The sequence below is a fragment of the Rhizobium sp. CCGE 510 genome (assembly GCF_000292525.1).
Taxonomy (GTDB): domain Bacteria; phylum Pseudomonadota; class Alphaproteobacteria; order Rhizobiales; family Rhizobiaceae; genus Rhizobium.
Genome location: NZ_AEYF01000029.1, coordinates 57,167 through 110,817 on the forward strand (window position 1 = coordinate 57,167; position 53,651 = coordinate 110,817).

Genomic DNA, 53,651 nt, shown 5'->3' on the forward strand with positions numbered 1-53,651 from the left:
ACCTCCTATCCCGGTGGCAAGCTCTTTGGAGCCGGCGTCAATACCAACATCGTCGCGGCATCGCTGGAAGCGATCGTCTCGGCGGCAAACCGCGTGCTCGAGGTGAAGGCCGGCAAGGCCTGATCGGCGGGTTCAGGCGGCGATCGTCTTGGTACGACGCGGCCTGACGATGCAGCCGGTGATCTTGTCTCTTCGGAGTTGCACTGGCCTGGCAAGATTGCCCGTCGCTTACGCTTCGGGCATTCCTACTCATTCGCCCTACGGTGACCTTCTCGCCGCTGACGGTCGATTTTGCAATGGTACCAGCTCAGCCCCGCTGGCGGCACTCATTCGACAGATGCGATAGCCGGCGTCAGATTGCGGTGGCGATTTTCATGGCGAGCTGGCCGAGTTTCGCTTCAGCGGAGGGACCGGCAAGCACGTAGGACGTGCCGGCATTGTGCCAGGTCACGAGGCCGATCTCGTCCTTGATCGTTTCCTTGAAGTCGTCGGTCTCCGGCGGCTGTGCGTCCTTGCGGAAGCAGATCGAGATGACGTCGCCGTCGGTGTTGGAATAGACGAGCTGGCCGACAGGGCGGCTGTCGCCGAGGATGACGCGCGCGCCCTGGAAGGTCCAGGTTTCGGCGCTGAGATCAGGCACGCGGAAGGGCACCCCGATCGCGGTCGTCAGCCAGTTGGAGATTTCCTCGGGCTGCGAGGCGGGCACTTCGACGAGATGACGAGGCTGGCGGATCAACAGGCGCTGATAGGCTGTGACGTCGCCCAGCCAGTCGCTGGTATTGGCCGGTGCGGCGGCGGAGGTCGTGGTGGCTATTTCGTCGGCATCCGGGGCGGTGCCGACGAAATAGCCGATACCGCAACCGACGGCGAAGAGGATGAGTGCGGCGGCCAGTGCCTGCGGGCCGCTCGGCGCCAGTTTCACGTGCGGGCGCGTGGCGCGCTGGGCGATCGGCGTCTTCGGCGGCTGCGTGCTCTTGATTGCGCGGACGAGGGCGAGCGGCACTGGCTCCTTCAGGATATCGTCGAGGCGGTGGCGGCCGAAATCGGCGCCATGGCGCAGCTTCTCATGCAGCCGGCGGGCGTTCTCGTCGTTTGCCAGGCGCTGTTCCAGTTCATGCCTCTGTTCGGGCGAGACCTCGCCGTCGAGAAGGGCGGTGAGCTGGGCTTCGAGCGGCAATTTCCTGAGATCGAGCAAATTCAGTACCTGTGGATCGGGTGGGTGCCGGCAAGCCCGGCAAAATGCAGCCTTGCGGTCGCGAGCTGAGAGACGACATTTGCCACCGGCGTGCCCATGATGTCGGCCGCCTGCTGGTAGCTGTGGCCTTCAACGTCGACGAGCAGGAACATGCTGGAAAGACCGTCCGGCATATCGGCGATCATGTGATGGATGCCGTCGGGATCGGCTGCAGCCGAGCGTTCGCGCGCGGCCTCGCGTATATCGGTGACGTTGCCGCGGACGGAAGCTTTCGGCTTGCGCTTGCGGCTGTCGTCGGTCCATTGCTGGCGGGCAAGCGTATAGATCCAGCTTTCCAGTCGGCCTTCACCGCTCCATTGATGACCCTTGGCGATGGCGCGCTGACAGACGGCCTGAACGAGTTCGTCGGCCACGGCAGCCTCACCCGCGAGCGTGATCGCGAATCGACGAAGGCGGGGCAGAAGGCCGACGAGATCACGCCGGAGATCGATGGTCGTTGCGGGTTGACGCATTGTCTATCCAAGAAGCATTCACAATGGTTTCGCGGACGAAGGGTTCGCCGTCGAACGCGAAGCCGGCCTTATCGACGCCGACGATGCATGTGCTTTATGAAGCAAGTCTCCTGCACTTCGCAAGCATCCGGTCGTCTTCATCCCCTTTTCTCAAGGGATTTTCGTATTGTTGCCCACAAACCTTGCGTCAATATGTCTTGTAGCCGTTCAAGCTTTGCAGCAGAGCCCGATAGGCCCATGTGCCTTCGCCGCCGCGGTCGCGGATTTCGACAAGTTGGACGCGGGCTCCCTGGATATCTCCCTGTTCCACCAGCGCCATGCCCATGTAAGAGCGGGCGAGGATGTAGTTTTCATCCGCCTGCAACGCCTTGCGGTAGTAGGACATGCCGAGCTCCATGCGACCGGCCTTGCGGTTGGCATAGCCGAGATAATTCAGTATCCGCGGGTCGTTCTGATTGCGGGCGAGATTGAGCACGGTGATGGCGTTGTCATACTGGCCGGCATAGGCAAACTCGCGGGCGAACTTGTAGAGATCGTCGTCGTTGAAGCTGCTCTTCTTCGGATTGACGCATTCCTTCTTGGTCTTGTCCCAGACCTTGCCGCCGGTGCAGGTCTTGGTCGTCTGGGTCTTCGGCGGCGGATTGGTGTCATCATTGTTGTCACCGACCGCGACAGCGGCCGTGGCAATGCCGAAGGCAAAGCCGGCGGCGAGCGAAAGTCTGGACAGGTGACGGAAAGAAGAAGTCATCGGCGGGCTCCGTTCTGAGGCGATGCGGTTGCCGGATTGTACGCTTACCGCGAAAAATACCAAGAGGGTAAGCCGCCGCCATGGCAATTGTTGCGACGATCGCCCGACGTCCTCTCTGATCGATTCAAGTGCCGGATGAAAGGCGTTAGGAGCCGGCGCTAACGCGCGAAAATATCGGCGCTTTCCGGCATCACTGCGTCGCCGGACCTGTTGATGCTGAAGCGCTCGCCGCTGAGTTCCCAGGCGCCCGGTGAGCCGTCGATGGAGAAGAGGTTGTAGGCGGCGGGCGGCTTGATGCTGCCCGGTCCCTGCGAGGCTGACGCAATGCCGACGACCGGTACCGGCTGCACCTGGCCGCGCAGCCAGTGCAGCGTGTTCAGGTGCGTATGGCCATGCAGCACGAGTTCGGCGCCGCCTGTCGAAATCACCGCGGCGAAGCGGCGGATGCCGATCATCCGTTTGTAGAAAGACGTGGCGCCGCGGATCGGCGGATGATGGATCATGACGACGCGAAAGAGACCGGCTTCGCCGGCCGCGCGCAGCATGTTCACGGTGTCGCGCGCCTGGCGCGCGCCGAAAAATCCGGAGGCGGCGAACGGAGGGGTGGCGACCGCCGTCGAGCAGCCGACGATCGCAACTTTATCGCGGATGCGCAGGTAAGGGAAGATATGACGATCCTCCTGCCATTGCGGCGGGGCGAGATCGCCGCGGACATATTCGTACCAGGCGCGCATCGACTTCTCATAGGCGCCGGGCACATAGGCGTCGTGATTGCCAGGGACGACGGATGTGTCGGCGGGATCGCCGAGCGCGCGCAGCCAGGCGGCGGCGGCGCGGATCTCGATGCCGCTTGCCAGATTGACGAGGTCACCGGTGACGGCCAGGTGATCGGCCTGATGGGCGCGAATGTCGTCGAGCAGCAGATCCAGCGTGCTGCCGAAAAGGTGCTTGCGTCGATTTCGATGCCAGTTCACAAAGCCTGTTATGCGTTTTGAAAACAGCTCTTGAATGGAAAGACTGGGCAACGGCCCGAGGTGGACGTCGGAAATATGCGCGAGCTTGAACATGCTACGAGACATAGACCAGCTTATTGACAAATCAAACACATCCGGCGCGATGAAGAGCTGAAACGGAGCGATGGTGGATAAAGAGAAGCGGCCCCCTCACATCAGGCTGGCCTTGCGCCTCCTGCATGTCTATTTCTCCTTCGCCCGGGGCATGACGATGGGTGTCAGGGCGGCGTGCTTTGATTCGGACGGTCGGATTTTCCTCGTGCGCCACAGCTATATCGGCGGTTGGCATATGCCGGGCGGCGGACTGGAGCGCAACGAGACGGTCGAAGAAGCGCTGGCGAAAGAGCTGCGCGAGGAGGGCAACCTCAGGATCATCGGCAAGCCGCAACTGGTGCAGGTCTATTTCAACACCACGAACACCCGCCGGGACCATGTCGTGTTCTACCAGGCGAGCGTCGAGCAGACGGCGCCACGCCCACCGGACTGGGAGATTTCCGACAGTGGCTTCTTTTCGCTCGACAGTCTGCCGGAGGGCACGACCAAGGCGACGCATCGCCGCCTCGCCGAGCTTCGAGGCGAGATGGAGCCCGACCACCGCTGGTGAGAGTCCTCAGCTAGAGCGTTCTCTGCGCATCTGAAAAGACGCGCGGTGCAGTCTCGCGGCCATGCGGGCTGTCGAGATCAAGCGCCGGCCCAACGGGAACGATGCCGGTCGGGTTGATCGTCTTGTGGCTGCGGTAATAGTGTTCCTTGATGTGCTTGAGGTTCACCGTTTCGGCAATGCCGGCCGTCTGGTAGAGATCGCGGAGGTAGCCCGACAGATTGCGGTAATCGGCGATCCGGCGGATGTTGCATTTGAAATGGCCGACATAGACGGGGTCGAAGCGCACCAGGGTCGTAAACAGGCGCCAGTCGGCCTCCGTCTGCCTGTTGCCGAACAGGTAGCGGCTCTCGCCGAGGCGGTCGTCGAGCATATCAAGGGTTTCGAACAGTTTACCGACGTTTTCCTGATAGGCTTCCTGAGTGGTGGCAAAGCCCGCTTTGTAGACGCCGTTGTTGACCGTGTCGTAGACGGCGGCGTTCAGCGCATCGATTTCGGAGCGAAGGTCCTCGGGATAAAAATCGGCCTTCGAGCCGGTCAGTCCGTCGAAGGCGCTGTTGAACATGCGGATGATCTCGGCGGATTCGTTGTTGACGATCGTGGCGGTCTTCCTGTCCCAGAGTACGGGAACGGTGACGCGGCCGGAATAGTGGGAATCGGCCTTGCGGTATATCTGCCAGAGGGTGTCGGCGCCGAAGAGTTGGTCGCCGGTGGCGCCGTCGCCGACCTTGAATTCCCAGCCGTTCTCGAGCATCAGCGGATCGACGACAGAGACTGAAATCAGCTCCTCCAGCTTCTTCAGCTTGCGGAAGATCAGCGTGCGGTGCGCCCAGGGACAGGCAAGCGAGACATAGAGATGATAACGTCCGGCTTCGGCCTTGAAACCGCCGCTGCCGGAAGGGCCGGCCTCACCGTCCGATGTCACCCAGTTGCGGAACTGCGAGGGCTGCCGCTTGAATTGGCCCTTGCTTTCCTTGGTGTCGTACCAGATGTCATGCCAGACGCCGTCCACCAGCATTCCCATGATCTTCATTTCCTTTGGTTGCGTGTCGGGGCCGAAATTAGCTGAGATAGCGGGGCTTTGCAGGCGGTAAAGGTTGAACAGTGTGTCACGCGGTTTGGGCACTGCATAGTTCCGAGCGCAGAAGCCTGCATTTTGCGTTGGACGGCGGAAATTTTTCCTGCTATCGGCCACTCCACGATTTTAGGATCTCTGTCTGATGTTCATTTCCAGAAACCCGCGACGACGCTGATGCTCCCGAACGCCCAAGGCGTGTTCGAGACCCATCAATCTGTCCATCCGGTTTCTGTCATCATGTACAAGCACGATCTCGTCTACCTCACCGAAGACGCGTCCCATGACGCCGCCATCGAACATATCAACGAAGAAGCTTTCGGTCCGGGCCGCTTCACGCGCGCTGCCGCGCGCATCCGTGAGCAGGGGCCGCATGATCTGTCGCTCTCCTTCATCTGCACCGACAATGGCGAGACGATCGCCTCGGTGCGCATGACGCCGGTGCTGGCCGGCGCGGTGAAGGGTCACCTTCTCGGCCCGCTTGCCGTGCGCCCCTCCCATAAGAACCAGGGCATCGGTCGCGAACTGGTGCGGATCGCGGTGGAGGCGGCAAGACGCAAGGGCTCGGAAGCCGTGATCCTCGTCGGCGATCCGCCCTATTACGGCCCGCTCGGCTTCGAGAAGGTCGCTTACAATGCCCTTTCCTTTCCAGGACCCGTCGATCCTGGCCGCGTGCTCGTCGTGCCGATCGCCGAAAGCGTGCACGAACGGCTGAAGGGCACAATTGCCTGGCATGGATGATTAGAGGGTTTTCCGGAGAAAGCTGCGTGTGCGACGTTGCGGGAAATCCTCGAGTTCGCCGAAGACCTCATAACCCTGACGCAAATAGGCACTGAGAGCCAGCGGGCTGAAGGTGTCGATCCAGGCGCCGCGGCAGCCGCGTGCCTTGGCCTCTTCTTCCGCCTTTGCGAGGATCTTGCCGGCGAGACCGGTGCCGCGCAGGGTGTCGGGAATATAGAGCATCTGGGTGAAGAGCCAGCCCCAGGCGGTAAAGCCCGACAGGCCGCCAGTCACCTTGCCATCGGTGTCGCGGATCAGGACGGCGAGCGGCCGGCGGTCGGAGGGGCCGACATCACCGGCGTTGAAGGCTAAGAGCGCATCGGTGATCGCAGCCAGTTCCTCCGGCGAGGGTGAAGCGGTCAGCTCGAATTCCGGCATGCGATCATCGCCCTTCGCGCCACCACATGGTTCCGAAGGCGAGCAGCAGGATGCCGACGCCGGCGAAACCGGCAAAGAGCGGCAGCGTGTTGATGCCTTTCAAGACCGTTTCGTTGGTCATGCGGATCATCATGCGATCGTTGTCGGCGACGCGGACCTGGCCGCGCACCGGCAGGATCGGCGGAACGGTGATCCTGCCATTTTCGTTGGAGACGCGGGTGACGAGACCCTTGCTTCTGTCGGCGACCGGCTTCAGCACATCGGTCGTCGAGATCATCGCCTTGAATTCAGGTGCGTCGACGGCGCCGATATGGACGAGCGTCGACAGCTTGCCGTTGCGGATTTCGAAGAGGCCGATTTCGTCCATCCTCTTCTCCGCCTTGTAGAGCCCCGGTTCGGATTGGGTAAGCGGCAGGGTTTCAGTCTTGCCTGAGGGGTAACGCACGGTGGCGTTGCCCGGATTGTCGCCGATCGTCTGGCGGGTGACTTCAAGTGTCCGGCCGGAAGCGCGTGCCGTCAGCGCTTCTTCTTCGAGCGCCGGCTCTTTCATCAGCCAATGGGCGATACGGCGATAGAGCGAAACGTTCGGGCCGCCGCCTTCGAAGCCGCGTGCCCAGAGCCAGCCCTGATCGGAAAGCAGCATGGCGACGCGGCCTTGGCCGGCGCGGTTCAGCACCAGCAGCGGGTGGTTGTCGGCACCCAGCATGATCGTCTCGCCCTGCGGCCGGTCGACATCGACGCTACGGAACCAGCGGCCCCAATGCGGCGGTTCCTCGCCCGAGCCGTCCAGGCCGCGGGTGACGGGATGCTTGCGGCCTTCTTCGGAGAGGCGGGGATAGAAGGCCTTCTCGATCATCTCGCCGGTGGGCGTTGCCGGCAGGACCGAGGAAAGCGGCGTCAGTGCGATGGAATCCGGGCCGGCATGCTCGGGACCGGCGGCGATCAGCAGCGCGCCGCCGTTTTCGACATATTGCGCGATGTAATCGTAATAGAGCAGCGGCAGCACGCCACGGTGCTGGTAGCGATCGAAGATGATCAGGTCGAAATCCTTGATCTTGTCGACAAAGAGCTCGCGCGTCGGGAAGGCGATCAGCGACAGCTCGTTGATCGGCGTGCCGTCCTGCTTTTCCGGCGGGCGCAGGATAGTGAAATGGACGAGGTCGACCGAGGCATCGGATTTCAGCAGGTTGCGCCAAGCACGCTCGCCGGCATGCGGCTCGCCGGAAACGAGAAGGACGCGGAGATTCTGACGAATGCCGTCGATGACGTGAACGGCGCGGTTGTTGGCGGTGGTGACCTCGCCGGGGAGCGCTGCGACGGCAAATTCGAGCACATTGCTGCCGCCGGCCGGCACCTTGAAGGAGAAGGGCGTATCCTGGCCTGGCGTCGCCTGCAGGGTGGCGATCTCGTCACCATTCAGCTTCACCGTGACATTGGCCGTGCCACCGGGGCTGTGGCCGTCGTCGAAGACGCGCAGAACGACCTGCTGCTCCTCGTTGACGATGCCGAAGCGCGGCCCCTTGATGACTTCGATGCGGCGGTCGAATTCGTTGGCCTTGCCGGTCACGAGACCATGGATCGGCGCATCGAAACCGAGCGCCTGATTGGCGGCCGGAACGTCGTGGACTTCACCGTCGGTCAGTAAGATGGCGCCGCCAATGCGGGCAGGCGGGACATCGGCGATGTTGGCCGACAGCGCGTCGAACAGGCGCGTCGACGGCACGTCGGAATTGACGTCGCCTTCGACGTCGACGAAGCGGGGCTCTATCTGGGGGAAGCGGGCGAGCTGTCCCTTCAAGGCCGCAAGGGCGTCATCGGTCATCTTGACGCGATCGGGTGTCTGTTGGCTCTGGCTTCGATCGACGAGAACCGGGACGATCGTCGACAACTGATCCCTATCCTCCTGCAGCAGCACTGGATTGGCAAGGGCGGCGAGCATGGCAAGGGCTGCCAGCGTTCTGATCCAGGCGCCGCGAATGCCGCGCCAAATCGCGAAGGCGGCGATGATGGCGCTGACGACGGCCAGTGCGGCCAGAACCGGCCAGGGCAGAAAGGGCGAAAAGTCGAAGGTCATCTCATTGTCCTAACCGTTCGAGAAGGTCGGGAACATGGACCTGGTCGGTCTTGTAGTTGCCGGTCAGCATATACATCATGATGTTGACGCCGGCACGGTAGGCATATTCACGCTGCGCTTCATCGGAGGGCACGGTCGGTAGCATCGGCACGCCGTTGTCGTCGATTGCCCAGGCGCCGGCGAAATCATTACCGGTGATCAGGATCGGCGAAACGCCATCGGCCGTCGCCGCCGATTTTTCACTCGGCTCGCGACCGCCCTGCCGGGCCTCGATCCAAAGGGGGCTGCCGGTGTAGCGACCGGGAAAGCTCGACAGAAGATAGAAGGATTTCGTCAGCACGTGATCGGAGGGCACCGGTTCCAGCGGCGGAATGTCGAGATTGGCGAGGATTGCCTGCAGCCGCTGGCCGTTGGCGCTGACATTGCCGCCATTGTCCAATGCGCTGATCTGATCGCGCGTATCGAAAAGCACGGTGCCGCCATTGCGCATATAGGCGTCGATCCGACTGATCGCCGCCGTCGACGGCATCGGCGCCGTTGCCGAAACCGGCCAGTAGATGATCGGATAGAAGGCGAGTTCGTCTTTGGTGAGGTCGATGCCCACGGGCGGCGCCGGCTCCAGCGTCGTGCGGAAAGTCAGGAACTGGGTGAGGCCCTCGAGACCGCGCTCGGATATATCGTCCACCTCCTGTTCGCCGGTGACGACATAGGCGAGGTGCGTGTTGTCGAGCCTCTGCAGGATGAGGTCGTCGCCGGGCTGGGAGTCGTTGGCATGTAGCGTGCCGGGTTGCATGAGAAAGCCGGCACTGAGCGCAATGGCGATCATCGCTGCGGTGCGGATAGCCGGGCGCAATCGTGAGAAGGCGCCATTCATGAACAGGACGACAAGGCTATCGGCCAGCAGCAGCAAAAAGGCTGCGAGCAAAAGCGCGGGCTTTGCCGACCAGCTTTCGCCGCCGATCAGGCCTTCGCGCACGGCATTGGTCCCCGTTGTGTCGAGTGGCGTCAGTTCGGCGTTCTCGGGCAGGACGTTCAGGGAGGTGAAACCATCTTCCGAACCGTAGAGGCCGGGCGGATTGTCGAAATTCGCCGTCGGTTCAGCTCCGGCCTGTGGAACGAGCGGCCGCGCCGAACCGGTCTCGGAGACGAGCGTGCCCTTGGCCGTCAGCATACGGAATGGCGGCAGGGTCTCGGAGACACGCGCATTGCCACGCGCCTCCGATGTCACGCCGCCCGAGCGTGATATCTGCAGCAGGTGGCGCAGCATGTCGACGAAAGTGCCTGAGATCGGCAGATCGGACCAGGTCGCTTCCGCAGTGACATGAAAAAGGACGATCTGGCCGGATGCGAGCTGCTTCATCGTGACGAGCGGCGTGCCGTCAGCCAGGCTCGCCCAGGTGCGTTCGGCAAGATCAGGTGTCGGTTCGGCAAGAACCTGCCGCTTGACGACGACATCGGCGGGACGCGCGATGCCGGCGAAAGGCCCGAAATTCGGAAATTCGGCAAGTGACTGCGGCTCGCTCCAGGACAATGTGCCGCCGAGCGCCCGTTCTCCCTGGCGCAGGATAACGGGGATCAGCGGATCGTCTGCTGGTGCTGCGGCCATGCGCGGACCGGCGAAACGCAGGAGCATACCGCCATTCGAAATCCAACGTGTCAGTGGTTCGTAGGTGTCCTCCGGCAGCCGGCCGATATCGGCCATGATGATGATGGAGGGGTTGCTGGCGAGAAGCTTCGGAATGGCGATCGAAAGATCGGAATCGGCCGGTTGGATCAGATCGGCGTAGGGCTGCAGCGCGCGCTGGATATAGTAGAGCGGCGAGAGCAGCGGTTGAAACTCATCCCCTCCTCCACCGGACAGCAAGACGACGCGGCGGCGCTTGAATGCGTCATCGAGAAGGTGGACCGCGCCTGCTGTCGCGGCGTTATCGACGCTGACGCGTGCGAAATCGTTGCGCATCTCGAAGGGGGCGGTGATCGAACTCGTCGCGACGCTCTGGCCGGGGGCGAAATCCACTCTGCCGTTGGCGATCGAGCGGCCCTGGGTATCGACGGCGTTCAGCGCCACGGATGCGGCATGCGAACTGTTGAGCCGTGTGACTTTGACGGTCATGGCATCAGCCGCATTGTTGGCCGCGGTAATCGCGACCGTCCGTGCGGCATCGCCCTCGATCAGGCGGAGATCGGCGGGCTGGAGTTCGGCGAGCCTGCGCACCGAAGCGTCGTCGGCCCTGGCGGCGGCGCCGTCGGACAGGAAGGCGAGGGTGCCGGGCTTGATGCCGTTCAGTGCCGCGCGCAGCGCCTGAAAGGCGCGCTCGCGGTCCGGCACCAGCGGCCGGGGCTCGGCAGCGCGCAGTTTGTCGCGGGCAGCAGCTGGGCTACCTGGTACGGCGTCGTTGGTCGGATCGGCGGTGAAGGCGATCGATACGGGTGTGCCGGCGGATTCGGCGTCGTTTATCAACGCGTCGGCCGTCTGGATGCGGCGCTCCCAGTCGGGCGCTGCCGCCCAGCTGTTGTCGACGAAGAGGACGAGCGGGCCACCGGATGCGAGCGAACTGGTGCGCGGATTGAAAACCGGATCGGCGATCGCAAGGATGATGGTGGCGGCGAGCAGCATGCGCAACAGCGTCAGCCACCACGGGCTCTGCGCCGGCGTCTCCTCGCGCTTCAACACGGAGGCGAGGATCTTCAGCGGCGGGAAGACCTCGGTCTTCGGACGTGGGGGCGTCAGCCGCAGCAGCCACCAGATGACGGGCAGGGCGACGAGCGCGCCGAGGATGGCGGGAAAGGCGAAAGCGAAGGGAAGAGCGGTCATAGCTGCCCTCCATGCGTTGCCTTGGCCGGCATGCCGGACAGATACATGTGCACTGCAACCAGCGCCTCCGACGCCAGATGATCGGTTCGGTGGGTCGCAAAGGTCCAGCCGAGATGGCGCAGCGATTGGCCGAGGCTGTCCCTGCGGGCAAGGTAGACGTTGCGATAGGCATCGCGGATGTGTTCGGCGCGGCCGGAGATAAGCTTGGCGCCGCTCTCCGGATCGGTGAATTCGGTGCGGCCGCTATAGGGGAATATCTCCTCGGCGGGATCCGATATTTCGACTACGTGGCCGCGCAGGCCGCGGCGGGCAAGTGGGCCGAGGCGTTCCATGATCGCCGGTGCATCATCGAGGAAATCGCCGATGAGGACCAGGTCACTCCAGCCACGGATCATCGCCGTTTCCGGCAGGCCGCCTGTCAGCGGCGTATGCATCAGCGCAGCCGCAAGGCGCTCGGCGGCGTTGCGGGCGGAGGCCGGCTCCATGATGCCGGGGCAGCCGATGCGCTCGCCGGAGCGGGCAAGGATTTCAGCCAGCGCCAGCATGATCACCAGCGCGCGGCTTTCCTTGGAGACGCTGCCATAACTCGACTTGTACATCATCGAGGGCGACATGTCGCACCAGAGCCAGATCGTGTGGGCCGCCTCCCATTCGCGCTCGCGCACATAGGTATGGTCGTCGCGGGCAGAGCGGCGCCAATCGATGCGCGACAGGCTTTCGCCCTCGGCATAGGGACGAAACTGCCAGAAATTCTCGCCGATGCCGCGTTTGCGGCGGCCGTGCCAGCCGGCGATCACCGTGTTGGCGATGCGCTTGGCTTCCACCAGGCAGTCCGGCACCAGGGCGGCCCGCTGCCTGGCGCGGGAAAGGGCATCGCTGCCGGGTGTCGGATTGACGATCTGTCCGATAGATGCCACGCGTCCGGCTTCCTTATCCCTTTGCCTGCTTGACCAGTCCGGCGATGACGTCGCGCACCGACATGCCTTCGGCGCGGGCAGCGAAAGTCAACGCCATGCGGTGCTGGAGAATGGGTTCGGCGAGCGCAAAGATATCGTCTAGCGAGGGCGCGAGACGACCTTCGTAGAGCGCCCGGGCGCGGGCGCAGAGCATCATCGCCTGGCCGGCGCGAGGGCCCGGACCCCAGGCGACGTTCTTGTCGGTCGAGGCATTGCCCTGTCCGGGACGGGCAGAACGCACCAGCGCCAGGATGGCGTCGACGACCGTGTCGCTTACCGGCATCTGACGTACCAGGGCCTGAATTTCGATCAGCCGCTGCGCGTTAATGACGGCTTCCGGCCGGGTTTCCCCTAAGCCCGTCGTCTCGAGCAGGATCTGGCGCTCGGCGGCGAGCTCGGGATAGTTGACGTCGACCTGCAGCAGGAAACGGTCGAGCTGGGCTTCGGGCAGGGGGTAGGTGCCTTCCTGCTCGAGCGGGTTCTGGGTGGCGAGCACATGAAAGGGGGCTGGCAGGTCATAGCGCTGGCCGGCGATGGTGATGTGATATTCCTGCATCGATTGCAGAAGGGCCGACTGGGTCCGCGGCGAGGCGCGGTTGATCTCATCGGCCATCAGCAGCTGAGCGAAAACAGGGCCCTTGACGAAGCGGAACGAGCGGCGTCCACTGTCGTCCTGATCCATCACTTCGGATCCGAGAATATCCGAGGGCATCAGGTCCGGCGTGAACTGAATGCGATTGGCGGCGAGGCCGAGCACTTCGCCGAGCGTCGTCACCAGTCTGGTCTTGGCAAGGCCGGGAACGCCGACGAGCAGAGCATGGCCGCCTGAAAGCACGGCAAGAATGGTGTTCTCGACGACGCTTTCCTGACCGAAGATCACCTTCGAGACTTCTCCGCGGATGGCGGCGATATCGGAGAGCGCCTTTTCGGCAGCGGCGACGATCGCCTTTTCATCGAGGCTGGCTTCGGTCTTCATCATACCCATGGGCATCTCCAACGGCTGAAATCATTCGGCAGCGAATCGGCGGACTTATACATGTGCCTCATACCCGATAGAGTTATGGAGATGTGACGGGCTGACAAGTTCGTTGCGAATGACTATCTCGTGACATCACTTCGTTAAGGACAAACCGGGACGGAAGAATGGCAGCCGAAGAAATCAGCGGACAGGCGGATGCGGCGGGACTTGCCGCGCTGATTTCGCGCGCGTCTGACGAAACTGGCGGAAAAAAACGTGGGTTACCGCCGGTCGAGCGGTGGAATCCGCCTTTCTGCGGCGACATCGATATGGAGATCAAGGCCGATGGCACCTGGTTCTATATGGGCACGCCGATCGGCCGGCCAGCGCTGGTGCGGCTGTTTTCGACGGTTTTGAGGAAAGATGACGACCAGAAGACCTATCTCGTAACTCCTGTGGAAAAGGTCGGGATAAGGGTCGTCGACGCTCCGTTCATCGCCGTGGAAATGAGCGTGACGGGGGGGCACGGCCAACAGGTGCTGACCTTCCGCACCAATGTCGGCGATGTTGTGGAGGCGGGAGGAGAGCATCGGCTGCGCTTTGCGATTGCGGGCGAGAATGCCGAACTGAAACCCTATCTGCATGTGCGCGGGCGGCTGGAGGCGCTGGTGTCGCGTGCGGTGATGTATGAACTGGTCGCGCTCGGCGAGATTTTCGACTTGGAGGGACGGGCGATGTTTGCAATCCGCTCCGCCGGCGAGGTCTTCCCGGTCATGCCGGCCGACGAACTGGATGCTCTTTGCCGATGAATGATGCGATCACCCACCGTTATCCGCTGTTCTCAGCAGCCGAATTCCGCCGCCGCGCCCTCAACCAGAATGGCGGCCCGGTCGATCATGCCTGGCGCGATCATGGGGACCACATCCTCAATCCCGATATCGTGGCCGAGGTCGAGACCTTCAAGCTGCGCGACGCCGCCGTGCTCGTGCCCGTCGTCGACGACGGTGAGGAGGCGCATGTGATCTTCACCAAGCGCACGGCGACGTTGCGCAAACATTCCGGGCAGATCGCCTTTCCCGGCGGCTCGATCGATCCCGCCGATATCTCACCGGAAATGGCGGCGATCCGCGAGACCGAAGAGGAGATCGGCCTCTCCGGTTCCTTCGTCGAGACCGTCGGGCGGTTGCCGAATTATCTTGCCTCGACCGGCTTCCGCATCACGCCGGTGCTCGGCGTCGTCACGCCGGGCTTCGCGCTGACGCTGAACCCGGCGGAGGTGGACGACGTGTTCGAGGTGCCGCTTTCCTTCCTGATGGACCCTGCCAATCATACTCGCGACCGGCGTGTCATCGACGGCATCGACCGGCATTTCTACCGTGTGCCCTATGAAACCAGAATGATCTGGGGCATCACCGCCGGCATCGTCCGCACGCTCTATGAAAGGCTTTATGCATGACCGGTCTTGCCGACCAAGCATGGTTCCGCGACCCGGCTCTCGGCCGGATCCTGGCACTTCTCAATGGCGCCGGTGGGGCCGGTGGCGGGGAAGCGCGGATCGTCGGCGGCGCCGTGCGCAACAGCCTGATGGATCTGCCAGTCAGCGATATCGACATCGCCACGACACTCAGGCCGGAGGCGGTGATGGAGCGGGCGGCCGAGGCCGGCATCAAGGCGGTGCCGACGGGCCTGCAGCACGGCACGGTGACGCTGGTCATCGACGGCAAGCCCTTCGAGGTGACAACGCTTCGCACCGACGTCGAGACCGACGGACGCCATGCCAAGGTTGCCTTCAGCACCGACTGGAAGGCAGATGCCGAACGGCGGGATCTGACAATCAACGCGCTTTATGCCGATGCTGAGGGCGAGGTGGTGGATCTGGTCGGCGGGCTTGCCGATATAGAGGGGCGAAACATCCGTTTCATCGGCGACGCGGCAAAGCGTATTGCCGAGGATCATCTGCGCATCCTGCGGTTCTTCCGCTTCTTTGCCTATTACGGCTCCGGCCGGCCGGATGCCGAGGGGCTGAAGGCGTGTTCGGCGGCGCGTTCGAAACTCAAGATGCTTTCGGCAGAACGAGTCTGGTCGGAGCTGCGGAAGCTGCTCGGTGCTGCCGATCCCGCCCGAGCGCTGCTCTGGATGCGGCAGGTGGCGGTGCTGACGGAAATCCTGCCGGAATCGGAACGATGGGGCATCGATGCCATCCCATCGCTGGTCGCCACCGAAAGGGCGCTCGGCTGGGCGCCCGATCCGCTGCTGCGGCTTGCGGCGATCGTGCCGCCCGACGCGGCGCGGCTGGAGGCGCTGGCAGCCCGGCTCAAGCTCTCGAATGCCGAAGCAGCCACCCTCAAGGCCTGGGCAATGGCCGCACCGGTCAATGACGACATGTCATCGGCCGCCTTCGAACGGCTGCTTTACCGCAACGGACCCGACGGCATCATGACGCGGCTCAAGCTGGCGCTCGGCGTTGCGCGCGGCAAGGCTGAAGGGGATTTCGATGAAATGGCACGGTCGGCGCGGCTCGCCAAGCTCCTGGATCAAGCCGCGAACTGGAAGAAGCCGCAATTTCCGCTGAACGGCAGCGACGTGATCTCGGTCGGCATCGCGTCCGGCCCGCGCGTCGGAGAGCTGCTTGCCGGCCTGGAAAACCAGTGGGTGGAGGAAAACTTCGTTTCCGACCGGGCGGCGCTGCTCGCCCGGCTGCAGGAGCGGGTGCAGTGATCAGGCTGCATTCACCTGGTCACGAATGCGAGCCTTGATATTATCCACCATGTTCTCGCGGATCGTGGTTTCGCCGTGAGCGGTTTTCAGATGCTCGATGGCGCGGCGGACCACCTCGGCGTCGCTGTCTGCCCGTGTATGCCAAGCGCAGCCCGGGACGAGAGTGCCACATTCGAAAAGTCGCATGGTCTTCTCCTCTGTTCGAAAACACAAAGACGATCGCGATCTCACGCGATTTATGAATGTGCGGGGGGAGGGAAGGTTCCGGCCGGCATCAATATGCCGGCCGGTGAAAGGCCGTTTCAGTCGGGCATCGCCCAGGCTTTGTAGGTATCCGAAAGCTGGCCGGGCATGTTGCTGTTGGCGGCCGCTGCTTCGTTCTGCAGCTGTTCGGGCGACTTTCCGCCAGCCAATTGCAGCTTGACCTGCTCGATGAAGCAGGACAGCGGCAGATCCGACCCGCTCTTGGTCCGCAGCTTTTCGGCGATGCGCGTTAGAAACTCGGATGTGTCGATCGTGCGGGATGCTTCCTGGACATCCGTGGACGCAGGCGAGCCACTTTGTATCGTCATGACAATCCTCCTCCGATTGTTACGCACATACATATAAAGTTAGGACACGCTTAATTTTCGTGAAGGCCTATCAACTCGAATTTATCGATGAGTTATCACAGCGTCATGGCCAGCGGACGACGGGGGGCAACGATGAGAGAATGGATTCAACGTTTCCGCCGGTCTTCAGGCCGAAGATCGTACCGCGATCATACAGCAGATTGAATTCGACGTAACGGCCGCGGCGGACCAATTGTTCGTCGCGGTCGGCCTCCGTCCACAACTTATTGAAGTTGGAGCGGACGATTTTCGGATAGACCATGGCGAAGGCCCGGCCGACATCGCGGGTGAAGGCGAAATCGGCGTCCCAGCCGCCGGCTTCCTCGCCGGAATGCAGCCAGTCGTAGAAGATGCCGCCAATGCCGCGGGCCTCATTGCGGTGTTTCAGGAAGAAATATTCGTCGCACCAGGACTTGTAGGCATCGTAATCGGCGACGGCATGATTGCGGCAGGCGATCTCCATAGCCTTGTGGAAGAGCTGGCTGTCCTCGTCTTCCTGCGTACGACGGCGCGACAGAACCGGCGTCAGATCGGCGCCCCCGCCGAACCAGTGGCTGGTGGTGACCACCATCCGGGTGTTCATATGCACGGCCGGGACGTTGGGATTGACGGGATGGGCGATCAGCGAAATGCCCGAGGCCCAGAAACGCGGATCGTCCTTGGCGCCAGGTATCTGTGCCCGGAAGTCGGGCGAGAACTCGCCATGGACGGTGGAGGTGTGAACGCCGACCTTCTCGAAGACACGGCCCTCCATCATCGACATGCGGCCACCGCCGCCGCCGCCGTTTTCGCGCGACCAGTCCTTGGCGACAAAGCGGCCGGGCTCCTGATCGGAGAGCGGACCTTCCAACTCGTCTTCAAGGGCTTCGAAGGAGGCGCAGATCGTATCGCGCAGTCCTTCGAACCAGTTGCGGGCCGCCGCCTTCTTCTCTTCGATATCTTCAGGCAAGCCGATCGGCAGTTCCGGTCTTTCCATTCGCGCCTCCGGCGGTCGGCATCTCCTTAGGAGGCGACTCGCTCATTCTCGATTACCCGCCCCGTCTATCAGGTGGCGCCGCATCTCGCCAAGCCGAGGCATCACGCCCAAGCGCTTCCAAGATTCGACTCGCAAATCACGAATTTCGATACTACCTTTTTGGGAAGAGGTAGGTTGATGAAAAAAGTTCCAGGACCTCCGTCCTTCGACGGCCTGAAGCGCAGGATTGCGAGACATCGGGCGGAAACGTCCTCCCGCAGGAAAGACCACTTCGTGCGTGAGACATATTGCCTCGGCCTGATCGACGCACGCGCCAAGGCGCGCGAATGGTTCGACGAATATCCGAAAGCCGCCTACTGGACAGAGGTGGAGAGCTGGCGCCAGCTCGACGGCGACCAGATCGAGTTCACAATGCGCCGCCTGCCTTCGGCGGACTGATCGTCACTCCGCGGCGGGCCGCACGCGGCTTTCGATCAACAGGCCACTCTCGTCCATGATCGGATGCGCCACAGAGACGATGTGGGCGTTGACCCGCTTCAGGTCGCGCAGCATGTCGAGATGCAGCGAACTCGTCTGCAGGCTGTCGGCGCGGCCGTCGCGCAGGCGTTCGAGATGGCGCTCGGCCGATTGCTTCTCCATCCGGCGCACCTCAACCTTTATTTCCATCATCTGCCGGGCGAGATTGAAATCGCGGGTGACGAAGATCGTCTGGGCGACGCGCAGATTGTCGATCGTCAGGTCGAACAGCTTGCGCAGTTCCTGATGACCGTCATCGGAAAATTTCAGGCCAAGTGAGATCTTCTTCGCCACCTGCTCCCGCAAGCCCTTTTCGATGATGTCGCCCATATGTTCGAGATTGATCGCATAATCGATGACGACGATCGAGCGACGGGCGTTCTCGTCGGTGAGCCCGTCGCGGCCGAGCTTCGAGAGATAGATCTTCACTTCCTGCTGCAGCCGGTCGACGCGCTCTTCGAGAGCCGGGATTTCGGCAAGTTTGCTGGCATCATTCTGCTCGAAGGCTTCGGAGACCCTAACCAGCATGCGCTCGATGAGGTCGCCGACGCCGAGCACTTCGCGGGTGGCGCTCGCAAGGGCAATGACAGGTGTCGAAAGCTCCTGCGCATCGAGATATTTCGGTGCGTTGTCAGGCTCCGGCTGATCCGGCACCAGCCGGGCCATCAGGGTGGCGAGCGGCCGGGAGAATGGCCAAGCGAGTGCTGCGAGCAGAAGGTTGAAGGCGAGATGCGCGTCGACCGGCAGCTTGGCCGGACCGAAGGGCAGCATCTGGATGAGTTCGGCGCCATAGCCCGCCAGCGGCAGGGCGATGAAACAGCCGAGCGTCCGGACGGCCAGGTTGCCGAGGGTGACGCGCCGCGCCGAAACCGGGCCGGACAAGGTCGCGATGACAGGCGGTATCGCGCCGCCGAGATTGGCGCCAAGCACGAGAACGATGACGAGTTCAGCCGAGACCAGGCCCGCCGAGGCCAGCGACAGGATAAGCACAACCACTGCCAGGCTCGACGAGGATAGGAAGGCAAGGCCTGCCGAAAAGAACAGTGCAACGGGGAGCGCGCCATCCAGCAGGCCGATGAAGGCGGCGAGAGCCGGAGAGGCGCGCATCGGCTCCGTCGCGAGGCCGAGCAGATGCAGCGACAGCAGCATCAGACCAATGCCGATCAGCGCGCCGCCACCGCCCTGGCGGGCGCTGGAACGGCCACGGTAAAGCACGATGCCTGTCAGGATCAGCAGCGGAGAGAGCCATTCGATGCCGGTGGCGACGATCCAAGCGGTGATCGCCGTGCCGACATTGGCGCCGAGCAGGACGATCTGCGCCATGCGCGGCTTGATCAGGTCACGTTCGACGAAGGATGCGGTCATCAGCGCCGTTGCCGTCGAACTCTGCAGCGCGATGGTCGCCACCAGTCCCGACAGAAAGGAACGGAAGCCACCGCGCGTGCCGCTCGCCAGCCCTGTTCTCAGACGTGCGCCGAAGGCCCTGGACACGCCGTCCTTCACCTGCGCGAGGCCGAACAGCAGCAACGCCACGGCGCCGAACAGATTGATCATGATGATTGTGGAATCCATTTCTTGTTTTTATTCTTCTTTCGTAGTCTGGAAAAGTTGTGCTTTCCTCGCATGGCGTCCAACCTATTGGAATCATGGAGGCTACGTAGTATTTTTGATTGCTCGGCTAATAAATATACGCCGGTTTGACGGATAGACAACGCTATTTTGCGACATATTCGTCAGCGGATCAGCAATTCTGCGGGCTTTTGCCCTGCACGCGCCAGCAGCGGTCAGGCCCAGACGGTCTGGCGCATCGCTTCGCCGACAATCATTGCAGCCGAGACGGCGACGTTGATCGAGCGCTGGCCTTCGACCATCGGGATTAGGATGCGCGCATCGGCCTTCTCATGGACCTGATCCGGCACGCCGGCGCTTTCGCGGCCGAAAAGCAGAATATCGTCGGGGCGAAAGGCAAGATCGGTGTAGCGATCCGCAGCCTTGGTCGAGGCGAGGATAAGGCGGCGGCCGGTGGTCAGACGCCACGCCTCGAAGCGGTCCCAGCTGACATGGCGGGTGAGGCTCGCTGCGGCGATATAATCCATGCCTGATCGTTTCAGATTGCGGTCGGAGACGTCGAAGCCGGCGGGCTCGATCAGATCGACCGCAAAGCCCAGGCAGGCTGCAAGACGCAGGATCGTGCCGGTATTGCCGGGAATATCCGGCTGGTAGAGTGCCAGTCTCAGGTCCGTCATCATGCCCGCTTCTTGGGTTGCGTTTCCACGCGAGAGGCCTAATACAACCTTGCTTTCGGCGCAACAGGGCGCATTTTGGCTCCGAAACGTTAACTTGCGCCATTATTGGGCTGGAAATTTCGCGATTTTCGCGTTATCCATGCATGTCTTCAGTCGCCAGCAGGGAGGGCCGTCATGAATATTTTGCTCGATATGCGCTTTCCCGCCGTGATGCCGATCAAGGCGACATGGCGCCGCTAGGGCGTATTTCCTCCTGAAGTTCCCCTTTTGATTCGATTGTGCGGCTGTTTCAGCCTCGCCCCTTGAACGTTCGGTTCCCATATGTGCTTGCAGGGCGCTGGGATGGCGCGAAGCCGGGAGCCGGAACGCTGACGTTTCGGAGCAATTTCATGTTTGGCTGGTTCGAACAGCGACTCAATCCCTTTCCGAGCGAGGAGCCCGTCGCTCCGCCGAAGGGTCTCTTCGCCTTTTGCTGGCACTACAGCAAACCGGCAGCGCCTTGGCTCGGCCTAATGGCCCTGCTGACCGCGCTGATCGCCGTCGGCGAAGTGGCGCTCTTCCAGTTTCTCGGCGACATCGTCGACTGGCTGACCAATGCCGATCGCGCCACCTTCCTGGAGAGGGAAGGCCATAAGCTTTTCTGGATGGCGGCGCTGGTGCTGATCGGTCTGCCGCTGACGGCAGGGCTCGATTCTCTGATCATGCATCAGATGATGCTCGGCAATTATCCGATGATCGCACGCTGGCAGATGCACCGCTTCCTGCTGCGCCACAGCATGACGTTCTTCGCCAACGAGTTTGCCGGGCGCGTGGCGACCAAAGTCATGCAGACCTCGCTTGCCGTGCGCGAAACGGTGATGAAAATCCTCGATGTCTTCGTCTACGTCGTGACGTACTTCCTGACGATGATTATCGTCATCGCTGCGGCAGACTGGCGGCTGATGATCCCGATCCTCGTCTGGCTCGCCGTCTATATCGGCATCGTCGCTTATTTCGTGCCGCGGCTTCGCAAGATCGCTGCGGCGCAGGCGGATGCACGCTCGATGATGACGGGCCGCGTGGTCGACAGCTATACGAATATCGCCACCGTCAAGCTGTTTTCCCATGCGGGCCGCGAGGAGGTCTATGCCAAGGAGGGCATGGACGAGTTCCTGCAGACCGTTCACAAGCAGATGCGCAAGGTGACGCTCTTCCACATCAGCGTCTATCTGAACAACTGTGTCGCGCTCTTCGTCATCTCCGGTCTGTCGATCTGGTTCTGGCTGAACGGAGCGATCTCGGTCGGCGCCATCGCCATCGCCATCGGACTTGCAATGCGCGTCAACGGCATGTCGCAATGGATCATGTGGGAAGTCTCGGCGCTGTTCGAGAATATCGGCACGGTCTATGACGGCATGGAGATGATGAGCAAACAGCACGACATCGTCGACAAGCCGGGCGCACCCAGTTTGACGGCGAAGAAGGGCGCGATCCACTACGACCGCATCCGCTTCCATTACGGCAAGAGCAAGGGCGTCATCGACAATCTGTCGCTCGACATCAGGGCGGGCGAGAAGGTCGGCCTCGTCGGCCGCTCCGGCGCCGGCAAGACGACATTGATGAACCTGTTGCTGCGCTTCTACGACCTGGAGAGTGGGCGCATCACCATCGATGGGCAGGACATCGCCGGCGTCTCGCAGGAAAGCCTGCGCTCGCTGATCGGCGTGGTGACCCAGGATACCTCGCTGCTGCATCGCTCGATCCGCGACAACATCGCCTATGGCCGTCCCGATGCCTCGGATATCGAGATCATCGAGGCCGCCAAGCGCGCCAATGCCTGGGAGTTCATCGAAGGGCTGGTCGACATGCAGGGCCGCGAGGGGCTCGACGCGCAGGTCGGCGAACGCGGCGTCAAGCTCTCCGGCGGCCAGCGGCAGCGCGTCGCGATCGCCCGCGTCTTCCTGAAGGACGCGCCAATCCTGGTGCTCGACGAGGCAACCTCGGCGCTCGATTCGGAAGTCGAGGCGGCGATCCAGGAGAACCTGTTTGCCCTGATGGAGGGCAAGACGGTGATCGCGATCGCCCACCGGCTTTCGACGCTGACGGAGATGGACCGGCTGATCGTGCTCGACAAGGGCCGAATCATCGAGGCCGGTTCGCATGCCGAACTCGTCGAAGGAGGCGGCATCTATGCCGACCTCTGGAACCGCCAGTCCGGCGGCTTCCTCTCCGATCACGCCGAAGAGACCGAAGAAGCGGCGGAATGATAACGGCCTTCCCGGCGGAAGCAGGGAAGGCCTTTTGAATTTCTAACCTGGCTACTTTATGCATGCCAACGATATTGAGGACTGCGAACGGACGCCCCGTCCATTCACAGGCTGTCGGCCCAGTCGATGACGCGGTCATGTTCGACGAGGATGATGGTGTTGGCGGCGGCCAGTGTGCGCAGCGTGACGATGCGGCGGCGCTCCTCTTGGTCGAGCCAGGCGGTAACCGCCTCTGTTACGATTTCGTCGCGCGGCAATGCCAGGTCGAGAGCCAGGGCATCGAGCCTTTCCGCGAGCGGAAGCGGAATATGCACATCGAGCATTTTCGTTTCCATGGATATTCTCTCCGGTGAAGCGCGATCGTATCGTCAGATTGTGACGGGTTCGGGGGCAATCAATGGCGATGCCGTCGATGTTATCGTTCATTACCAAAATATAAGGTTGCGTCCGCTTTTCATTCCCTTTGCCACTCGGCTCAATCCGCCTATATCGCTTCCATGTTCCTGCGCCCTATCCTTCGCCTGTTCGAAACCTGGATCGATCCGTTCCGTCCGTGCGCCAATCTTCAGCCGCCGGGCTCGACGCTCGGTTTCATCCGTTTCTATATCGGCCAGGCGAAGATGCCGTTCGTCGCCATGCTCATTCTCGGCGGCACATCGGCGGCCATCGAGGCCGCACTTTTCTGGTTCGTCGGCCGGCTGGTCGATATCCTTGGCAGTATCAGGCCCGGCGCCGGCTGGAGCGGTCTTCTCGCAGCCCATGGCGGCGAGCTGTTCGGCATGCTCGCTCTCATCGGGCTCGTGCGTTTTGTCATCGCCTTCCTGATCGCGCTCGTCGATCAGCAGGTGATCACGCCGGGTTTCTACAATCTAGCACGTTGGCAATCCTATCTCCATGTCTCCAGGCAGTCTTTGTCGTTCTTCCAGAGCGATTTCTCCGGACGCATCGTTACCAAGGTCTGGTCGGCCGGGCAGGCAACCGGGGATCTCGTCACTTCGCTGATGGAAAGTGTCTGGTTCGTCGGAATTTATGCCGTGACGACGCTGGTGCTCGTCGCCCGGCTGGACATTTCGCTTGCCGCCGTCGTGCTGTTCTGGCTTGGCGCCTTCAGCCTGCTTGCCCGCCACTTCGTTCCACGGATACGGCTTCATTCTCGCGAAACGGCCGAGGCTGGATCGATGCTGAACGGTCGGATGGTCGATTCCTACAGCAACATGCAGACGCTCAAGCTGTTTGCCCGCGACGAGGAAAGCGACCGATACATGCGGCAGGGCTTCGATATCTTTCAGGATACGGTGCTGCGATTCACGCGGTTCATCACCGGCGTCAGGGCCTCGATGGCGCTGCTCTCCGGCCTGATGATCGTGACGATGGCGGGGCTGAGCGTCGATCTCTGGCTGCGCGGCCTGATCAGCTCGGGTGCCGTCGCATTCTCTTTGGCGCTGGTGCTCAGGCTGAATTTCCTGCTCGGGCGGCTGATGACGCAGTTTAACGGTATCATGCGCAATCTCGGCACCATTCAGAACGCCGCCGAGCTGATATCCCAACCTCTGGGGCTCGTCGATCGGCCGGATGCGAAGAGCCTGCTGATCCGGCAGCCCGGCATCCGCTTCGACAATGTTTCCTTCCGCTACGGCAAGGGTCATCTGCCGGTCGTCGAGAATTTCTCCCTGACCATCCACCCGGGCGAAAAGGTCGGGATCGTCGGCCGTTCGGGGGCGGGAAAATCGACGCTGATGAACCTGCTGCTGCGCCTCTACGACATTCAGGACGGCCGCATTCTCATCGACGGCCAGGATATCGCAGCCGTGACGCAGGAATCTCTCAGGATGCAGATCGGCGTCGTCAGCCAGGACACCTCGCTGCTGCACCGTTCGGTGCGCGACAATATCCTGTTCGGACGGCCGGATGCCGGCGAGGAGCGGTTGGTCGAGGCGGCAAGGCGCGCCGAAGCCATCGACTTCATCGAGCGCCTGCAGGATCAGCAGGGCCGTAGAGGTTTCGATGCGCATGTCGGCGAACGCGGTGTCAAACTGTCAGGCGGACAGCGGCAGCGCATCGCCATTGCCCGCGTCATGCTCAAGGACGCTCCGATCCTCGTCCTCGACGAAGCGACATCGGCCCTCGATTCGGAAGTGGAAGAAGCGATCCAATCCAATCTCCATCGGATCATGGAAGGCAAAACGGTGCTTGCGATCGCTCACCGGCTGTCGACGATCGCAGCACTCGACCGGCTGATCGTCGTTGATCTCGGACGGATCATCGAGGAGGGCAGCCATGACCAGCTGCTTCGCCGCGGCGGGCTCTATGCCGAGCTCTGGGCCCGCCAGTCCGGCGGCTTCCTCGCGGCGGACGAGGACGCGGGCTCAAGGGTCGATGGCGAATTCCGCCATGAGGCCAAAATGATTTGATCCGAAGCTGTCCTCGATGCGGCGGACCGATTTCAGCCGCAGGGGCGCCCTGCTGAAGACGTGATCGATCGGAATGCCAAAGGCGCCTGCAGCGATCGGCCATGTCGCCGGCTCCAGCGATACAGTGCCCAAGCCTTGGCTGCGCATGAGATACTGTACGTCGGGCGCCAGAATTGACGTGTTGAAATCGCCGGCAAGGACGAGCGGCCCCGGCAGGGACGGAATAATCTCCGCGAGATCTTCGATTTCCAGGCCATGGAATTCGTCGTAATAGGGCTTGGTGAGGTGCGCGGCGAGGAAATTGACCTTCGTGCCGTCGAAATCGATCGTCGAGATCGTCAGCCGGTTGCGCCAGAGCAGCCCGAGGTTGCGGATGCGAGGCTCGATGAGCGGGCGCTTGGACAGCACCAGCGTATCGCATTCCTGCATGCCGACACCACAGCCGACGTAATAGGGGTAGGCCTTCAATAACCGCGGCAGTGCTGACAGCAGCGGTTCGGCCTCCAGGATGCTGACAACGTCGGCACCCGAGGCGATGGCCATGTCGGCGATTGCTGCGCCGTTGGCGAAATTATCATTCTCGATATTGAAAGACATCAGCTTGAAGAGGGCCGGGCGGCTTTCAGCAATGGCGGGTTCGACGAATTCGCGCGTCATCACCACACCATGGACGGCAAGGACCGCAGAAACGGCGAGCGTCAGCAGCGCATACCAGTGCCGCTTGACGAGCAAGGCTGCGATGGACCCTGCCGCTGCTGCCACCGCCAGATGGATCTGGAAACTGTAAAAGAGGGAAAGCAGATAGAAGTTGCTGACGTATCGCAGTGAGACGATGGCGAGAACGAGGGTTGTGAGAACGCTGAATACGCAGAAAATCGTGTCTCTCATCCGCTCCGGTCCGGCTCGCTGGCGTGATTGCGACTGCGCCTATCACGGCGGCATTTTTGTTGCAATGCAACATAATCGCAAGCTCGTGTTTGCCTCAAAAAATTCATCGGCAATTCCCGCGACATTGTGCCCTCATCCCCTTGCCAAGGCTGGACATAATTTGCGATCAAGCTTAGAACGCGCCGGATTGCCGGGGAATCTATGGCCGAATTGTGTCTAGAGCGATTCGCCGGCAGAGGGGGCAGGGCGGAATTCCGCGATAATTGCGCAGAGGATGGTTAGGCCGTGAGCGAACACGTAACGACAAGCGAGGCTTCAACAGAGCCTACTCGCCGTGATTTCCTTTATCTCACCACTGGTATGGCGGGTGCTGTCGGCGCCGTCGCGGTTGCCTGGCCGTTCGTCGACCAGATGCGTCCGGATGCGTCAACGCTGGCGCTGGCCTCCATCGAAGTCGATGTCGCGAGCCTTGAGCCCGGCATGTCACTGACGGTCAAGTGGCGCGGGAAGCCGATCTTCATCCGCAACCGCACGCCTGAAGAAGTGAAGGCCGCCGCCGATGTTGCGCTGGCGGACCTCAAGGATCCGATCGCCCGCAATGCCAACCTGCCGCCCGAAGCTCAGGCAACGGGTGTCGACCGCTCAGGCGGCAAGGACAAGGAAAACTGGATCGTCATGGTCGGTACCTGCACCCATCTCGGCTGCGTGCCACTCGGCCAGGCCGGCGAATACAATGGTTGGTACTGTCCCTGCCATGGCTCGGTCTATGATACCGCCGGCCGCATCCGTAAGGGTCCTGCGCCGCAGAACCTGGCGATTCCGACCTTTTCATTTATATCCGATACCAAGATCAAGATCGGTTGAGGGGAGACTGATTAATGAGTGGCCATTCCAGCTACGAGCCGTCAACCGGCCTTGAGAAATGGGTCGATGCGCGCCTGCCTTTGCCGCGCATGGTCTATGACAGCTTCATCGCCTATCCGGTTCCCAGGAACCTGAACTACGCTTACACATTCGGCGCCATGCTCGCCGTCATGCTGATCGTACAGATCCTGACGGGCGTTACGCTCGCCATGCACTATGCCGCCGACACGACGCTGGCCTTCAACTCCGTTGAAAAGATCATGCGCGACGTCAACCATGGCTGGCTGCTGCGCTACATGCATGCCAACGGCGCCTCCTTCTTTTTCGTCGCGGTCTACCTGCACATCGCCCGCGGCCTCTATTACGGTTCCTACAAGGCGCCGCGCGAAATCCTCTGGATCCTCGGCGTCGTCATCTACCTCCTGATGATGGCGACCGGCTTCATGGGCTACGTCCTGCCGTGGGGCCAGATGTCCTTCTGGGGCGCGACCGTCATCACCGGCTTCTTCTCGGCCTTCCCGCTGGTCGGAGAATGGATCCAGCAATTCCTGCTCGGCGGCTTCGCCGTCGAGCAGCCGACGCTGAACCGCTTCTTCTCGCTGCATTACCTGTTGCCCTTCATGATCGCCGGCGTCGTCGTCCTGCATATCTGGGCGCTGCACGTCGTCGGCCAGACCAACCCGACGGGCGTCGAGGTCAAGACGAAGACGGACACGGTACGTTTCACGCCCTATGCAACGATGAAGGATGCACTCGGCGTCTCCATCTTCCTGCTGGTCTATGCCTATTTCGTCTTCTACCTGCCGAATTTCCTCGGCCACGCGGATAACTATATCCCGGCTGACGCGTTGAAGACGCCGGCCCACATCGTCCCGGAATGGTACTTCCTGCCGTTCTACGCGATGCTGCGTGCGATCACCTTCAACGTCGGCCCGATCGACTCCAAGCTGGGCGGCGTTCTGGTGATGTTCGGCGCGATCATCGTGCTGTTCTTCCTGCCCTGGCTCGACACTTCCAAGGTCCGTTCGGCCGTCTACCGTCCCTGGTACAAGCTGTTCTACTGGCTGTTCGTGATCAATGCGATCATCCTCGGCTGGCTGGGTTCGCAGCCGGCGGAAGGCCTGTTCACGACAATTTCGCAGATCTGCACGCTTCTCTACTTCGCTTTCTTCCTGGTCGCCATGCCAGTTCTCGGCCTGGTGGAAACGCCGCGCCGTATTCCGAACTCGATCACCGAAGCGGTGCTCGAAAAGCGCAACAAGACAGCTGCTGCCAATGCAGCGGCCAATGCGTAAGCGCGCGGCGGAAGGGAACAAAAATATGAAAACGCTTGTTGCAAGCATTCTTTCGCTCGCTGTCGCTGCTGTTCTCGGCAGCGCCGCCTTCGCGGAGGAAGCGACGCCCGCCAATGGCGCAGCCCCCGCCCATCACGGGGAAGGTTCGACGCCGCACTATCCGCTGAAGGAGCCGAAGGAAGAGGAGTGGACTTTTGCCGGGCCGTTCGGCCATTACGACAAGGGCCAGCTTCAGCGCGGCCTCAAGGTCTACACCGAAGTCTGTTCCGCCTGCCATTCGATGAACCTCGTGCCTTTCCGCATGCTCGGCGAGCTCGGCTATAACCAGGCGCAGGTGAAGGCTTTCGCCGCGAACTACGAGGTCCAGGACGGCCCGAATGCGGCCGGCGAGATGTTTACCCGCAAAGCGGTACCCTCCGACCACTTCCCGGCGCCTTTTGCCAATGTGGAGGCTGCTGCCGCTTCCAACAATGGTGCGGCTCCGCCTGACTTTTCGCTGATCGCCAAGGCCCGCGAAGTCGAGCGCGGCTTCCCGCGTTTCGTCTTCGACATCTTCACGCAGTATCAGGAAAACGGCCCGGACTATATTCACGCGCTGTTGACCGGCTATGAAGAGCCACCGGCCGGTTTCCAGGTGCCGCAGGGCGGACACTATAACCCGTATTTCCATGCTGCTGCCGTTCTTGCCATGCCGAAGCCGCTCTCGGACGGTCAAGTGACCTATGACGACGGCGCGCCGCAGACCGTTGACCAGTACTCCAAGGACGTCTCCTCCTTCCTGATGTGGGCCGCTGAACCGCATCTCGAGGAGCGCAAGCGCACCGGCTTCATGGTCATGATCTTCCTGGCGATCTTCACCGTGCTGATCTACCTGACGAAGCGTTCGGTCTACGCCAGCAAGGAGCATTGAGCGCTCCTTGCAGGAATCTTGGAGGCGGCTCGCGAGCCGCCTTTTTTGTTGGTTCCGCTCCTGGCAATTGATAGGGTGCGGCCAATTTCGCTCGCAGATATGGACTTTCCATGGACAAGAATATGACTTCGGAGCTGGCAACCAGCATCCGCTCCATCCACGATTACCCCAAGCCCGGCATCATCTTCCGTGACATCACCACGCTGCTCGGCAACCCCCGTGCTTTCCGCCGGGCGGTCGATGAACTGGTGCAGCCCTATGCCGGCACGAAGATCGACAAGATCGCCGGCATGGAGGCGCGCGGCTTCATCCTCGGCGGCGCGGTGGCGCACCAGCTTTCCTCGGGCTTCGTGCCGATCCGCAAAAAGGGCAAGCTGCCGCACGAGACCGTGCGCATCGCCTACAGCCTGGAATATGGCGTCGACGAGATGGAGATGCATCGCGATGCGGTGCAGCCGGGCGAGAAGGTGATCCTGGTCGACGACCTGATCGCCACCGGCGGCACCGCAGTCGGTGCCACGAAGCTGCTGCGCCAGATCGGCGCGGAAGTGGTCGGCGCCTGCTTCGTTATCGATCTGCCGGACCTTGGCGGCCGCAGAAAACTGGAAGAACTCGGCGTTGTCGTGCACACGCTGGTCGAATTCTCGGGCCACTGAATACCTATTCGGGCGGCGTCAGTCGAATTCGAGCACGCCGCTTTCGAAGCGCATAACCGGGTCGCCGTTTTGATTGACACCCTCGCAGAGGATGGTGTTGAGGTGCCAGCCCGGCCGCGACGCGAGCGGCCGGCTGGAGAGGAGGACGACGGAGTAACTTACGACGTCGCCTGGGAAGATCGGCCGCAGCCATTGCAGTTTCTGGAAGCCGGGTGAGGGGCCGAGGTTCGGAGGCGTCAGGCCTCTTTGTGCGAGGGCGACGCTCTGGCTTTTCCAGAAGGCGAGGAAGGTTCGCATCCAGGCGGCGGTGGTGTGCCAGCCCGAAGCGCAAAGGCCGCCGAAGAGGGTATCCTTGGCTGCTTCCTTGTCGACGTGAAAACGCTGCGGATCGAAGCGTCTGGCGAAACGGATGATGTTTTCCTCGGTGAAGGTGTAGCTGCCGATCTCGGCTTTTTCACCGATGGTGTAAAGTTCGGACATTCTCATGATGGAACCTCCCGGCGCATGCGGATCATGACCGAATTTTCCGAGAGGCAGACGAGTTCGCCACGCTGGTTTTCCATCTCGTGACGGAACTTGACGATGCCCATGCCGGGGCGCGAGCGCATCGATCGGGCTTCGAGCACGGTCGAGTGGCCCTGCAGCGTATCGCCTGCCAGCACCGGCTTGCGCCATTCCATCAGGTCTATGCCCGGCGCACCCTCGCAGAGCGCGTTCAGTATATAGCTGTCAGCCATCATACGCATCAACATCGAAGAAGTATGCCAGCCGGAGGCAGCGAGACCGCCGAGAATGCTGGCGCGGCCGGCAGCCTCGTCGATATGCATCGGCTGCGGGTCGAACTCCCGTGCGAATTCGATGATCTCCTCGGCCAACACCAGCTTCGGGCCGAGGGCGAAGCGGCGGCCCGGCTCGAAATCCTCCAGGGAAAGCTTTTCTGCCGACATTTTTTCCTCCGCCATATGCAGCGCCTAGAACAGGATGTTTTGAGGCGGGTCGGCCTAAAATCTGATTCCTGTTCTAAATTAAATAGTTAGATCATTATGTCGTCCGAAAACCGCTTACACTTCTCGGCATCATGCTCTAGTGCTTACAATAGCATCCGCGCGGGCTCAATGATTCCGGGGAGATAAACCGGCATGACGGAACTGAGGTCGATACTGGACGAGGCAGCGCGCCAAGGGCTGATTTCGCCCGAGGCGGGCGGGCGGCTTTTGCCGTTCCTGAGCGAACGTGGCGTCGCTGTCGTCGGACATCCCGCTGGCGTTGCCGAGGTGCAGCCGGCCATGGCGGTGGAGGGGCTGGCCTGGTCGGATACCGAGACGCCGCGTTTTGTGCGCGGGTTCCACGACGTGCTGATCACGATTGGCGTCATCGTGGCGCTTTGCGGCCTCTGGGGGCTTGCCGCACTTTATGCTGTGCTGCCTGCCATCATCGTGCTTTCGGAAATACTGGTGCACCGCCAGCGTCTCGCTTTGCCGGCCGTCAGCCTGACGATCGCGCTGTTTTGCTGGACATGTTTGCTGATGTCCCATTTCTTCCCGCCGTGGACGCCCACCTCCCAATCCTTCGGAGCGGAGGCGACGCAGTTCGTCGCCGGCTTCCCGATCATCCTCGGCGCTTATTACGTCCGCTATCGCGTGCCGCTGTCGCTTGCGCTCTGCATCATGTCGGTGCTTGCTTTCGTCCTCACTCTGCTTTTGCGGCTGGTGCAATGGGCGAGCGGCAATCCGGCGTTTTTCCTCGATCATCCCGTCGTGCTGGCGCTGCTTGCCCTTGTCTGCGCGCTCGGATTGTTTGCCATGGCGCTCTATTTCGATCTCGGCGACCGGCTGCGACGGACGACGCGTTCCGACATCGCGTTCTGGCTACATCTCGGCGCCGCGCCGGCGCTGCTCTACAGCACGGTTTCCCTGCTGTCGTTCGGGGGAGACGTCCGTATCTTCGACGTCGCGAACATGTCGACGCGGACACCTGCAGTCGTTGCGACGGTGACGGCGCTGATGCTGATCGGTCTCATCATCGACCGGCGTGCCTTCGTCACATCGGGGCTGCTGTCGCTCGGCGTGGCGATTTTCAGCGTCTTCCGGCAGGGAAGCGCCACGGCCGACACCTATATTTTCACGACGCTGATCGTCGTCGGCGCAATCGTATTGATCATCGGTACCGGTTGGATGCCGCTTCGGCGGCTGGTGCTGCGCGCATTGCCACCGGCGATCGCAAACAGGCTGCCGCCGGGTTAAGGCGGCAGCGTTGCTTAGGTGTTGAAACGGAAATGGATGACGTCGCCGTCCTGGACGACGTATTCCTTGCCTTCGTCACGCGCCTTGCCGGCATCCTTGGCGCCGACTTCGCCGTTATACTTGATGTAATCGTCATAGGCGATGGTGTTGGCGCGGATGAAGCCGCGCTCGAAATCCGAATGGATGACGCCGGCGGCCTGCGGCGCCTTGGTGCCGCGCTCGATCGTCCAGGCGCGCGTTTCCTTCGGGCCGACGGTGAAATAGGTGATGAGGTGGAGCAGCTTGTAGCCGGCGCGGATCAGCCGGTCGAGACCTGCCTCGTCAAGGTCGAGGGCGGATAGGAATTCCTTGGCCTCATCCTCGGGAAGCTGAGCGACCTCAGCCTCGATCGCCGCCGAGATGACAACGGTTTCGGCACCTTGTTCCCGAGCCATGACGGCGACGGCCTCGGTGAATTCGTTGCCTGTGGAGGCCTCGGCCTCGGCGACGTTGCAGACGTAGAGCACAGGATGCGAGGTCAAGAGGTTGAGGCTCTTGAGGATTGCGATTTCGTCGGCACCAAGCGTCGACAGCAGCGTTCGCACCGGCTTGCCTTCGTTGAGCAGCTTGAGCGACGCGTCCATGATCGGCAGCATCGCCATCGATTCCTTGTCCTTGCCGATGGCGCGTTTGCGCGTCTGCTCGGTGCGGCGCTCCAGGCTTTCGAGGTCGGCGAGCATCAGCTCGGTCTCGATCGTCTCGGCATCGGCGACGGGATTGATGCGGCCTTCGACATGGGTGATGTCGCTGTCTTCGAAGCAACGCAGCACATGGACGATGGCATCGACTTCGCGGATATTGGCGAGGAACTGGTTGCCGAGGCCTTCACCCTTCGAGGCGCCGCGCACGAGGCCGGCGATGTCGACGAAGGAGATGCGGGTCGGGATCAGTTCCTTCGACTTGGCGATGTCGGCAAGCTTGCGCATGCGCGGATCGGGCACGGCGACTTCGCCGGTGTTCGGCTCGATGGTGCAGAAGGGATAGTTCGCCGCCTGTGCCGCGGCCGTCTTGGTGAGCGCGTTGAAGAGGGTTGATTTGCCGACGTTCGGCAGACCGACGATGCCGCATTTGAAACCCATGGCGTATACCTGCTGTTCTTAAATTCGTTGCTGGTGCCTATGGGATAAAGGAGCAATGTGGTCAAGTCTTAGAGAGCTTTTACCTTGCTCACTTGCCGACGGATCGGTGATGACCTATTCTTTATGGCGACGGAGATTTCGACGCACGGGCGGATGTCGTCAATATGCCGGTCACCAGCTGATCCTCTCGATGCCAGACCGGCGTTGCTGCTCACTCAAAGCCGGGAATTGCGACGGCAGGCCTGTCGAAAGACTTGTTATCGACAATGATTCAATGGTTCTGACATTCCTGACCCATGTCAACGGGTGGATTTTTCCGATGAGTGACAATGACATTGCCCTAAAGCCGAAGACCAAGGTGAAGCTGAAGCTGGACAAGCCGAAGCTCTACAAAGTCATTCTCGTCAATGACGATTATACCCCGCGCGAATTGGTCATCGTGATCCTGAAATCCGTCTTCCGTATGAGCGAGGAGACTGGCTACCGGGTAATGGTGACCGCGCACAAGCTCGGCTCCTGCGTCGTCGTGGTCTGCGCCAGGGACATTGCCGAGACCAAGGCCAAGGAGGGCATAGACCTTGCGAAGGAAATGGGCTTTCCGTTGATGTTCACGACGGAGCCGGAGGAGTAAGTTCGGGTTCAGGGCCGGCGGATCTGAAAGCCGGTCTTACCCCGCACGAAGCCGCAATTTTCGTAGAAGCGATGCGTCGCCGGGTTCGTCGAGCCGGTCAGCAGCATCACCTTGTAGCAACCGGCCTTCCAGGCCTCAGTCACCGCATGGCCGACGACGGCGTCGGCATAACCGCGCTGGCGGTGATCGGCATGGGTGACGACGTTTTCAATCAGCGCATAGGAGGCGCCGTTCCGCGTCAGGTTCGGTACGACGATCAGTGTCGCTGTGGCAGCGGCAAGATCGCCTGCAAAGCCGATAAAAACAGTCATGCCTGGCTGGGCGAGGATGGCGGAGAATCGTTCTTCGGCAATGGCCTTGTCGAGAACCGGATCGATCGGATTTAGATGCAGATAGAGGACGGTCAGTCCCGGGAGATCGCTTGCCGCGGCGGGACGGATGGCGAAATTCTGCTCCGGCACCGGCCTCATTCCCCCTTGTTGCCGAACATTTTCTTCAGAATATCGGCCATAGGGCCGGTGGCCAGCACCTTCGGCTGATTGTGATTGCGGGCCTGGTGGACATGCGACTGGCCGGCCGGCGTCTTTCCGGTCGTCTTGTTCTCCTTCCGCGGCTTCTCCTCCTCAGCCTTACCGCCGAGCGCCAACGCGATCTTGTTCATCAGTTGCGAATCCTCGTTTCGCACCAGCATGTCGGCATTGTCGGCAAGCGTGTCGAGAAGCGGATCCAGCCAGGCCTTGTCGGCCTTGGCGAAATCGCCGAGCACGTGGTTCTGCACCATTTCCTTGACGCCGGGATGGCCGATGCCGAGGCGCAGCCGCCGGTATTCCCTGCCGCAATGGGCGTCCAGCGACTTGATGCCGTTGTGGCCGCCGTGGCCGCCGCCGGTCTTCAGCCTCGCTTTACCCTGGGGAAGGTCGAGTTCATCGTAGATCGCAACAAGATCGGCAGGCTGGAGCTTATAGAAGCGCATCGCCTCGCCGACGGCTTCGCCGGAAAGATTCATGAAGGTCTGCGGCTTGACCAGCAGCACCTTGTCGCCGCCGAGTTCGCCCTCGGCGATTTCCGCCCTGAACTTCTTCGACCAAGGCGAGAAGCTGTGGCGCCGATGAATGGCATCGACGGCCATGAAGCCGATATTATGGCGGTTGCCGGCGTATTTGCCGCCGGGATTGCCGAGACCCGCGATGATCAGCATGGCCTGTCTTTTCCTCGCTAAAGCATGTCGCGCAAAAGTGTGCAGCGGTTTTGCGACAACGACATGCGTAAAAACAAAGACCTAAAGCACGACGAGCGAATCTGAAAGATCGTGACGCGCTTTAGAACGTCCCGACGTTCACCACCGCGAAACGATGGCAAAGTCAAGCGGAAAGGGCATGAGCCAATTGAGCAGAATCACTCCGACAGGTTCATGCCGTATTTCAGGAAGATCTGCTTCTGGTCGCCATCGGCGATCAGCTTGTCGAGGGCAGTCTGCATCCTGGCGAGCAGATCGTCCGGAAAGCTTTTCTCGCAGGCGATGCTCATCGGCTGGGCGGAGAGCACGGTCACCATTTCCACCGGCTGATCGGCCTTCAGCTTTTCGAAATAGAGTTCGGAGATCGGCATCATGTCGATGCGTCCGCCAAGCAGCTTGCGCAGCGTCGCGTTGAAGTCGCTGGCGACATCGAGCTTGGTGAAGCCCTTCTCCTTCAGGATCGTCTCGGTATAATCCTCGCGTTGGGTGCCAATCGTGTATTTCTTCGCCTCGTCCAGCGTGTTGGCGGTGACGCCTGAACCTTTGCGGGTGATCAGGATGTTGCGATCGATGAGCAGCGGCTCGACCCATTTGAACAGCGCGTCGCGTGCGCCATTGTGGGCGGTCGCGAAGACACAGGTCATCGGCGCCGTGCGGGCAAGGCCGAAAGCGCGCGCCCACGGCATGATCTCGATGGTGTAGTCGACGCCGATCGCGGCCATCACCTTTTCGACCTGCTCGACCGTCGCGCCCTTAATCTCCTTGCCTTCGCGATAGTTGAAGGGGGCGTAATCCTCGGTGGTGAAAGTCACCGTTTGCGCATGGGCGGCGCAGGGCAGCGCCAGACATGCGAGAAGCAGGAGCTTTTTCATCATATCGTCTCCGTCGTTCCCGCTGCATAATTCCTTTAAATTATGCAGCATTTCACAGTGCTAAAGCGTCCTTTGCGCGTCTGAAAAGACGCGCGGCGCTATCATTCATGAGGCGCGTGCGACAGCCGATTCCGAGGCCATCAGTTGCTCGATCAGCACGGCGGCGTGCTGTGGACGGTGGAAGAGGTAGCCCTGGCCATAATCAAGCCCCATCTGGTGAAGCGTGCGGCATTCCTCTTCGGTCTCGATGCCCTCGGCGATGACGGTGCAGTTCATCTTGTGGGAGAGCGTGGTAATGCCTTCGATCAGCATGCGGCTCTTCTGGCGCACGTCGTCATCACCGTCATTGATCGCACGGGTGAAGGACTGGTCGATCTTGATGATGTCGACAGGGAAGCGGTTGAGGTAGCTCAGCGACGAATAACCGGTGCCGAAATCGTCAAGCGCAATGCGGCAGCCGAAGCGGCGAAGCTCGGTAACGATCATACGGATCTGCGGGTTGTCGTGCATGAGCACGGCTTCGGTGATCTCGACGACGATTCGCTCGGGGCGGATGCCATGGCGACCGACGATGGCGGCAAGGCGGGCCGGCAGCGCCGGCTCGAACTGCAGCGGCGAGAAATTGATGGCGAGATAGGCATCCTGCATGCCGGATATGCGGGAGATCTTGGCGAGATTGCAGATCGCCTTTTCCATGATGACGTTGCCGATGCGGACAATCTTTGCCGTCTCTTCGGCGACGCAGATGATCTCGGCCGGCGGCATCAAGCCTTTCTGCGGATGGTTGAGGCGCATCAGCGCTTCAAAACCGGCAATACTGCGACCGTTCAGATTGACGATCGGCTGCAGGAAGGCCTCGAACCAATTGTCGACGAGGCCGGCTTCGATATTGGCCTCGATCTCGGCGCGGCTGCGGGCACGGTCGAGCATGGCATTGTCGAAGAGCTGCGCGCCATTCTTGCCGTCGCGTTTCTTGGCATACATCGCCAGATCGGATTTTTGCAGCAGTTCGGCCGCGGTTGCGGCATGGTGCGGATAGATGGCGATGCCGACGGAAGCACTCAGATGCATGTCGGGAGCGAACGGCGTTTCGAAGATCGAGGCGATCTGCTCGCACATCATCTTGGCGCGTTTTTCGGCGTCCTTCGCCGGCAGCAGGATGGCAAATTCGTCGCCGCCGAGACGGGCCGCCTCATCGGAGGGGGCGAGATAGGTCTTCAGACGCTCGACAAGCTCGATCAGCGCCATGTCGCCGGCGGCATGGCCCATATTGTCGTTGATCCACTTGAAGCGATCGAGATCGACGAAGAGGCAGGCGAGCTCCTGGCCGGCCGCGTCGGCGGCGGCGATCTTGTTGTCGAGCGCGGCTTCAAAGCCCTGGCGATTGAGAAGCCCGGTCAGGTGATCGGTGATCGCCTGGCGGTGGTTGCGGTCCTCGGAGGCCTTGAGTTCGGTCACATCGGTCATGACCGATAGCGAGAGCCGGTCGTGAGCGCCGGCTTCTGCCTCCGATTCCATGATGAGGACGTCCATGATGCGGCCATCCAGGCAGACGAACTTGACGGTGACGGTCATGCCGCTTTCGGCCTGACGGCGCTTGAGGAACTTGTCGCGGGTGGTTGATGTGACGAGATCGGCGAAGTTGCGGCCGATGACGGCGGCGCGGCTATATCCTGTGGCAAGCAGCCAGTAATCGCTGACGGCGGTGATGCGGCCTTCCTCGTCGAGCGAGAAGAGCATGGCGGGCGTCAGATTATAGATGTCGGTGGCGCGGCGGTGGGCGAGCTTCAGCTCCTTTTCCTCGCTTTCAAGCTTGGTCTGCATCTCGTTGAAGCTGCGGGCAAGGCGTCCCATCTCGTCGTTCGACTGCCAGTCGACATGATGGCGGGAGCCCAGCTGGCGGGTGGCCTCGATGGCTGCCGTCAGCCGCATCAGCGGCTGGATCACGAAGAAGCGATTGCCGATCAGCGCGGTGCCGAAAACGGTCAGCACCGCGAAGATGAAGATCGAGATGAAGACGACCTCTTCCTGCTTCAGGCCGGAAAACAGGCCGAGCGCCGGATAATAGACGCTGATGCTCCCGAGGTTCTTCGGACCGTCGACGGTGTTGTAGATGATGGCGCGCGACACCTGGACGAGCTTGCCGTTGAAGGAGCGCGGAATGGTGGACTGACTGATGTCGAGCTGGCCTGACTGGTCGCGCACCTCGACCTTGACGATGGCGCCCTGCGAAACGACCGTCGCGCTGATCTGGGTGACGCTCTCCTCATCGAGATCCCAGAGCGGCTTCGCCAACGCTTGGGCATTGGCGACAAGAAGAACGGAAATATGATCGCGTATTTCCTTGTCGGCCCGTTCCGAGGAAAGAAAAAGGAAAAGAACAAAAAGGGGAGCGACAAAAATAAGCAGCGCTCCGCAAACTATCGCAAAAAATCTGTTCTCAACGGAATTGTTCATTGGTTCCGTCTACTCCCCCAGGCCGGCCATACTTGCTGTCGCGCGCTCGGGCAGGCTTCTTCGCAGCTGACGGAGCATGCTTTCACGAATTTGTTAAATGTTGCTGAAACGGGGGTGTTTGACGGGCAATGAAAAGCCCGCTTTCCAGGGGAAAGCGGGCCGTATGCTTTACAAATTGGTCGAAGCGATCAGGCTTCGGCTCCGCCTTCTGCAGCGGTCTCGTCAATGCCGCCGGCCGGGGCAATGATGGTCGCGATCGTGAAGTCGCGATCGATGACCGGGGTGACGCCCTTCGGCAGGGTGACTTCCGAAATATGGATGCTGTCGCCGATCTTCTTGCCGTTGAGGTCAACGTTGAAGAATTCAGGGATTGCATCGGCCGGGCAATGAACTTCAACTTCATGGCGAACGATGTTCAGAACGCCGCCGACCTTGATGCCCGGGGACTTCGCTTCATTGATGAAGTGAACGGGGATTTCGACGGTCACCTGGGTGTTGCCGGAGACGCGCAGGAAATCGACATGCATCGTGAAGTCACGGACCGGATCGAGCTGGTAGTCCTTCGGCAGAACCTTGTATTTCTTGCCGTCGACTTCGATCGTTGCCACAGTGGTCATGAAACCACCGGCATGAATGCGCTTCGTCACCTCATTGGTGTTGAGAGCGATGGCAATGGGGGCCTGCTTGTCACCATAGATGACAGCGGGAATTAAACCGTTGCGGCGAAGTTCACGGGCGGACCCCTTACCAACCCGTTCGCGCGCCTCGGCCTTGAGCTCGTAAGTTTCCTGGCTCATGGCTATTCCTTTCGAGGTTATTTGGAGAGTTCGACGGCGGGCAAAAGCCTTACTCCGACGAACCGGAGGCGGGTATGACCCAACCTCATCCGCATTGCCTCCAAGGGTGTCTACGCGGACCGGTGGCCTATATTATAAGTCTCTCGGAAACGCAAGTTGCGGATTAGGCCTGTTTTTCGATGACATACGCGCTTTGGCGGGCCGAATGCCATGTCCGGAGACGGTGTTTGCGCCTACCTCGAAATCAGCAGTCGCGTAAAGCTGCAAAATCAGCATTCCCCATCATAGCTGAGGTTGACATCGGCGCACTTCACCTCTTTGGATGCCGCATTCAAAAAAGCGGTTGAGGAGAAATCGGACTATGCGTCTCAAACTTGTCACGGCAACGAGCTTGCTGGCACTTTGCCTTGTCACTACGGCGCAGAGCGTCGAGATCAACCAGGACGGCGCCGATGCGCTCAAGGGCACCCTGACGAAGCTGCTTCCGGAGGAACTGGGGAAGAGTGGTCTGATCACCGTCAATCCCGCGAAAACGCGCTACGAGATCATCTACGATCTGGCGAAGCTGCTGACCAAGGTCGATCCAGCGACGTTCACGATCAACGGGCTGGCGCCGTTCTCGACGTTCGCCACACCGCTCGACAGCGGCCTCTGGAACATCGAAGGCGACAATAAGTTCGATGTCTCCGGCCATTTTAAAGGCAAGGACGAGAAGCCGACGAATTTCTCCTACTCCATCGCTTCGCTTGTTTACTCCGGCGTCTTCGACCCGGCGATCAGCTATCTGCGCTCCGGCACCTCCACGGCCAAAGACATCAAGCTCACCAGCAAATCCGACACCGACGAAGTCAGTGCCAGCATCGCCAGCATGCACCAGAAGCTGACTTCGACGGACAGCGCAGGTGGCAACGGGCGTATCGATCTTACGGGCAGCGGCTCGATGTCGACTTTCGTGGAGCAGGTTTCCGGCGCGCAAATGCCGCCCGTCGAGATCCGTGCCGATTCGATCGATGTCGAGGCCAAGGTGAACGGCCTGCCGGCGAAGCAGATCCGCGAGATGGTCTTCTTCGTCCTCGATCATGTCGAGGAAAAGGAGTTGAGCCCCGAAAACAGCGACAAGATCAAGGGTATCCTCAAGGAGGCCTTGCCGCTTCTTACCTCGTTCAGCGAGACGATCGGGGTCAATAATCTGGCCGTCAGCACCCAGATGGGCAATGGCGGCGTCAAGGCGTTCGGCTATAACGTCGCCATGGATGGGCCGAGCGACGCCATGCGTTTTGGCTTCGGCATGAATGCGCAAGACATCAGCCTCGACAGCCCGTTGATGCCGGCAAGCTATTCGGCTTTCATGCCGACCAGCTTCGATCTGCAGCTTGCGGTTCCTCACCTGGATTTCGCAGGTTTTGGCGATGCCTTCATGGCGATGGATTTCAATGGCAAGGCGCCGGAGACGAGCGGCGAGGAGATGGGCAAGAAGCTCTTCCGCGACGGCCAGCTTACGGTCGAATTTCCGAAGATCAGCGCTAAGTCGGACGTCTACGATATCGACATGACCGGCAAGATCGAAGGACGCGTCGATAGCCAGAAGGACTATTCGATGGAGGCGACCATCCTTGCCCGCGATCTCGACAAGACGATCGCCGCGGTCCAGGAGCTTGCCAAGACGGATCCCGATCTCAACCAGGTTTCCTTCGGCATCATGATGGTGAAGGGCTTTGCCAAGACCGATGCGGATGGACGCTCGCGCTGGGATATCAGCATCAGCCGCGATGGCGCGATCGCCGTCAACGGGCAGGTTGTCAAGGGGCCGGACGGTCCGGATCAAGATCAGGGGCTGGAGCCAGACCAGGAGCAGGAACCGGATCAGGGCCAGGACGCGGTACCTGCGCCGCCACAGCAGCCTTGAGCGTTATCAATCGGGATCTGAATGAAAGAGGCCGGCCTTGTGCCGGTCTCAGCTTGTTGAACAACTCTGTTCTTTATTCGGCGTGATCCTCGGACTTGTGCCGGGAATCTGCTGCCCTATAGCCCGGCGGGCGATGGTCGGGACAAGCCTGAGCATGACGGGGTGCCGACTTAGTCAGCAGTCTGAGGTCGGCTTTATGCCGGCATTTTTGCGTCTTGCGTGACAAGCTTCGCCGAACGATCGGAATGGCGGTTTATTCTGGGCTTTCGTTTCCAGCAATTCACGTGGCTCGGAGAGCATATTCGGTATATCTTGGTCCACCTGATGAATTGAAAAGAGCCGTTCGAATGCCGGCTCTTTTTAATCGAAGAGGCTGGAAACGGACTCTTCCTGGGCCGTTCGGCTGATGGCTTCGCCGATCAGCGGCGCTGTCGTCACGATGCGGATATTGTGTGCCGAGAGCACGGCCGTGGTCGGCTGGATCGAATCCGTGATGACGAGTTCGCGAAGCTTCGAAGAGGTGACGCGGGTGACCGCGCCGCCGGAGAGGACGCCGTGGGTGATATAGGCGGTGACGCTGGCTGCGCCCTTGGCCAACATGGCGTCGGCCGCGTTGCAGAGCGTCCCGCCGGAATCGACGATGTCGTCGATCAGCAGGCAGTCCTTGCCGGTGATGTCGCCGATGATGTTCATGACTTCGGAGTCACCCGGCCGATCGCGACGCTTGTCGACGATGGCCAGAAGACAGTCCAGCCGCTTGGCAAGCGCGCGGGCGCGAACCACGCCGCCGACATCAGGTGAGACGACCATGACGTTGCTGAGGTCATAATGGCTCTTGATGTCGCGCGTCAGCACGGGCATGGCGAAGAGATTGTCTGTGGGTATATCGAAGAAGCCCTGGATCTGTCCGGCATGAAGATCGAGCGTCATGACGCGGTCAGCGCCGGCTTCGGTAATGAGGTTTGCGACCAGCTTGGCGGAGATCGGGGTGCGGCCTGAAGCGCGACGGTCCTGACGCGCATAGCCGAAATAGGGAAGCACCGCAGTGATGCGGCGGGCTGAGGACCGACGCATCGCGTCGATCATGATCAGCAGTTCCATCAGGTGATCGTTAGCGGGAAAGGCGGTGGGCTGTACGAGGAAAACGTCCTCGCCGCGCACATTTTCCTGGATTTCCACGAAGATTTCCTGATCGGCAAATCTTCGAACACTGGCTCTCCCCAAGGGAACGTTGAGATAGGTGCAGATCGCTTCGGCGAGTTGCCGGTTCGAATTGCCTGCGAAAACCTTCATTTTGGTCCGCCTGTTATGCGCTGATAGCCGCGCTTTTTAGCCAGCTTCCCCGTGAATGCAAGGGGAAAGGCGCCACAGGCTTTCATATTTGCAAAAAGTTTGTGACTAACCGCCCTGCGCCTGCCGCCAGGAGGAGAACTCCGCGATGGTTTTCGAGCCGATCTGCTGCATCACCGAGGCAGGAACGCCCGCCCAGGGGTCGGCGGCCGCAGTCGGCACGCTTTCCTGCCCCTGAATGCGGTGCAGGCGGCCGCCGCCACTGTCGAGAACGTCCCAGACATAGACCACGGTGACCTTGCCATCGTCGCTGAAGGCGGAGAGGTAGCCTTTGAGAATGTAGTCGCTGCTCGCATCCGTCGAGCTCTTGATGGAAAGGCCGTGCGCGCGGGCCTCGGCGCCGAGCTGGCGCGAGAGTGGCGTCACCGCCTGCACCGGCGCGCCGATGATCGGCAGGAAGCGAACGGTGTTGCCGCGGCCAGAGGAGGCGCCGGTGTTGATAGCGGCGGTCTGTTGTGGCTGTTGTACGGCGGGGGGCTTTCCAGACTGCGCGGGAGGCTCGCCGTCGGCCGGCGGCAGCGATTGTCCCTCGATCGGCGCGGAGGCGGCAGGCGAGGAACTGCTCCGCGACAGGGAGTCTGCCTGCTCCTGCATTGTCGTCGGCGGGGCGCCGGTGCCGGCCCGATAGGCCTGCTGCGACTGATCATAGGCTGGATGGTAGCTGCCCGGCTGCGAATTTCCGGCGAGGACCCGTTGGCGGGAGCCCGCCAGATCCTCGGCTTCGCTCTGCGTCACCGGGCTCGACGACGCAGGCCCGGAAGAATCGCCGATATCGACCTGCGGTGTCAGCGCATCGGTGGTATTGCAGGCGGCCAGCAGCGCCGTGACGACCAGGAACGTGGGCACAATCGCAGCTCGCGTCATCCCTTGATCCGTCCTTCCCATCGCATCAGCCCCGTCCGAATTTATGCGGGCGGGGGGCGGCGTCTGTCAATTCCGGATTCTCAAGGGTCAAAGACCGATGAAATCGAGCGGATGGCGGGACAGCGCGCGCGGCGCATCCGCCGTCGTCAGATAGGTCTGGCCGAGCGTCATTGCTGTACCCGTGTCGGAATCGGCGATGATCATGTGCACGAAGAGCGACATGTTCGGCTCGATCGGCTGCGGATTGCCGACATGGAACATCTGGTGCTCCATCCAGGAGGGCGAGAAGCGGGCGCCGAGCGAATAACCGCAGGCATTCAGCCGGTGGCGAGCGAGACCGCGCTCGTCCATGATCCTGGCATGCATGTCGAAGACATCGCCGAAGGTGTAACCGGGCTTCAGCACGGTCTCAATCGCCTCGATGGTTTCACGGCAGGCATTATAGAGCTCGCGGTGGCGTTGCATCGGCTCGCCGATGACGATCGTGCGCATCATGGCGGCATGGTAATGCGCGTACGTGCCTGCCCATTCGAGCGTCAGCTGGTCGCTGACGTCGAGCTTGCGGCGGCCGGCTTTGTAGCGGCAAAGCAGGGCATCGGCGCCGGAGCCGATGATGAACTCGTTGGCGGGATAGTCGCCGCCGCCGGAAAAGATTGCGCCCTGCATGGCGGCGAGGATATCGGCCTCGTCGGCGCCGGGTTTTGTCAGCCCGATCGCGGCATCGAGCGCATCGTCGGCGAGGGCGGCGGCGCGTTCGACATAGGCGACTTCCGTGGGGCTTTTGACGAGGCGCAGGCGACTGACGAGATAGGACGCGTCGACAATCTGGCCGAAGGTGGTCAGTTGCGCGTCAAGCAGGCGGGCGACACGGCCGGTCATACCGTGCGTATCATATTCGACGCCGATGCGGGCGCCGAGCAGATCCATCTCGACCAGCAGGTTCTTCAGGTCGAGCGTCGGATCGGCGTTGATCCGGTCAACCCAGATATGGATGTCCTCGAGGATCGAGGTATGCCTGGCCTGGCGAAGATCGGCCGAGCGGGTGATCAGCGCCATGGTGCCGTCGCTCTTGACGACCAGCGTCTGGAAGAAGCAGTAGCCGAAGGTGTCGTAGCCGGTCAGCCAGTACATGCTTTCCTGAGCGAAGAGCAGCAGGGCGTCGAGCTTTTCTTCCTTCATCTTCTCGGTGAGGCGCGCAAGCCGGCTTGCGAATTCGGCCTTTTCGAAGTGCAGCGTCATTATGCTTAAGTCTCCCTGATTGATATCGCGGAAATCTGGCGGCCGTAATCCGGCTCCTCGCGATGTGTCGCCCTGCGGTAGGAAAAGAAGCGCTCGCTGTCCGGATAGGTGCAGAGCCCGAGGCTTTCGGCCCGCACGCCGGCTTTCGTCAGCCGGTCGACGGTCAGCGCAGGCAGATCGAACATGGCGTGGCCGGACGTTGCGGACGGCACGAAAAAACGCCTGTCTTCCGGGTTCCCGGCGACGAAACGCTCGATGAACTCAGGACCGACCTCATAGCTTGCCTGGCTGATCGAGGGGCCGAGGCAGGCGACAATGCGAGTGCGGTCGGCGCCCAATGCCTCCATGGCGGCGATGGTATTTTCGAGCACGCCAGTCAGCGCGCCCTTCCAGCCGGCATGGGCGGCGCCGACGACACGATTGTCCGGGTCGGCAAACAGGATCGGCCCGCAATCGGCAGCAAGCACGCCAAGCGCGATGCCAGGGGTGCGTGTCACCATCGCGTCCGCCTCGGGGCGGGCGCCGTCGTAATCGGCATCAATCGTCACGACATCAGCGGAATGGATCTGATGCACGGTCGCCAGCCGCTCAACCGGCAGGCTGAACCAGGCGGCGACGCGGCGACGGTTTTCCAGGACCTTGTCGCGTTCGTCACTGGAGCCGAGGCCGACATTGAGGCCACGATACAGCCCTTTGGAAACCCCACCGGCCCGAGTGAAATAACCATGGCGGATAGTGCTGCCGGCCGCTTCGTTCAGCAGCGCGCTTTCGATCGGTGCGGGAGAGGCCGCGTCCTGCATCTGTGATTCCGGGGTTTTTTAAGGGGTTTGTTATTATCCCAAGCGCATCGCACAGGCGGCGCGCTTCAAGTTCTTGTTGACGCGGATGTTGAACCAGCCGCGTGCGCCCTGTCAATCCACCGGGCGAAAGGGCATGAGGTCGACTGCGGGATGAGAGACCGCCATCACCTTGAAGAGTTCGCCCATCCGGCCTTCACCAGCGCCGGCGAGCCGTTCCACTGCCGTCTGGATGACCTGCTGGGTCTGCGGTTCGCGATCGTGGCCGAGGGCAGCGGCACGTTCGAGGATGCCGAGGCCGCTCAGAAAATCACCCTGATGCAGTGCGCCGTTCACATGGACGCCGGCCGCAAGCGCCGTTTCGGCGAGCTGTTGGAAGTCGACATGGCTCGTCAGATCGGCCTCACCGGGATGGGCGAGCGGCGGGTCGAATTCATGCATGCGCACGGCCTGCAGCGTATCGCCAAAGCCGGTGACGAGATGGCCGTAGTCGATCGTGAGCGCCGTTCCGCCGAAGGCGCGCAGCCGCTCGCAGATCGCCACCATCACTGCCTGGCGGGCAGGCGAGATCTCGAAGAGCGTGCCGAGCGGCAGGTTCTGCATCGGTTCGGGGAGAAGTGCCGGATCGAGGCCGGCGACGCCGGCGGCAAAGGTCAGCGCGCCATCGGCATCGATGCCGATCATACGCTCGCGGAAACCCGTCGGCATGCGGACGAACTGGCGGATCGGGATGGCGTCGAACAATTCGTTGGCGGCTATCAGGGTGAAGCCTGATGGCACTTCGTCGAAGCCGTCGTGCCATGCGGTCTTTTCGCCGTAAGCTTCGAGCGTCTGGGCCTGGACATCGCGCAGGCGTTCGCTGGTTTCGACGAGATGCACGGTCATGGCGTCGAAAAGCGGCGGGGCGATGCGGGAGATGACGCGCAGCATATCGGCCATCATGGTGCCTCGGCCGGGGCCGATCTCGACGAGACGGACGCCCGCCGGGGCGCCGTGACGTTGCCAGGCGTGGACGATGAAGACGCCGATCATTTCGCCGAAGATCTGGCTGACTTCGGGCGCGGTAACGAAATCGCCCGAGCGGCCGAAGGGCTCGCGGGTGCGATAATAGCCGTGTTCGGGATCGGCCAGGCAGAGCGAGAAATAATCGGTGACGCTGATCGGGCCGTTGGCCTGAATGATCGCCTTAATCTTTTCGCCTAGAGCGGTGGTCATATCGCGCGTCCTGGCATTTTCAGAGCTGCAGCGCAGCCTGGCGGCGGGCCCGCAGCATCGCCCAGAGGCCAATCAGGATCATCGGGAACGAGAGCACCATGCCCATCGTCAGCCAGTTCGTGCCGAGGAGGTAACCGAGCTGTTTGTCGGGCTCGCGGAAGAATTCGACGAAGATGCGCGACAGCGCATAACCGCAGATGAAGACGCCGGTGATGAAGCCGGGGCTTTTCAGCGCGCGCATGCCGTAAACCAGGGCAGCCAGCACCAGCAGCAGAACGATGCCTTCGAGGCCGGCCTCGTAAAGCTGGCTTGGATGGCGGGCGAAAGAATCGCTGGCTGGGAAGACCACCGCCCAGGGCACGTCGGTCAGCCGGCCCCAGAGTTCGCCATTGATGAAATTGGCGATGCGGCCGAAGAAGAGGCCGAAGGGGACGACCGTGGCGACGATGTCGAACAGGCTCCAGATCGGGATGGCGTTGCGGCGGGCAAACAAGATCATGGCAATCGTCGTGCCGGTGAGGCCACCATGGAAGGACATGCCGCCGTTCCAGATCTCGAGCGCACGCACGGGGCTGCGCAGGACGGCGGGGAGATCATAGAAGAAAATATAGCCGAGACGACCGCCGAGGACGACGCCAAGTGCCGCCCAGACGATGAAATCGTCGAGCTGCGTTCGTGACATCGGCGAGACATTGCCGGGCCAAAGACTGTCGTTGGCGGCGAGGCGGCGCGCATAGGCCCAGCCGAGCAGGATGCCGGCGACATAGGCGAGACCGTACCAGTGAATCGCCAGCGGGCCGACCGAAAAGGCAATCGGATCGATGTCAGGGAACGGCATAATGGCAAGGAGATTGGCTGCTGTCGGCAAGGTTTTCCCACCTGTTTGGTTGCGCGGAACATGCCGCTGCGATCCCGGACGGTCAAGTCCATTGTTCGTGATGGCTCTCTCGCGGCAGGTTCAAGCTCGCTTATCCCATGCAAAGCGCTTGCATCGCGTGTGGCGAAGCCCTACCTCAATCTTCGAGGCCCCGAAGGGCTGAATTTACCTCATGCGAAGGGAGAAAAACGCCATGACGACCGGAACGAACCGCATCATGGACGAATTCGCCAAGCTGATGACCGATGCGGCCGGCGCCGCCCAGGGCGTCCGCAAGGAGATCGAGACCGCCTTCAACGCCCAGGCCGAGCGTTGGCTGAACAGCATGGATATCGTCAAGCGCGAGGAGTTCGAGGCGGTGCGCGAGATGGCGATCAAGGCGCGCGACGAGAACGAGGCGCTTGCCGCCCGCATCGCCGCGCTCGAGGCGAGGCTTGCCGGCGAGGGTCACTAAAGCGCGCCGCGGTCTTTTTAGATTCGCTCCGTGTGCTTCAGGTCTTCGTTTTCCCGCATGTCGCGCAAAGCCGCTGAACACTTTTGCGCGACATCGCTGAAAGTCCCGATATGACGCAGATGCGGCGTTGCCTTCGTGCCACACACCGCATCCGTTACAAAAAATTCAGGTGAGTTTTTCCACCTGTGGACACTGCCAAAAAAGCCAATTCGCAGAGTCGCTTATTCTCCCTTCTGAATTGAATTTCGAAGAGCCTTTCCACAGTGGTCCGGCCTATTTTCCCCTCAGGGGGCTGGCAGGGGGCAAGGCGCATTATACACTGATTTTAAATGATGATTCGAAGTGACTTGGTAAGCTCCGGGCAGGTTATCTGCGTTAAGTCTGGCAGCGGTTCAACGATCATCCGAGTGGTGGTTCCGGTATTCGCGTGTGTCTTTTCTTGTGTGCGTACACCAAGTTAGGTCGCATTCGTTCCGGTCAAGAAGGTGCTGCATGAACCTGATGGAATTGGAAGTCGAGCGTCAGTCGAACCCGGTCGACATGATCGAGTACGTTGCCTCCAACAACGACTGGTCGTTCGAACGGTCCGGCGAGGACGAGATCGCGATGACGGTCGAGGGGCGCTGGACGGACTATCACGTCTCTTTCTCCTGGATGGAGGAATTCGAGGCGCTGCACCTTGGCTGCGCCTTCGATATCAAAGTTCCCGACATCAGGGTCAACGAGGTGGTCAAGCTGCTTTCGGCGATCAACGGGCAGGTGCTGATGGGGCATTTCGATCTCTGGCGCCAGGAGGATGTCGTCATTTTCCGCCAATCGCTGCTGCTTGCCGGTGGCGCGGAGCCCACCAACCGCCAGGTGGAAGTGCTGCTTTCCAGCGCGCTAGACACCTGCGAAGCCTATTTCCAGGCATTCCAGTTCGTCGTCTGGTCCGGCATGGAGGCGACGAAGGCCATGGAAGCCGTGCTGTTTGAAACGGTTGGCGAGGCATAAGATGCCGACGAAGCTTTTCTCCTCGACAAATCCCGTCGTCCTGATCGGCGCCGGCAACATGGGCGGGGCGATGCTCTCCGGCTGGCTGAAAAGTGGCGTGCCGGGCTCGGCCGTCATTGTCGTCGATCCAGGCCCGTCGCCGGCGATGCTGGCAACGATCAACGAGGCCGGCGCAACCCATGTGATCGCGGCTCCTGCGGATTTGAAGGCAAGCGTGCTGTTTCTTGCGGTCAAGCCGCAGGTGATGGAGACGGTATTGCCGGCGGTGAAGAGCGCCGTCGGGCCGGATACGGTCGTCGTTTCGGTCGCGGCCGGCAAAACGCTCGGTTTCCTCGAGAGGCATCTGGGCAAAGCCGCCATGGTGCGGGCCATGCCGAACACGCCGGCCATGGTCGGGCGCGGCGTTACCGGCGCCTTTGCCAATGCAGATGTCAGCAGTCAGCAGCGCGAGCGTGTCCATTCCCTTCTCAGCGTCTCGGGTCCGGTCGAATGGGTGCCTGTAGAGGCCGATATCGATGCCGTGACGGCGCTTTCGGGCAGCGGTCCTGCCTATGTGTTCTATCTCGTCGAATGTATGGCGGAAGCAGGCCGTAAACTCGGCTTGCAGGCGGACCTCGCCATGCGTCTTGCGCGGGAAACTGTCGCGGGGGCTGGTGAACTCTTGCACCAGTCCCCCGACGACGCTTCGCGGCTGCGGCAGAATGTGACCTCTCCCGGCGGCACGACGGCAGCGGCACTCGCCGTGCTGATGGCCGAAAACGGCATGCAGCCTCTGTTCGACGCAGCACTGGCGGCGGCGCGCAAGCGGGCCGAAGAACTGGCCGGCTAGAACCGGATGATTTTAGGCCCGGTAGAACGGGATGATTTTAGGCCCGCTCGGCCTAAGATCTGAATCCTATTCTACATTAAAGAGTTAGAGCCATGATGTCGTCCGAAAACCGCTCACACTTTTCGGCATCATGCTCTAGAGCGCCGCGCGTCTATAAAGACGCGCTAAGGACGCTCTGACATTTTAAATTTGCGGAGACGATATGGCCGAGGAGATCACCTACGCTGATTTCGAGCGTGTCGACATCCGTGTCGGTACCATCGTCGAGGCCAGTCCCTTTCCGGAAGCGCGCAAGCCGGCATTCAAGCTGGTCATCGATTTCGGTCCCGAGATCGGCACGAAAAAATCCTCGGCGCAGATCACCGTGCATTATACGCCGGAAAGCCTGATCGGCCGGCAGGTGCTCGGCGTCGTCAATTTCCCGCCGCGCCAGATCGGGCCGTTTCGCTCGGAAGTGCTGACGCTGGGCTTCGAGGACGAGAGCGGCGCGATCGTGCTTGCTGCCGTCGAACAGCCGGTGCCGAACGGCAGGAAGATGATGTGAGCGTGAGCTCACACCGGCTCAAATACCCTTTAGAAACGGATTGCTTCGCCGTTCGTCGCCGATGCGGCTGCCGGGGCCGTGGCCGCAGATGAAGCCGACGTCGTCTCCGAGCGGCAGCACCTTGTCGCGGATGGAATCGAGAAGCTGCTGATGATTGCCGCCGGGCAGGTCGGTGCGGCCGATCGAGCCGTTGAAGAGCACGTCGCCGAGATGGGCGAAATTCTGCGCCCGGTTGAAATAGATGACGTGGCCGGGGGCATGACCGGGCGTGTGGTAGACCTCGAATTCATGGGCGCCGAAAGCGATCTTGTCGCCATCCTTCAGCCACTGGTCGGGCAGGGTGTTGCGCAATCCGGATATGCCGTATTTTTCGGCCTGGGTCTCGATCCGCTGCAGCAACGGCAGATCGTCTTGATGCGGGCCGACCAGGTCGATGCCGAGGGCCTCCTTCAATTCGCTGGCACCACCGGCATGGTCGAGATGGCCGTGCGTCAGCCAGATTGCCTTGATGATCAAGCCGTTTTCCGCGATCGATTGCAGGATGAGCGGCACATCGCCGCCTGGATCGACGACGACGCCTTCCTTGGTGTCTGCATCGAAGAAGATGGTGCAGTTCTGCTGGAAGGGTGTCACCGGAATGATGCCGGCCTGGAGCATGCCCATTAAGTGCCTCGCTTGGTGTCTCTGCTGCTCAGGGTATAGTCCGAAACCGCAGTAAGGACAGCCGGAATCTTTTGCCTTTGAGGCGCGTTTCACGGCAAAAAGACGGACTGCAATAAGAATTTATGCGTCCCTCCGCCTTCGCAATAGGTTGGAAAATTCAGGTTTTACCCAATTCCTTCAAGCGTTTGCATGAAGTCCCCCGCGACTGGAGTTTCGCCACGCGGAGCACGTGGGAACATCGTCGATTGCCACGCGTTGTCAGGCCATCGAAACTAAGGAGACGCTCAGATGACCTTGAAGAGAAACATTCTATTGGCTGGAGCCGTGCTCCTGGCGACCGCCGGCCTTGCGCAGGCGGAGATGACGGCGACGACCGTTAACGATCTCAACGTCCGCGCCGGCCCCGGCCCGCAATATCCAGCAGTTGGTCTTGCCACTCGTGGCTCGACCGCGGTGCTTGATGGCTGCATCGAAGGTAGCCGCTGGTGCCGTGTCGACGTCAACGGCATGCGCGGCTGGGTCTATGCCGATTACCTCCAGGTCGACCGCGGCGGCAGCCAGGTCATCGTCGAACAGCACCGCGCCGAAATCGGCGTTCCCGTCGTGACCTACGAGTCGACCGCCAGTGTCGTCCCGGTTGATCCGCAACCGGCGCCGGGCGACGAGTTGCTCGGCCCGGTCGGAGCCGTCGAGACGATCACTCCGCCCGAAACGGTCCGTACCTATATCGACACCAATCCCGGCCAGACGGTACAGCTCGGCGGCGATGTCGTCGTCGGTGCCGAAGTCCCGGGCGACGTCACCTTCCAGACGATCCCGGATTACGAGTATCGCTATACCCGGATCAACGACCGGCCGGTGCTGGTCGATCCCGGTACACGCCGGATCGTGTACGTCTACCAGTGACGCAACCGGCAAAAATACAATGAGGCGGTCAACTGGCCGCCTTGTTTCCAGCCCATCCTCTCCCTTCCTTGCCTCCCGCATGGGTTGATTTTTTCTAACGCTTTCCTCCGTAATATGATAAAATACTAATATGCCGAAGGTTCGGCATATAAACGGCGATCGGGGAGATCGCCAGAGGAGGAAAGTCATGGAAGCGTTACTTCCGCTCGTCACACAATTGATTGCCGGTGCCATCGGCGGCAACGCAGCGAGCGCAGCTTTGAAGCAGCAGGCGCTCAATGTCGTCGCCCGTACGATTGCCGGCGCGATCGGCGGCATCGGCGGCGGCATGCTGCTCAGCATGGTCGGCGGGGAGGCGGCTATGACCGGATTGATCGCCGACGGCATCGGCGGCCTGATCGGCGGCGGCATTCTCTCGACGCTCGCCGGAATGGTCATGGCGCGGGCGCACCGGTAAATGTCCGGCGGGCGTTCAGCTTAGCGCCGCGCATCTTTTAAGCCGTGCGACGCCGTAACGCTTTGAATTGCAGGGCGATCGTTTGAAGGATCTTATTCGGCGGCGACCGCCGCCGGATAGACTCCGTTTATCTAGTCGTTCATCAGCGTTTCAATCGTCGATAGCGTGAAGCGATCCGGGCCGATTTCGGAAACCGGGGTCACCTCTGCAGCCGAGCCGATCGGAAGCACTCGCTGAAGCCAGGGAGTTCTTCCGGCAGGATTGCGCGTTCGATTAGGTACGCTCGCCCTCAAAATCGGCGCTGGCATAATGCAGGCCGTGGGTCAGTACGTGGATCTTGGCGTCCTTCCAGGCGACAAACTCGCCGTTGAACCGCATTTTGCCGTCCAACTGGTCGAAAAGAACTGAAGCCATCCTTAGTCTCCTCCGGCGCTTCAAGCGCCATGCCTGTTGATTGTTGTCCCCATTACGTTTTATCCACAGACGCAAGGGGAAATCGCGTATTGCGTCGGAGTGCGGGACGGGCCTTGGTTTCCGGGGAAATGCCGAAGAAAGTTTCCTGCGGGGTGCGAAGAGAGAGGAAAATGACGAGTGTCACGACAGACCGGCCCGAAAGCAGCCAAGCCAGAGCCGCTGGCCACGCCGATGGAAGATACTGAGATCATCGATTTCGAGATCATCGAACAGTTCTTCTTCGCCTATCGCGACTTCGTTTCCGATCCCGACGCCATCCTCGAAAAGAGCGGCTTCGGCCGGGCCCATCACCGCGTCGTGCATTTCGTCAACCGCAACCCGGGCATGACGGTTGCCGATCTTCTCGATACGCTGAAGATTACCAAGCAGAGCCTTGCAAGGGTGCTGAAACAGCTGATCGATTCAGGCTATATTCGCCAGGTGGCAGGCCCCGAGGATCGGCGACAGCGCAAGCTCTATCCAACGAAATCGGGGCGAGAGTTGGCGCTGGCTCTTGCCGAGCCGCAATCGCGCCGCATTGAGCGGGCATTCGAAGGGGCTTCTGCGGAGGTGCGGGAGGGCGTAAAAGCTTTCCTCAGGGGTATGCGGGACAGACAGAAGGCGGATTGAATGGCGGTCAAGACAGGTATTTCCGACGATGCGGCGCATCTGCTGGTGGTCGACGACGACTCGCGCATCCGCGCCCTGCTCAATCGCTATCTTGCCGAGAACGGCTTCCGCGTCACTGTTGCTGCCGACGGCGCCGAGGCGCAACGCAAGCTTGCGGGTCTCGATTTCGACCTGGTCATCATGGATGTGATGATGCCCGGCGAATCCGGCATCGACGTCACCCGCGGGCTTCGCGCCATCAAGAACGTACCGATCATCATGCTGACGGCGCTGGCGGAATCGGGCAACCGGATCGAAGGCCTCGAGGCGGGTGCCGACGACTATCTTTCCAAGCCCTTCGACCCGCGCGAACTGGTGCTGCGCATCAACAACATCCTGCGCCGCAATGCCGGTGGCGAGGGACCGAAAATCGAACAAGTGATGTTCGGCCCCTACACTTTCTCGCTCACCCGCAAGGAGCTGAAGAAGGCCAGCGAGGTGATCCGGCTCACCGACCGCGAACAGGAAATCATGCTGCTCTTTGCACGGCGCGCCGGCGACACCATCCCCCGCCATGAACTGATCGGCAACGACACGGAGGTCGGCGAGCGCACGATCGACGTGCAGATCAACCGGCTGCGGCGTAAGATCGAGGATGATCCGGCCAATCCTGTCTGGCTGCAAACCGTGCGCGGCAT

57 protein-coding genes and 1 pseudogene (2 of these 58 running past the window's edge) are annotated in these 53,651 nt (G+C 61.4%); 25 read left to right on the plus strand and 33 right to left on the minus strand.

Features of this window, described 5'->3' with window-relative positions:
• Positions 1-123, plus strand: partial view of a 2-isopropylmalate synthase gene (leuA, locus tag RCCGE510_RS14745; RefSeq protein WP_007631035.1) — the end only. Its footprint begins 1,611 nt before the window's first position; the window shows 123 of its 1,734 coding nt (coding positions 1,612-1,734); its start codon lies beyond the left edge, outside the window; it ends in the stop codon at positions 121-123.
• 229 nt (positions 124-352) lie between these two features.
• Here the strand turns inward: leuA and RCCGE510_RS14750 are convergent, their stop codons facing one another.
• From RCCGE510_RS14750 to RCCGE510_RS14765, 4 genes are all read right to left on the minus strand, one after another.
• Complete coding sequence (locus RCCGE510_RS14750) at positions 353-1,195, minus strand: anti-sigma factor (protein ID WP_007631037.1); 843 nt, start codon at positions 1,193-1,195, stop codon at positions 353-355.
• 2 nt (positions 1,196-1,197) lie between these two features.
• Positions 1,198-1,707 (minus strand): RNA polymerase sigma factor, encoded by a 510-nt coding sequence (locus tag RCCGE510_RS14755; RefSeq protein WP_007631039.1) that lies wholly within the window; start codon positions 1,705-1,707, stop codon positions 1,198-1,200.
• A 187-nt stretch (positions 1,708-1,894) separates the two neighbouring features.
• The gene (locus tag RCCGE510_RS14760; RefSeq protein WP_007631040.1) at positions 1,895-2,455 is read right to left on the minus strand and encodes a hypothetical protein; all 561 of its coding nucleotides are present in this window, start codon (positions 2,453-2,455) and stop codon (positions 1,895-1,897) included.
• Between the two features lie 158 nt (positions 2,456-2,613).
• Entirely contained in the window at positions 2,614-3,522 is a 909-nt protein-coding gene (locus RCCGE510_RS14765) for a metallophosphoesterase (RefSeq protein WP_007631041.1), read from the minus strand.
• 70 nt (positions 3,523-3,592) lie between these two features.
• On the opposite strand from RCCGE510_RS14765, the gene RCCGE510_RS14770 reads away from it, so the two are divergent.
• The gene (locus tag RCCGE510_RS14770) at positions 3,593-4,072 is read left to right on the plus strand and encodes an NUDIX domain-containing protein (protein ID WP_007631042.1); all 480 of its coding nucleotides are present in this window, start codon (positions 3,593-3,595) and stop codon (positions 4,070-4,072) included.
• Between the two features lie 10 nt (positions 4,073-4,082).
• Here RCCGE510_RS14770 and RCCGE510_RS14775 read toward each other — a convergent pair whose 3' ends face one another.
• Entirely contained in the window at positions 4,083-5,093 is a 1,011-nt protein-coding gene (locus RCCGE510_RS14775) for a glutathione S-transferase family protein (protein WP_037078752.1), read from the minus strand.
• 228 nt (positions 5,094-5,321) lie between these two features.
• Between RCCGE510_RS14775 and RCCGE510_RS14780 the strand changes: the two genes are divergently transcribed.
• On the plus strand, positions 5,322-5,885 hold the full coding sequence (locus RCCGE510_RS14780) for an N-acetyltransferase (RefSeq protein WP_007631045.1): 564 nt from the start codon (positions 5,322-5,324) through the stop codon (positions 5,883-5,885).
• Here RCCGE510_RS14780 and RCCGE510_RS14785 read toward each other — a convergent pair whose 3' ends face one another.
• The 5 genes from RCCGE510_RS14785 to RCCGE510_RS14805 are packed head-to-tail and all read right to left on the minus strand — an operon-like array spanning position 5,886 to position 13,132.
• A complete protein-coding gene (locus tag RCCGE510_RS14785) occupies positions 5,886-6,302 on the minus strand; it encodes a GNAT family N-acetyltransferase (protein WP_007631046.1) in 417 nt (138 codons plus the stop codon).
• 4 nt (positions 6,303-6,306) lie between these two features.
• Positions 6,307-8,376 (minus strand): hypothetical protein, encoded by a 2,070-nt coding sequence (locus RCCGE510_RS14790; protein ID WP_007631047.1) that lies wholly within the window; start codon positions 8,374-8,376, stop codon positions 6,307-6,309.
• Position 8,377: 1 nt separating this feature from the next.
• Positions 8,378-11,191 carry a DUF4159 domain-containing protein gene (locus RCCGE510_RS14795; protein WP_007631048.1) on the minus strand — a complete coding sequence of 938 codons (2,814 nt, stop codon included), beginning with the start codon at positions 11,189-11,191 and terminating at the stop codon, positions 8,378-8,380.
• Positions 11,188-12,108, minus strand: a complete 921-nt coding sequence (locus tag RCCGE510_RS14800; protein ID WP_007631050.1) for a DUF58 domain-containing protein — start codon at positions 12,106-12,108, stop codon at positions 11,188-11,190. Before RCCGE510_RS14800 ends, RCCGE510_RS14795 begins: the two co-directional genes overlap by 4 nt.
• 13 nt (positions 12,109-12,121) lie before the next feature.
• Entirely contained in the window at positions 12,122-13,132 is a 1,011-nt protein-coding gene (locus RCCGE510_RS14805) for a MoxR family ATPase (RefSeq protein WP_007631051.1), read from the minus strand.
• A 158-nt stretch (positions 13,133-13,290) separates the two neighbouring features.
• Here RCCGE510_RS14805 and RCCGE510_RS14810 point away from each other — a divergent pair, with 158 nt between their 5' ends.
• The 3 genes from RCCGE510_RS14810 to RCCGE510_RS14820 are packed head-to-tail and all read left to right on the plus strand — an operon-like array spanning position 13,291 to position 15,823.
• Positions 13,291-13,914 carry a DUF1285 domain-containing protein gene (locus RCCGE510_RS14810; protein ID WP_007631052.1) on the plus strand — a complete coding sequence of 208 codons (624 nt, stop codon included), beginning with the start codon at positions 13,291-13,293 and terminating at the stop codon, positions 13,912-13,914.
• Positions 13,911-14,561: a CoA pyrophosphatase gene (locus RCCGE510_RS14815; protein ID WP_007631053.1), complete on the plus strand. Its 651-nt coding sequence runs from the start codon at positions 13,911-13,913 to the stop codon at positions 14,559-14,561. The genes RCCGE510_RS14810 and RCCGE510_RS14815 overlap by 4 nt, the downstream gene beginning before the upstream one ends.
• Entirely contained in the window at positions 14,558-15,823 is a 1,266-nt protein-coding gene (locus RCCGE510_RS14820) for a CCA tRNA nucleotidyltransferase (protein WP_007631054.1), read from the plus strand. The genes RCCGE510_RS14815 and RCCGE510_RS14820 overlap by 4 nt, the downstream gene beginning before the upstream one ends.
• Here RCCGE510_RS14820 and RCCGE510_RS14825 read toward each other — a convergent pair whose 3' ends face one another.
• The 3 genes from RCCGE510_RS14825 to hemF form a co-directional block, all read right to left on the minus strand.
• On the minus strand, positions 15,824-16,009 hold the full coding sequence (locus tag RCCGE510_RS14825) for a DUF1059 domain-containing protein (protein WP_007631056.1): 186 nt from the start codon (positions 16,007-16,009) through the stop codon (positions 15,824-15,826).
• A gap of 116 nt (positions 16,010-16,125) precedes the next feature.
• Positions 16,126-16,395 carry a hypothetical protein gene (locus tag RCCGE510_RS14830; protein WP_007631058.1) on the minus strand — a complete coding sequence of 90 codons (270 nt, stop codon included), beginning with the start codon at positions 16,393-16,395 and terminating at the stop codon, positions 16,126-16,128.
• A 103-nt stretch (positions 16,396-16,498) separates the two neighbouring features.
• On the minus strand, positions 16,499-17,410 hold the full coding sequence (gene hemF, locus RCCGE510_RS14835; RefSeq protein WP_007631059.1) for an oxygen-dependent coproporphyrinogen oxidase: 912 nt from the start codon (positions 17,408-17,410) through the stop codon (positions 16,499-16,501).
• A gap of 177 nt (positions 17,411-17,587) precedes the next feature.
• Between hemF and RCCGE510_RS14840 the strand changes: the two genes are divergently transcribed.
• On the plus strand, positions 17,588-17,848 hold the full coding sequence (locus RCCGE510_RS14840; RefSeq protein ID WP_003593048.1) for a hypothetical protein: 261 nt from the start codon (positions 17,588-17,590) through the stop codon (positions 17,846-17,848).
• A gap of 3 nt (positions 17,849-17,851) precedes the next feature.
• Here RCCGE510_RS14840 and RCCGE510_RS14845 read toward each other — a convergent pair whose 3' ends face one another.
• The gene (locus RCCGE510_RS14845; protein ID WP_007631060.1) at positions 17,852-19,498 is read right to left on the minus strand and encodes a Na/Pi cotransporter family protein; all 1,647 of its coding nucleotides are present in this window, start codon (positions 19,496-19,498) and stop codon (positions 17,852-17,854) included.
• 212 nt (positions 19,499-19,710) lie between these two features.
• Positions 19,711-20,172: a tRNA (cytidine(34)-2'-O)-methyltransferase gene (locus RCCGE510_RS14850; RefSeq protein WP_007631061.1), complete on the minus strand. Its 462-nt coding sequence runs from the start codon at positions 20,170-20,172 to the stop codon at positions 19,711-19,713.
• A gap of 389 nt (positions 20,173-20,561) precedes the next feature.
• Between RCCGE510_RS14850 and RCCGE510_RS14855 the strand changes: the two genes are divergently transcribed.
• The gene (locus RCCGE510_RS14855) at positions 20,562-22,418 is read left to right on the plus strand and encodes an ABC transporter ATP-binding protein (RefSeq protein WP_007631062.1); all 1,857 of its coding nucleotides are present in this window, start codon (positions 20,562-20,564) and stop codon (positions 22,416-22,418) included.
• Positions 22,419-22,522: 104 nt separating this feature from the next.
• Here RCCGE510_RS14855 and RCCGE510_RS14860 read toward each other — a convergent pair whose 3' ends face one another.
• Positions 22,523-22,753, minus strand: coding sequence for a ribbon-helix-helix protein, CopG family (locus RCCGE510_RS14860; protein ID WP_007631063.1), 231 nt, complete (start codon positions 22,751-22,753; stop codon positions 22,523-22,525).
• A 162-nt stretch (positions 22,754-22,915) separates the two neighbouring features.
• Here RCCGE510_RS14860 and RCCGE510_RS14865 point away from each other — a divergent pair, with 162 nt between their 5' ends.
• On the plus strand, positions 22,916-24,829 hold the full coding sequence (locus RCCGE510_RS14865) for an ABC transporter ATP-binding protein (protein ID WP_007631064.1): 1,914 nt from the start codon (positions 22,916-22,918) through the stop codon (positions 24,827-24,829).
• Here the strand turns inward: RCCGE510_RS14865 and RCCGE510_RS14870 are convergent.
• Positions 24,785-25,717: an endonuclease/exonuclease/phosphatase family protein gene (locus RCCGE510_RS14870; protein WP_007631065.1), complete on the minus strand. Its 933-nt coding sequence runs from the start codon at positions 25,715-25,717 to the stop codon at positions 24,785-24,787. The genes RCCGE510_RS14865 and RCCGE510_RS14870 overlap by 45 nt on opposite strands.
• Before the next feature lie 285 nt (positions 25,718-26,002).
• Between RCCGE510_RS14870 and petA the strand changes: the two genes are divergently transcribed.
• The 4 genes from petA to RCCGE510_RS14890 all read left to right on the plus strand — a co-directional run bounded on the left by petA (position 26,003) and on the right by RCCGE510_RS14890 (position 29,442).
• Complete coding sequence (petA, locus tag RCCGE510_RS14875) at positions 26,003-26,581, plus strand: ubiquinol-cytochrome c reductase iron-sulfur subunit (protein WP_037078757.1); 579 nt, start codon at positions 26,003-26,005, stop codon at positions 26,579-26,581.
• Positions 26,582-26,595: 14 nt separating this feature from the next.
• Positions 26,596-27,876, plus strand: coding sequence for a cytochrome b N-terminal domain-containing protein (locus tag RCCGE510_RS14880; protein ID WP_007631067.1), 1,281 nt, complete (start codon positions 26,596-26,598; stop codon positions 27,874-27,876).
• Positions 27,877-27,901: 25 nt separating this feature from the next.
• Positions 27,902-28,786 carry a cytochrome c1 gene (locus RCCGE510_RS14885; protein WP_007631070.1) on the plus strand — a complete coding sequence of 295 codons (885 nt, stop codon included), beginning with the start codon at positions 27,902-27,904 and terminating at the stop codon, positions 28,784-28,786.
• A 110-nt stretch (positions 28,787-28,896) separates the two neighbouring features.
• Positions 28,897-29,442, plus strand: coding sequence for an adenine phosphoribosyltransferase (locus RCCGE510_RS14890; protein ID WP_007631073.1), 546 nt, complete (start codon positions 28,897-28,899; stop codon positions 29,440-29,442).
• Between the two features lie 18 nt (positions 29,443-29,460).
• Here RCCGE510_RS14890 and RCCGE510_RS14895 read toward each other — a convergent pair whose 3' ends face one another.
• A complete protein-coding gene (locus RCCGE510_RS14895) occupies positions 29,461-29,928 on the minus strand; it encodes a MaoC/PaaZ C-terminal domain-containing protein (RefSeq protein WP_007631075.1) in 468 nt (155 codons plus the stop codon).
• Entirely contained in the window at positions 29,925-30,389 is a 465-nt protein-coding gene (locus tag RCCGE510_RS14900; RefSeq protein WP_007631076.1) for a MaoC family dehydratase, read from the minus strand. Before RCCGE510_RS14900 ends, RCCGE510_RS14895 begins: the two co-directional genes overlap by 4 nt.
• Before the next feature lie 192 nt (positions 30,390-30,581).
• Here RCCGE510_RS14900 and RCCGE510_RS14905 point away from each other — a divergent pair, with 192 nt between their 5' ends.
• Positions 30,582-31,685: a hypothetical protein gene (locus tag RCCGE510_RS14905; RefSeq protein WP_007631077.1), complete on the plus strand. Its 1,104-nt coding sequence runs from the start codon at positions 30,582-30,584 to the stop codon at positions 31,683-31,685.
• 14 nt (positions 31,686-31,699) lie between these two features.
• On the opposite strand, the gene ychF is transcribed toward RCCGE510_RS14905, so the two are convergent.
• Positions 31,700-32,803: a redox-regulated ATPase YchF gene (ychF, locus tag RCCGE510_RS14910; RefSeq protein WP_007631078.1), complete on the minus strand. Its 1,104-nt coding sequence runs from the start codon at positions 32,801-32,803 to the stop codon at positions 31,700-31,702.
• Positions 32,804-33,122: 319 nt separating this feature from the next.
• On the opposite strand from ychF, the gene clpS reads away from it, so the two are divergent.
• Positions 33,123-33,434, plus strand: a complete 312-nt coding sequence (gene clpS / locus RCCGE510_RS14915) for an ATP-dependent Clp protease adapter ClpS (RefSeq protein ID WP_007631079.1) — start codon at positions 33,123-33,125, stop codon at positions 33,432-33,434.
• A gap of 8 nt (positions 33,435-33,442) precedes the next feature.
• Here the strand turns inward: clpS and RCCGE510_RS14920 are convergent, their stop codons facing one another.
• From RCCGE510_RS14920 to RCCGE510_RS14935, 4 genes are all read right to left on the minus strand, one after another.
• A complete protein-coding gene (locus RCCGE510_RS14920; RefSeq protein WP_007631080.1) occupies positions 33,443-33,904 on the minus strand; it encodes a GNAT family N-acetyltransferase in 462 nt (153 codons plus the stop codon).
• Complete coding sequence (gene pth, locus RCCGE510_RS14925; protein WP_007631081.1) at positions 33,901-34,632, minus strand: aminoacyl-tRNA hydrolase; 732 nt, start codon at positions 34,630-34,632, stop codon at positions 33,901-33,903. The genes RCCGE510_RS14920 and pth overlap by 4 nt, the downstream gene beginning before the upstream one ends.
• 197 nt (positions 34,633-34,829) lie before the next feature.
• Positions 34,830-35,543 carry a transporter substrate-binding domain-containing protein gene (locus tag RCCGE510_RS14930; protein ID WP_007631082.1) on the minus strand — a complete coding sequence of 238 codons (714 nt, stop codon included), beginning with the start codon at positions 35,541-35,543 and terminating at the stop codon, positions 34,830-34,832.
• Between the two features lie 105 nt (positions 35,544-35,648).
• Complete coding sequence (locus tag RCCGE510_RS14935; protein WP_240539659.1) at positions 35,649-37,967, minus strand: EAL domain-containing protein; 2,319 nt, start codon at positions 37,965-37,967, stop codon at positions 35,649-35,651.
• Between RCCGE510_RS14935 and RCCGE510_RS35600 the strand changes: the two genes are divergently transcribed.
• A complete protein-coding gene (locus RCCGE510_RS35600; protein WP_240539660.1) occupies positions 37,872-38,132 on the plus strand; it encodes a hypothetical protein in 261 nt (86 codons plus the stop codon). The genes RCCGE510_RS14935 and RCCGE510_RS35600 overlap by 96 nt on opposite strands.
• Positions 38,133-38,188: 56 nt before the next feature.
• Here RCCGE510_RS35600 and RCCGE510_RS14940 read toward each other — a convergent pair whose 3' ends face one another.
• On the minus strand, positions 38,189-38,797 hold the full coding sequence (locus RCCGE510_RS14940) for a 50S ribosomal protein L25/general stress protein Ctc (protein ID WP_007631084.1): 609 nt from the start codon (positions 38,795-38,797) through the stop codon (positions 38,189-38,191).
• A 361-nt stretch (positions 38,798-39,158) separates the two neighbouring features.
• On the opposite strand from RCCGE510_RS14940, the gene RCCGE510_RS14945 reads away from it, so the two are divergent.
• The gene (locus RCCGE510_RS14945) at positions 39,159-40,703 is read left to right on the plus strand and encodes a hypothetical protein (RefSeq protein ID WP_007631086.1); all 1,545 of its coding nucleotides are present in this window, start codon (positions 39,159-39,161) and stop codon (positions 40,701-40,703) included.
• Between the two features lie 360 nt (positions 40,704-41,063).
• Here RCCGE510_RS14945 and RCCGE510_RS14950 read toward each other — a convergent pair whose 3' ends face one another.
• The 6 genes from RCCGE510_RS14950 to lgt all read right to left on the minus strand — a co-directional run bounded on the left by RCCGE510_RS14950 (position 41,064) and on the right by lgt (position 47,036).
• Entirely contained in the window at positions 41,064-41,996 is a 933-nt protein-coding gene (locus RCCGE510_RS14950; RefSeq protein WP_007631088.1) for a ribose-phosphate pyrophosphokinase, read from the minus strand.
• A gap of 105 nt (positions 41,997-42,101) precedes the next feature.
• Positions 42,102-42,917 (minus strand): hypothetical protein, encoded by an 816-nt coding sequence (locus tag RCCGE510_RS14955; protein WP_007631090.1) that lies wholly within the window; start codon positions 42,915-42,917, stop codon positions 42,102-42,104.
• Positions 42,918-43,004: 87 nt separating this feature from the next.
• Positions 43,005-44,156 (minus strand): Xaa-Pro peptidase family protein, encoded by a 1,152-nt coding sequence (locus RCCGE510_RS14960; RefSeq protein ID WP_007631091.1) that lies wholly within the window; start codon positions 44,154-44,156, stop codon positions 43,005-43,007.
• Between the two features lie 5 nt (positions 44,157-44,161).
• Positions 44,162-44,956, minus strand: a complete 795-nt coding sequence (gene pgeF, locus RCCGE510_RS14965) for a peptidoglycan editing factor PgeF (protein ID WP_007631092.1) — start codon at positions 44,954-44,956, stop codon at positions 44,162-44,164.
• 111 nt (positions 44,957-45,067) lie between these two features.
• Complete coding sequence (locus RCCGE510_RS14970) at positions 45,068-46,168, minus strand: class I SAM-dependent methyltransferase (RefSeq protein ID WP_007631093.1); 1,101 nt, start codon at positions 46,166-46,168, stop codon at positions 45,068-45,070.
• A 19-nt stretch (positions 46,169-46,187) separates the two neighbouring features.
• On the minus strand, positions 46,188-47,036 hold the full coding sequence (lgt, locus tag RCCGE510_RS14975) for a prolipoprotein diacylglyceryl transferase (protein WP_007631094.1): 849 nt from the start codon (positions 47,034-47,036) through the stop codon (positions 46,188-46,190).
• Between the two features lie 202 nt (positions 47,037-47,238).
• Between lgt and RCCGE510_RS14980 the strand changes: the two genes are divergently transcribed.
• The 4 genes from RCCGE510_RS14980 to RCCGE510_RS14995 all read left to right on the plus strand — a co-directional run bounded on the left by RCCGE510_RS14980 (position 47,239) and on the right by RCCGE510_RS14995 (position 49,865).
• Positions 47,239-47,499, plus strand: coding sequence for an accessory factor UbiK family protein (locus RCCGE510_RS14980; RefSeq protein ID WP_003581142.1), 261 nt, complete (start codon positions 47,239-47,241; stop codon positions 47,497-47,499).
• 492 nt (positions 47,500-47,991) lie between these two features.
• Entirely contained in the window at positions 47,992-48,492 is a 501-nt protein-coding gene (locus tag RCCGE510_RS14985; protein WP_003541709.1) for a YbjN domain-containing protein, read from the plus strand.
• 1 nt (position 48,493) lies between these two features.
• Positions 48,494-49,321 carry a pyrroline-5-carboxylate reductase gene (gene proC, locus RCCGE510_RS14990; RefSeq protein WP_007631096.1) on the plus strand — a complete coding sequence of 276 codons (828 nt, stop codon included), beginning with the start codon at positions 48,494-48,496 and terminating at the stop codon, positions 49,319-49,321.
• Between the two features lie 202 nt (positions 49,322-49,523).
• Entirely contained in the window at positions 49,524-49,865 is a 342-nt protein-coding gene (locus RCCGE510_RS14995; protein WP_007631097.1) for a tRNA-binding protein, read from the plus strand.
• 18 nt (positions 49,866-49,883) lie between these two features.
• Here RCCGE510_RS14995 and RCCGE510_RS15000 read toward each other — a convergent pair whose 3' ends face one another.
• Complete coding sequence (locus RCCGE510_RS15000) at positions 49,884-50,528, minus strand: MBL fold metallo-hydrolase (protein ID WP_007631098.1); 645 nt, start codon at positions 50,526-50,528, stop codon at positions 49,884-49,886.
• Between the two features lie 288 nt (positions 50,529-50,816).
• On the opposite strand from RCCGE510_RS15000, the gene RCCGE510_RS15005 reads away from it, so the two are divergent.
• Together RCCGE510_RS15005 and RCCGE510_RS15010 are read left to right on the plus strand one after the other, a co-directional pair.
• Positions 50,817-51,434 (plus strand): DUF1236 domain-containing protein, encoded by a 618-nt coding sequence (locus RCCGE510_RS15005; RefSeq protein WP_007631099.1) that lies wholly within the window; start codon positions 50,817-50,819, stop codon positions 51,432-51,434.
• A gap of 187 nt (positions 51,435-51,621) precedes the next feature.
• The gene (locus RCCGE510_RS15010) at positions 51,622-51,891 is read left to right on the plus strand and encodes a hypothetical protein (RefSeq protein WP_007631100.1); all 270 of its coding nucleotides are present in this window, start codon (positions 51,622-51,624) and stop codon (positions 51,889-51,891) included.
• Between the two features lie 279 nt (positions 51,892-52,170).
• On the opposite strand, the pseudogene RCCGE510_RS15015 reads toward RCCGE510_RS15010, so the two are convergent.
• Positions 52,171-52,305, minus strand: a pseudogene (locus RCCGE510_RS15015) (branched-chain amino acid aminotransferase); the annotation flags it as partial.
• Between the two features lie 177 nt (positions 52,306-52,482).
• Between RCCGE510_RS15015 and RCCGE510_RS15020 the strand changes: the two are divergent.
• Both RCCGE510_RS15020 and RCCGE510_RS15025 read left to right on the plus strand, forming a co-directional pair.
• On the plus strand, positions 52,483-52,974 hold the full coding sequence (locus tag RCCGE510_RS15020; RefSeq protein WP_007631104.1) for a MarR family transcriptional regulator: 492 nt from the start codon (positions 52,483-52,485) through the stop codon (positions 52,972-52,974).
• Positions 52,975-53,651 carry the 5' portion of a response regulator transcription factor gene (locus tag RCCGE510_RS15025; protein ID WP_007631105.1) on the plus strand. The gene runs 25 nt beyond the window's last position, so the window shows 677 of its 702 coding nt (coding positions 1-677); it begins with the start codon at positions 52,975-52,977; its stop codon lies off the right edge, out of view.

What these genes read in the sequence shown, in the direction of transcription:
- RCCGE510_RS14880 (WP_007631067.1), top strand. Translation starts at nt 26,596, where the DNA reads ATGAGTGGCCATTCCAGCTACGAGCCGTCAACCGGCCTTGAGAAATGG.
- RCCGE510_RS14940 (WP_007631084.1), bottom strand. Translation starts at nt 38,797, where the DNA reads ATGAGCCAGGAAACTTACGAGCTCAAGGCCGAGGCGCGCGAACGGGTT.
- RCCGE510_RS14960 (WP_007631091.1), bottom strand. Translation starts at nt 44,156, where the DNA reads ATGACGCTGCACTTCGAAAAGGCCGAATTCGCAAGCCGGCTTGCGCGC.
- RCCGE510_RS14870 (WP_007631065.1), bottom strand. Translation starts at nt 25,717, where the DNA reads ATGAGAGACACGATTTTCTGCGTATTCAGCGTTCTCACAACCCTCGTT.
- RCCGE510_RS14795 (WP_007631048.1), bottom strand. Translation starts at nt 11,191, where the DNA reads ATGACCGCTCTTCCCTTCGCTTTCGCCTTTCCCGCCATCCTCGGCGCG.
- RCCGE510_RS14845 (WP_007631060.1), bottom strand. Translation starts at nt 19,498, where the DNA reads ATGGATTCCACAATCATCATGATCAATCTGTTCGGCGCCGTGGCGTTG.
- RCCGE510_RS14755 (WP_007631039.1), bottom strand. Translation starts at nt 1,707, where the DNA reads ATGCGTCAACCCGCAACGACCATCGATCTCCGGCGTGATCTCGTCGGC.
- RCCGE510_RS14855 (WP_007631062.1), top strand. Translation starts at nt 20,562, where the DNA reads ATGTTTGGCTGGTTCGAACAGCGACTCAATCCCTTTCCGAGCGAGGAG.
- RCCGE510_RS14765 (WP_007631041.1), bottom strand. Translation starts at nt 3,522, where the DNA reads ATGTTCAAGCTCGCGCATATTTCCGACGTCCACCTCGGGCCGTTGCCC.
- RCCGE510_RS14805 (WP_007631051.1), bottom strand. Translation starts at nt 13,132, where the DNA reads ATGGGTATGATGAAGACCGAAGCCAGCCTCGATGAAAAGGCGATCGTC.
- RCCGE510_RS14850 (WP_007631061.1), bottom strand. Translation starts at nt 20,172, where the DNA reads ATGACGGACCTGAGACTGGCACTCTACCAGCCGGATATTCCCGGCAAT.
- pth (WP_007631081.1), bottom strand. Translation starts at nt 34,632, where the DNA reads ATGCTGATCATCGCGGGTCTCGGCAATCCCGGCGGCAAATACGCCGGC.
- RCCGE510_RS14865 (WP_007631064.1), top strand. Translation starts at nt 22,916, where the DNA reads ATGTTCCTGCGCCCTATCCTTCGCCTGTTCGAAACCTGGATCGATCCG.
- RCCGE510_RS14860 (WP_007631063.1), bottom strand. Translation starts at nt 22,753, where the DNA reads ATGGAAACGAAAATGCTCGATGTGCATATTCCGCTTCCGCTCGCGGAA.
- proC (WP_007631096.1), top strand. Translation starts at nt 48,494, where the DNA reads ATGCCGACGAAGCTTTTCTCCTCGACAAATCCCGTCGTCCTGATCGGC.
- RCCGE510_RS15005 (WP_007631099.1), top strand. Translation starts at nt 50,817, where the DNA reads ATGACCTTGAAGAGAAACATTCTATTGGCTGGAGCCGTGCTCCTGGCG.
- RCCGE510_RS14885 (WP_007631070.1), top strand. Translation starts at nt 27,902, where the DNA reads ATGAAAACGCTTGTTGCAAGCATTCTTTCGCTCGCTGTCGCTGCTGTT.
- RCCGE510_RS14945 (WP_007631086.1), top strand. Translation starts at nt 39,159, where the DNA reads ATGCGTCTCAAACTTGTCACGGCAACGAGCTTGCTGGCACTTTGCCTT.
- RCCGE510_RS14825 (WP_007631056.1), bottom strand. Translation starts at nt 16,009, where the DNA reads ATGCGACTTTTCGAATGTGGCACTCTCGTCCCGGGCTGCGCTTGGCAT.
- RCCGE510_RS14900 (WP_007631076.1), bottom strand. Translation starts at nt 30,389, where the DNA reads ATGTCGGCAGAAAAGCTTTCCCTGGAGGATTTCGAGCCGGGCCGCCGC.
- RCCGE510_RS35600 (WP_240539660.1), top strand. Translation starts at nt 37,872, where the DNA reads ATGATCGCGTATTTCCTTGTCGGCCCGTTCCGAGGAAAGAAAAAGGAA.
- RCCGE510_RS14790 (WP_007631047.1), bottom strand. Translation starts at nt 8,376, where the DNA reads ATGACCTTCGACTTTTCGCCCTTTCTGCCCTGGCCGGTTCTGGCCGCA.
- RCCGE510_RS14930 (WP_007631082.1), bottom strand. Translation starts at nt 35,543, where the DNA reads ATGAAAAAGCTCCTGCTTCTCGCATGTCTGGCGCTGCCCTGCGCCGCC.
- RCCGE510_RS14920 (WP_007631080.1), bottom strand. Translation starts at nt 33,904, where the DNA reads ATGAGGCCGGTGCCGGAGCAGAATTTCGCCATCCGTCCCGCCGCGGCA.
- RCCGE510_RS15000 (WP_007631098.1), bottom strand. Translation starts at nt 50,528, where the DNA reads ATGGGCATGCTCCAGGCCGGCATCATTCCGGTGACACCCTTCCAGCAG.
- RCCGE510_RS14955 (WP_007631090.1), bottom strand. Translation starts at nt 42,917, where the DNA reads ATGACGCGAGCTGCGATTGTGCCCACGTTCCTGGTCGTCACGGCGCTG.
- RCCGE510_RS14775 (WP_037078752.1), bottom strand. Translation starts at nt 5,093, where the DNA reads ATGGGAATGCTGGTGGACGGCGTCTGGCATGACATCTGGTACGACACC.
- RCCGE510_RS14950 (WP_007631088.1), bottom strand. Translation starts at nt 41,996, where the DNA reads ATGAAGGTTTTCGCAGGCAATTCGAACCGGCAACTCGCCGAAGCGATC.
- RCCGE510_RS14820 (WP_007631054.1), top strand. Translation starts at nt 14,558, where the DNA reads ATGACCGGTCTTGCCGACCAAGCATGGTTCCGCGACCCGGCTCTCGGC.
- RCCGE510_RS14780 (WP_007631045.1), top strand. Translation starts at nt 5,322, where the DNA reads ATGCTCCCGAACGCCCAAGGCGTGTTCGAGACCCATCAATCTGTCCAT.
- RCCGE510_RS15010 (WP_007631100.1), top strand. Translation starts at nt 51,622, where the DNA reads ATGGAAGCGTTACTTCCGCTCGTCACACAATTGATTGCCGGTGCCATC.
- RCCGE510_RS14890 (WP_007631073.1), top strand. Translation starts at nt 28,897, where the DNA reads ATGGACAAGAATATGACTTCGGAGCTGGCAACCAGCATCCGCTCCATC.
- clpS (WP_007631079.1), top strand. Translation starts at nt 33,123, where the DNA reads ATGAGTGACAATGACATTGCCCTAAAGCCGAAGACCAAGGTGAAGCTG.
- RCCGE510_RS14970 (WP_007631093.1), bottom strand. Translation starts at nt 46,168, where the DNA reads ATGACCACCGCTCTAGGCGAAAAGATTAAGGCGATCATTCAGGCCAAC.
- hemF (WP_007631059.1), bottom strand. Translation starts at nt 17,410, where the DNA reads ATGGAAAGACCGGAACTGCCGATCGGCTTGCCTGAAGATATCGAAGAG.
- RCCGE510_RS14770 (WP_007631042.1), top strand. Translation starts at nt 3,593, where the DNA reads ATGGTGGATAAAGAGAAGCGGCCCCCTCACATCAGGCTGGCCTTGCGC.
- RCCGE510_RS14785 (WP_007631046.1), bottom strand. Translation starts at nt 6,302, where the DNA reads ATGCCGGAATTCGAGCTGACCGCTTCACCCTCGCCGGAGGAACTGGCT.
- RCCGE510_RS14840 (WP_003593048.1), top strand. Translation starts at nt 17,588, where the DNA reads ATGAAAAAAGTTCCAGGACCTCCGTCCTTCGACGGCCTGAAGCGCAGG.
- RCCGE510_RS14760 (WP_007631040.1), bottom strand. Translation starts at nt 2,455, where the DNA reads ATGACTTCTTCTTTCCGTCACCTGTCCAGACTTTCGCTCGCCGCCGGC.
- RCCGE510_RS14895 (WP_007631075.1), bottom strand. Translation starts at nt 29,928, where the DNA reads ATGAGAATGTCCGAACTTTACACCATCGGTGAAAAAGCCGAGATCGGC.
- RCCGE510_RS14905 (WP_007631077.1), top strand. Translation starts at nt 30,582, where the DNA reads ATGACGGAACTGAGGTCGATACTGGACGAGGCAGCGCGCCAAGGGCTG.
- ychF (WP_007631078.1), bottom strand. Translation starts at nt 32,803, where the DNA reads ATGGGTTTCAAATGCGGCATCGTCGGTCTGCCGAACGTCGGCAAATCA.
- RCCGE510_RS14995 (WP_007631097.1), top strand. Translation starts at nt 49,524, where the DNA reads ATGGCCGAGGAGATCACCTACGCTGATTTCGAGCGTGTCGACATCCGT.
- RCCGE510_RS14985 (WP_003541709.1), top strand. Translation starts at nt 47,992, where the DNA reads ATGAACCTGATGGAATTGGAAGTCGAGCGTCAGTCGAACCCGGTCGAC.
- pgeF (WP_007631092.1), bottom strand. Translation starts at nt 44,956, where the DNA reads ATGCAGGACGCGGCCTCTCCCGCACCGATCGAAAGCGCGCTGCTGAAC.
- RCCGE510_RS14830 (WP_007631058.1), bottom strand. Translation starts at nt 16,395, where the DNA reads ATGACGATACAAAGTGGCTCGCCTGCGTCCACGGATGTCCAGGAAGCA.
- RCCGE510_RS14980 (WP_003581142.1), top strand. Translation starts at nt 47,239, where the DNA reads ATGACGACCGGAACGAACCGCATCATGGACGAATTCGCCAAGCTGATG.
- RCCGE510_RS14815 (WP_007631053.1), top strand. Translation starts at nt 13,911, where the DNA reads ATGAATGATGCGATCACCCACCGTTATCCGCTGTTCTCAGCAGCCGAA.
- RCCGE510_RS14810 (WP_007631052.1), top strand. Translation starts at nt 13,291, where the DNA reads ATGGCAGCCGAAGAAATCAGCGGACAGGCGGATGCGGCGGGACTTGCC.